The sequence below is a fragment of the Mesorhizobium sp. B1-1-1 genome (assembly GCF_006442955.1).
Lineage (GTDB): Bacteria > Pseudomonadota > Alphaproteobacteria > Rhizobiales > Rhizobiaceae > Mesorhizobium.
Genome location: NZ_VFWW01000017.1, coordinates 55,376 through 112,363, shown reverse-complemented (window position 1 = coordinate 112,363; position 56,988 = coordinate 55,376). Strand labels below are relative to the sequence as shown.

The 56,988-nt window shown below is 64.3% G+C and carries 52 protein-coding genes and 1 pseudogene (1 of these 53 running past the window's edge); 23 read left to right on the top strand and 30 right to left on the bottom strand.

Annotation, left to right across the window (positions count from 1 at the left end; translation table 11 throughout):
- Positions 1–150: 150 nt before the first annotated feature.
- Complete coding sequence (xylB, locus tag FJ986_RS28260; RefSeq protein WP_140658412.1) at positions 151–1,605, top strand: xylulokinase; 1,455 nt, start codon at positions 151–153, stop codon at positions 1,603–1,605.
- 197 nt (positions 1,606–1,802) lie between these two features.
- Here the strand turns inward: xylB and FJ986_RS28250 are convergent, their stop codons facing one another.
- Entirely contained in the window at positions 1,803–2,165 is a 363-nt protein-coding gene (locus FJ986_RS28250) for a nuclear transport factor 2 family protein (protein WP_140525794.1), read from the bottom strand.
- Between the two features lie 110 nt (positions 2,166–2,275).
- On the opposite strand from FJ986_RS28250, the gene xylA reads away from it, so the two are divergent.
- Positions 2,276–3,601 carry a xylose isomerase gene (gene xylA, locus FJ986_RS28245; RefSeq protein WP_140561821.1) on the top strand — a complete coding sequence of 442 codons (1,326 nt, stop codon included), beginning with the start codon at positions 2,276–2,278 and terminating at the stop codon, positions 3,599–3,601.
- A 308-nt stretch (positions 3,602–3,909) separates the two neighbouring features.
- Entirely contained in the window at positions 3,910–4,119 is a 210-nt protein-coding gene (locus tag FJ986_RS28240) for a hypothetical protein (protein WP_140491096.1), read from the top strand.
- Positions 4,120–4,151: 32 nt separating this feature from the next.
- Here the strand turns inward: FJ986_RS28240 and FJ986_RS28235 are convergent, their stop codons facing one another.
- Positions 4,152–5,132 carry a GlxA family transcriptional regulator gene (locus FJ986_RS28235; RefSeq protein WP_140554542.1) on the bottom strand — a complete coding sequence of 327 codons (981 nt, stop codon included), beginning with the start codon at positions 5,130–5,132 and terminating at the stop codon, positions 4,152–4,154.
- A 79-nt stretch (positions 5,133–5,211) separates the two neighbouring features.
- Between FJ986_RS28235 and FJ986_RS28230 the strand changes: the two genes are divergently transcribed.
- The 7 genes from FJ986_RS28230 (at position 5,212) to FJ986_RS28195 (ending at position 13,045) form a co-directional block, all read left to right on the top strand.
- On the top strand, positions 5,212–6,129 hold the full coding sequence (locus tag FJ986_RS28230; protein ID WP_140491102.1) for a 3-keto-5-aminohexanoate cleavage protein: 918 nt from the start codon (positions 5,212–5,214) through the stop codon (positions 6,127–6,129).
- Positions 6,130–6,144: 15 nt separating this feature from the next.
- On the top strand, positions 6,145–6,768 hold the full coding sequence (locus FJ986_RS28225) for an HD domain-containing protein (RefSeq protein ID WP_140676580.1): 624 nt from the start codon (positions 6,145–6,147) through the stop codon (positions 6,766–6,768).
- Positions 6,769–6,770: 2 nt separating this feature from the next.
- A complete protein-coding gene (locus tag FJ986_RS28220) occupies positions 6,771–7,865 on the top strand; it encodes a carnitine 3-dehydrogenase (RefSeq protein ID WP_140676577.1) in 1,095 nt (364 codons plus the stop codon).
- Positions 7,866–7,869: 4 nt separating this feature from the next.
- Positions 7,870–9,033 (top strand): acyl-CoA dehydrogenase, encoded by a 1,164-nt coding sequence (locus tag FJ986_RS28215; protein WP_140662300.1) that lies wholly within the window; start codon positions 7,870–7,872, stop codon positions 9,031–9,033.
- A 3-nt stretch (positions 9,034–9,036) separates the two neighbouring features.
- Positions 9,037–11,115: an acetate--CoA ligase family protein gene (locus tag FJ986_RS28210; RefSeq protein WP_140676574.1), complete on the top strand. Its 2,079-nt coding sequence runs from the start codon at positions 9,037–9,039 to the stop codon at positions 11,113–11,115.
- The gene (locus tag FJ986_RS28205; RefSeq protein WP_140517770.1) at positions 11,108–11,890 is read left to right on the top strand and encodes a carnitinyl-CoA dehydratase; all 783 of its coding nucleotides are present in this window, start codon (positions 11,108–11,110) and stop codon (positions 11,888–11,890) included. Before FJ986_RS28210 ends, FJ986_RS28205 begins: the two co-directional genes overlap by 8 nt.
- A 216-nt stretch (positions 11,891–12,106) precedes the next feature.
- Complete coding sequence (locus FJ986_RS28195) at positions 12,107–13,045, top strand: alpha/beta hydrolase (RefSeq protein ID WP_140561809.1); 939 nt, start codon at positions 12,107–12,109, stop codon at positions 13,043–13,045.
- Between the two features lie 64 nt (positions 13,046–13,109).
- Here the strand turns inward: FJ986_RS28195 and FJ986_RS28190 are convergent, their stop codons facing one another.
- From FJ986_RS28190 to FJ986_RS28170, 5 genes are all read right to left on the bottom strand, one after another.
- Positions 13,110–14,768: an FAD-binding dehydrogenase gene (locus FJ986_RS28190; RefSeq protein ID WP_140491118.1), complete on the bottom strand. Its 1,659-nt coding sequence runs from the start codon at positions 14,766–14,768 to the stop codon at positions 13,110–13,112.
- A 59-nt stretch (positions 14,769–14,827) separates the two neighbouring features.
- Positions 14,828–15,814, bottom strand: a complete 987-nt coding sequence (locus FJ986_RS28185) for a Gfo/Idh/MocA family oxidoreductase (protein WP_140561808.1) — start codon at positions 15,812–15,814, stop codon at positions 14,828–14,830.
- A 102-nt stretch (positions 15,815–15,916) separates the two neighbouring features.
- Entirely contained in the window at positions 15,917–16,492 is a 576-nt protein-coding gene (locus FJ986_RS28180; protein WP_140491123.1) for a YceI family protein, read from the bottom strand.
- Between the two features lie 68 nt (positions 16,493–16,560).
- Positions 16,561–17,133, bottom strand: a complete 573-nt coding sequence (locus tag FJ986_RS28175; protein ID WP_140561806.1) for a cytochrome b — start codon at positions 17,131–17,133, stop codon at positions 16,561–16,563.
- A 59-nt stretch (positions 17,134–17,192) separates the two neighbouring features.
- A complete protein-coding gene (locus FJ986_RS28170; RefSeq protein ID WP_140676571.1) occupies positions 17,193–18,083 on the bottom strand; it encodes a LysR family transcriptional regulator in 891 nt (296 codons plus the stop codon).
- A 96-nt stretch (positions 18,084–18,179) separates the two neighbouring features.
- Between FJ986_RS28170 and FJ986_RS28165 the strand changes: the two genes are divergently transcribed.
- On the top strand, positions 18,180–19,175 hold the full coding sequence (locus FJ986_RS28165) for an aldo/keto reductase (protein ID WP_140676568.1): 996 nt from the start codon (positions 18,180–18,182) through the stop codon (positions 19,173–19,175).
- Between the two features lie 136 nt (positions 19,176–19,311).
- Here the strand turns inward: FJ986_RS28165 and FJ986_RS28160 are convergent, their stop codons facing one another.
- The 8 genes from FJ986_RS28160 to infC form a co-directional block, all read right to left on the bottom strand.
- On the bottom strand, positions 19,312–19,914 hold the full coding sequence (locus FJ986_RS28160) for a nucleotidyltransferase family protein (protein ID WP_140563503.1): 603 nt from the start codon (positions 19,912–19,914) through the stop codon (positions 19,312–19,314).
- A gap of 48 nt (positions 19,915–19,962) precedes the next feature.
- Positions 19,963–22,371: a phenylalanine--tRNA ligase subunit beta gene (gene pheT / locus FJ986_RS28155; RefSeq protein WP_140676565.1), complete on the bottom strand. Its 2,409-nt coding sequence runs from the start codon at positions 22,369–22,371 to the stop codon at positions 19,963–19,965.
- Positions 22,368–22,790, bottom strand: coding sequence for a GFA family protein (locus FJ986_RS28150; protein WP_140517763.1), 423 nt, complete (start codon positions 22,788–22,790; stop codon positions 22,368–22,370). Before FJ986_RS28150 ends, pheT begins: the two co-directional genes overlap by 4 nt.
- Positions 22,787–23,884 (bottom strand): phenylalanine--tRNA ligase subunit alpha, encoded by a 1,098-nt coding sequence (pheS, locus tag FJ986_RS28145; RefSeq protein ID WP_140491135.1) that lies wholly within the window; start codon positions 23,882–23,884, stop codon positions 22,787–22,789. Before pheS ends, FJ986_RS28150 begins: the two co-directional genes overlap by 4 nt.
- Positions 23,885–24,026: 142 nt before the next feature.
- Entirely contained in the window at positions 24,027–24,428 is a 402-nt protein-coding gene (rplT, locus tag FJ986_RS28140; protein ID WP_006201247.1) for a 50S ribosomal protein L20, read from the bottom strand.
- 91 nt (positions 24,429–24,519) lie between these two features.
- On the bottom strand, positions 24,520–24,723 hold the full coding sequence (gene rpmI / locus FJ986_RS28135; RefSeq protein WP_006201248.1) for a 50S ribosomal protein L35: 204 nt from the start codon (positions 24,721–24,723) through the stop codon (positions 24,520–24,522).
- 206 nt (positions 24,724–24,929) lie between these two features.
- Entirely contained in the window at positions 24,930–25,556 is a 627-nt protein-coding gene (locus FJ986_RS28130; RefSeq protein ID WP_140524075.1) for an isoprenylcysteine carboxylmethyltransferase family protein, read from the bottom strand.
- Between the two features lie 140 nt (positions 25,557–25,696).
- On the bottom strand, positions 25,697–26,233 hold the full coding sequence (gene infC / locus FJ986_RS28125) for a translation initiation factor IF-3 (RefSeq protein ID WP_140491142.1): 537 nt from the start codon (positions 26,231–26,233) through the stop codon (positions 25,697–25,699).
- Between the two features lie 218 nt (positions 26,234–26,451).
- On the opposite strand from infC, the gene FJ986_RS28120 reads away from it, so the two are divergent.
- The 4 genes from FJ986_RS28120 (at position 26,452) to FJ986_RS28105 (ending at position 29,826) form a co-directional block, all read left to right on the top strand.
- Positions 26,452–27,222 carry an alpha/beta hydrolase gene (locus FJ986_RS28120; RefSeq protein ID WP_140662310.1) on the top strand — a complete coding sequence of 257 codons (771 nt, stop codon included), beginning with the start codon at positions 26,452–26,454 and terminating at the stop codon, positions 27,220–27,222.
- Between the two features lie 2 nt (positions 27,223–27,224).
- Complete coding sequence (locus tag FJ986_RS28115; RefSeq protein ID WP_140676562.1) at positions 27,225–28,367, top strand: benzoate/H(+) symporter BenE family transporter; 1,143 nt, start codon at positions 27,225–27,227, stop codon at positions 28,365–28,367.
- A 117-nt stretch (positions 28,368–28,484) separates the two neighbouring features.
- Positions 28,485–28,967 carry a DUF2852 domain-containing protein gene (locus tag FJ986_RS28110; protein WP_140625497.1) on the top strand — a complete coding sequence of 161 codons (483 nt, stop codon included), beginning with the start codon at positions 28,485–28,487 and terminating at the stop codon, positions 28,965–28,967.
- Between the two features lie 100 nt (positions 28,968–29,067).
- Positions 29,068–29,826: a M48 family metallopeptidase gene (locus FJ986_RS28105; RefSeq protein ID WP_140491150.1), complete on the top strand. Its 759-nt coding sequence runs from the start codon at positions 29,068–29,070 to the stop codon at positions 29,824–29,826.
- A gap of 101 nt (positions 29,827–29,927) precedes the next feature.
- On the opposite strand, the gene FJ986_RS28100 is transcribed toward FJ986_RS28105, so the two are convergent.
- On the bottom strand, positions 29,928–30,146 hold the full coding sequence (locus tag FJ986_RS28100) for a hypothetical protein (RefSeq protein WP_140491152.1): 219 nt from the start codon (positions 30,144–30,146) through the stop codon (positions 29,928–29,930).
- A gap of 111 nt (positions 30,147–30,257) precedes the next feature.
- On the opposite strand from FJ986_RS28100, the gene FJ986_RS28095 reads away from it, so the two are divergent.
- The 5 genes from FJ986_RS28095 (at position 30,258) to FJ986_RS28075 (ending at position 35,595) form a co-directional block, all read left to right on the top strand.
- Positions 30,258–30,917, top strand: a complete 660-nt coding sequence (locus tag FJ986_RS28095; RefSeq protein WP_140554553.1) for a phosphoribosylanthranilate isomerase — start codon at positions 30,258–30,260, stop codon at positions 30,915–30,917.
- 89 nt (positions 30,918–31,006) lie between these two features.
- The gene (trpB, locus tag FJ986_RS28090; protein WP_140676559.1) at positions 31,007–32,257 is read left to right on the top strand and encodes a tryptophan synthase subunit beta; all 1,251 of its coding nucleotides are present in this window, start codon (positions 31,007–31,009) and stop codon (positions 32,255–32,257) included.
- Positions 32,258–32,259: 2 nt separating this feature from the next.
- Positions 32,260–33,099, top strand: a complete 840-nt coding sequence (gene trpA / locus FJ986_RS28085; protein ID WP_140554555.1) for a tryptophan synthase subunit alpha — start codon at positions 32,260–32,262, stop codon at positions 33,097–33,099.
- Positions 33,100–33,280: 181 nt separating this feature from the next.
- Positions 33,281–34,207 carry an acetyl-CoA carboxylase, carboxyltransferase subunit beta gene (accD, locus tag FJ986_RS28080; protein WP_140491161.1) on the top strand — a complete coding sequence of 309 codons (927 nt, stop codon included), beginning with the start codon at positions 33,281–33,283 and terminating at the stop codon, positions 34,205–34,207.
- 62 nt (positions 34,208–34,269) lie between these two features.
- Positions 34,270–35,595, top strand: coding sequence for a folylpolyglutamate synthase/dihydrofolate synthase family protein (locus tag FJ986_RS28075; protein ID WP_140554556.1), 1,326 nt, complete (start codon positions 34,270–34,272; stop codon positions 35,593–35,595).
- Between the two features lie 105 nt (positions 35,596–35,700).
- On the opposite strand, the pseudogene FJ986_RS28070 reads toward FJ986_RS28075, so the two are convergent.
- The 14 genes and pseudogenes from FJ986_RS28070 to FJ986_RS28000 all read right to left on the bottom strand — a co-directional run bounded on the left by FJ986_RS28070 (position 35,701) and on the right by FJ986_RS28000 (position 54,200).
- A pseudogene (locus FJ986_RS28070) lies at positions 35,701–35,948 on the bottom strand (plasmid stabilization protein).
- A 64-nt stretch (positions 35,949–36,012) separates the two neighbouring features.
- Positions 36,013–36,294 (bottom strand): cupin domain-containing protein, encoded by a 282-nt coding sequence (locus FJ986_RS28065; protein ID WP_140491165.1) that lies wholly within the window; start codon positions 36,292–36,294, stop codon positions 36,013–36,015.
- Positions 36,295–36,428: 134 nt separating this feature from the next.
- On the bottom strand, positions 36,429–36,752 hold the full coding sequence (gene trxA / locus FJ986_RS28060; protein ID WP_140491167.1) for a thioredoxin: 324 nt from the start codon (positions 36,750–36,752) through the stop codon (positions 36,429–36,431).
- Positions 36,753–36,826: 74 nt separating this feature from the next.
- Positions 36,827–40,348 (bottom strand): double-strand break repair helicase AddA, encoded by a 3,522-nt coding sequence (gene addA, locus FJ986_RS28055; RefSeq protein ID WP_140676554.1) that lies wholly within the window; start codon positions 40,346–40,348, stop codon positions 36,827–36,829.
- Entirely contained in the window at positions 40,345–43,479 is a 3,135-nt protein-coding gene (addB, locus tag FJ986_RS28050) for a double-strand break repair protein AddB (protein WP_140676551.1), read from the bottom strand. The genes addA and addB overlap by 4 nt, the downstream gene beginning before the upstream one ends.
- Entirely contained in the window at positions 43,476–44,222 is a 747-nt protein-coding gene (locus tag FJ986_RS28045; protein ID WP_281406984.1) for a nucleotidyltransferase family protein, read from the bottom strand. The genes addB and FJ986_RS28045 overlap by 4 nt, the downstream gene beginning before the upstream one ends.
- Positions 44,219–45,730, bottom strand: a complete 1,512-nt coding sequence (gene tsaE / locus FJ986_RS28040; protein WP_140491173.1) for a tRNA (adenosine(37)-N6)-threonylcarbamoyltransferase complex ATPase subunit type 1 TsaE — start codon at positions 45,728–45,730, stop codon at positions 44,219–44,221. The genes FJ986_RS28045 and tsaE overlap by 4 nt, the downstream gene beginning before the upstream one ends.
- 8 nt (positions 45,731–45,738) lie before the next feature.
- Positions 45,739–48,294, bottom strand: a complete 2,556-nt coding sequence (locus FJ986_RS28035) for a PAS domain-containing sensor histidine kinase (protein WP_140676548.1) — start codon at positions 48,292–48,294, stop codon at positions 45,739–45,741.
- Positions 48,295–48,481: 187 nt separating this feature from the next.
- Positions 48,482–49,882, bottom strand: coding sequence for an adenosylhomocysteinase (ahcY, locus tag FJ986_RS28030; protein ID WP_140517752.1), 1,401 nt, complete (start codon positions 49,880–49,882; stop codon positions 48,482–48,484).
- 173 nt (positions 49,883–50,055) lie between these two features.
- A complete protein-coding gene (locus tag FJ986_RS28025) occupies positions 50,056–50,352 on the bottom strand; it encodes an HPr family phosphocarrier protein (RefSeq protein ID WP_140491179.1) in 297 nt (98 codons plus the stop codon).
- Positions 50,349–50,750 carry a PTS sugar transporter subunit IIA gene (locus tag FJ986_RS28020; protein ID WP_140628767.1) on the bottom strand — a complete coding sequence of 134 codons (402 nt, stop codon included), beginning with the start codon at positions 50,748–50,750 and terminating at the stop codon, positions 50,349–50,351. Before FJ986_RS28020 ends, FJ986_RS28025 begins: the two co-directional genes overlap by 4 nt.
- Positions 50,751–50,913: 163 nt before the next feature.
- Positions 50,914–51,360, bottom strand: a complete 447-nt coding sequence (locus FJ986_RS28010) for an HPr kinase/phosphorylase (RefSeq protein WP_140524428.1) — start codon at positions 51,358–51,360, stop codon at positions 50,914–50,916.
- 210 nt (positions 51,361–51,570) lie between these two features.
- Positions 51,571–53,355, bottom strand: a complete 1,785-nt coding sequence (locus FJ986_RS28005) for a sensor histidine kinase (protein WP_140676543.1) — start codon at positions 53,353–53,355, stop codon at positions 51,571–51,573.
- 143 nt (positions 53,356–53,498) lie between these two features.
- The gene (locus FJ986_RS28000) at positions 53,499–54,200 is read right to left on the bottom strand and encodes a response regulator transcription factor (RefSeq protein ID WP_010912942.1); all 702 of its coding nucleotides are present in this window, start codon (positions 54,198–54,200) and stop codon (positions 53,499–53,501) included.
- Between the two features lie 343 nt (positions 54,201–54,543).
- On the opposite strand from FJ986_RS28000, the gene FJ986_RS27995 reads away from it, so the two are divergent.
- The 3 genes from FJ986_RS27995 to lysM form a co-directional block, all read left to right on the top strand.
- The gene (locus FJ986_RS27995) at positions 54,544–56,154 is read left to right on the top strand and encodes a phosphoenolpyruvate carboxykinase (protein ID WP_140563523.1); all 1,611 of its coding nucleotides are present in this window, start codon (positions 54,544–54,546) and stop codon (positions 56,152–56,154) included.
- 84 nt (positions 56,155–56,238) lie between these two features.
- Positions 56,239–56,676 carry an alternative ribosome rescue aminoacyl-tRNA hydrolase ArfB gene (gene arfB / locus FJ986_RS27990; RefSeq protein WP_140491189.1) on the top strand — a complete coding sequence of 146 codons (438 nt, stop codon included), beginning with the start codon at positions 56,239–56,241 and terminating at the stop codon, positions 56,674–56,676.
- An 89-nt stretch (positions 56,677–56,765) separates the two neighbouring features.
- Positions 56,766–56,988 carry the beginning of a peptidoglycan-binding protein LysM gene (lysM, locus tag FJ986_RS27985; protein WP_140491191.1) on the top strand. It continues 251 nt past the right edge of the window, so 223 of the gene's 474 nt are visible here — the first part of the coding sequence; the start codon lies at positions 56,766–56,768; its stop codon lies beyond the right edge, outside the window.

Sequence of the window (56,988 nt, the reverse complement as noted above, 5' to 3'; positions counted from 1 at the left end):
GCTGGCGCGGCCACACAGCCCGCCGTCGGCGTTGTTTTCGTGATGCGCGGCCGATTGTCAGAGAATTGACCCGCGGCGGATCTTGGCTTAAAAACTGCCTCGGCCAGATTTTTTCGAGTTCCGAAAAAAATAATGGCAAGGGAGGAAAACATGTATGTCGGCCTCGACCTTGGCACGTCGGGCGTCAAGGCGCTGCTGATCGATGCCGAACAGACCGTCATCGGTTCCGGCCATGGCGCGCTCGACGTTTCGCGGCCACATCCCGGCTGGTCCGAACAGGATCCAGCCCACTGGCTACGCGCCTGCGAAGACGCGATTGCCGAACTGAAGGCCTCCCATCCCTGGCAGCTCGCGGCGGTGAAAGGCATTGGCCTATCCGGTCAGATGCATGGCGCCACCTTGCTCGATGCCTCTGACAAGGTGCTGCGCCCCTGCATTCTGTGGAACGATACGCGCAGCCATGCCGAGGCAGCCGCGCTCGACGCCGATCCGCGGTTTCGCGAGCTGACCGGCAACATCGTCTTTCCCGGTTTCACCGCGCCGAAGCTCGCCTGGGTGAAGAACAACGAACCCGCCATTTTCGCCAAAGTGGCCAAGGTGCTGCTGCCCAAGGATTTCCTGCGGCTGTGGCTGACCGGCGAACATATTTCGGAAATGTCGGACTCGGCTGGCACTTCCTGGCTCGACGTTGGGAAGCGGCGCTGGTCCGCCGACCTGCTCGCGGCCACGTCGCTCGACGAAAAGCACATGCCATCCCTGGTCGAGGGTACGCAGAAGGCCGGTGGGCTGCGCGGCGAGCTGGCGTCGAAATGGGGGGTCGAAGCCGGCATCCCGATTGCCGGCGGCGCCGGCGACAATGCGGCTTCCGCCTGCGGCATGGGCACGGTCCGTGCCGGCCATGCGTTCGTGTCTCTGGGCACGTCAGGCGTGCTGTTTGCCGCCAATGCCTCCTATCTGCCCAACCCGGCAAGCGCGGTCCACACTTTCTGCCATGCGCTGCCTGACACCTGGCATCAGATGGGCGTCATCCTGTCGGCCACCGATTCGCTCAATTGGCTGTCCGAGATTACCGGCAAGGGCGCAGGCGAGTTGACATCGGAACTGGGCGATACGCTGAAGGCGCCGACCGGCGTGTCCTTCCTGCCCTATCTCTCGGGCGAGCGCACGCCACACAATGATTCCGTCATTCGCGGCTCCTTTACCGGACTGGCGCATGAATCGAGCCGCGCCGTCCTGACCCAGGCCGTGCTGGAAGGCGTGGCCTTCGCCTTTCGCGACAGCCTCGAGGCGTTGAAGACTGCGGGCACGAGCTTGATGCGTGTGACGGCGATCGGCGGCGGCTCGCGCTCGCGCTACTGGCTGAAGGCCATCGCCACCGCGCTTCAGTTGCCTGTCGACATTCCCGCCGACGGCGACTTCGGCGCCGCCTTCGGCGCCGCCCGGCTCGGCCTGATCGCAGCGACGGACGCTGATCCGCTCGATGTCTGCACGGCGCCGAGGACCGATGCAACGATCGAACCGGATGCCGGCTTGGATGGTGCATTTGCCGATGCCTACCAGCGCTACCGCGGGCTTTATCCGGCGATCAGGGCGGCAACGGCGTGAGCAAGCGCCACGCGCCCCCCTCTGCCCTGCCGGGCATCTCCCCCTCTAGGGGGAAGATCGGCAGCTTTGGCGGCTACGCTAGCCTTGCAAGGCCGGAGGTTGGCGAAGGTATAACAATCAGCCAATCTCCCCCCTTAAGGGGGAGATGGCCGGCAGGCCAGAGGGGTGCGCCTGGCGCCTACCTTAGCCGTGAAGCCTCACTGCGCCGGCACCTTGTCGAGGAAGCCGGTGATGCTCTTCAGGCGGCCGTTCTCGATGACGCCGATATCGGTGCCTTCGATGATGGACGGTGTGCCCTCCGGGCCGAGGTTCCAGGAAAAGCGGATTTTGTCGGCAAACCCGTCCGGTGTGCCTTTCAGCGAGAAGCGGAAGCCGGCAAAGCGCTGCTGCACGCCGTCGATCAGCGCCGCGACGCCTTCATGGCCGTCGCCCTGCATGATGGGATCGCGATAGCTGACGTCTTCGGTGAAAGTCGCCTTGAGCAGCGCCTGACGGCGCGCGGCGTCGCTCTCGTTCCAGGCGGTGATGTAGCTTTCGGCGATCTTGTTGAGATCGGTCATGATCTGTCTCCTTCGTTGGCTTTGACATGACCCTTTTCATCCAACGGACGAACGGAACCAATTACGCCTGAGGTAATCAGGCGGAGCCATTTCGGAGAGGAAGGAAATCCATGAGCAGCGGCTTTTTCGGCGACATCAAGAAGATCAAATATGAGGGGCCGGATTCGGCCAATCCGCTGGCTTACCGGTTCTACAACCCGGACGAGCTGGTGGCCGGCAAGCGGCTGGAAGACCATCTGCGCTTCGCCGTCGCCTACTGGCATTCCTTCGCCTGGCCGGGCGGCGATCCGTTCGGCGGCCAGACCTTCGATCGGCCGTGGTTCCCCAAGGCCGGCGGCATCGACACGATGGAACTGGCAAAACTGAAAGCAGACGTCGCCTTCGAGATGTTCTCGCTGCTCGGCGCGCCCTATTTCTGCTTCCACGATGCCGACGTGCGGCCCGAAGGCAAGGATTTTTCGGAAAGTTCCGCGCGCCTCGACGAGATCGCGGACTATTTCGCCACCAAGATGAAGCAGACTGGCGTCAAGCTCTTGTGGGGCACGGCGAACCTGTTCTCGCACCGCCGTTTCATGTCGGGTGCCGCGACAAACCCCGATCCGGATGTGTTTGCCTATGCGGCGGCGACGGTGAAGAGCTGCATCGACGTCACCAAGCGGCTGAAGGGCGAGAATTACGTGCTTTGGGGCGGACGCGAGGGCTATGAGACGCTGCTCAACACCGACCTTGCCCGCGAGCAGGAGCAGGCCGGCCGTTTCCTCAACCTCGTCGTCGACTACAAGCACAAAATCGGCTTCAAAGGCACGATCCTGATCGAGCCGAAGCCGCAGGAACCCACAAAACACCAGTACGACTACGATGTCGCGACCGTCTATGGCTTCCTCAAGCGCTTCGGACTGGAGAAGGAGGTCAAGCTCAACATCGAGCAGGGCCACGCCATCCTCGCCGGCCATTCCTTCGAGCACGAGCTGGCGTTGGCCAATGCGCTCGGCGTCTTCGGCTCGATCGACATGAACCGCAACGACTACCAGTCGGGCTGGGACACCGACCAGTTCCCCAACAACGTGCCGGAGATGGCACTGGCCTACTACCAGGTTCTGCAGGCGGGCGGCTTCAAGACCGGCGGCACCAATTTCGACGCCAAGCTGCGCCGCCAGTCGCTAGATTCGCAGGACCTGCTGATCGGCCATATCGGCGGCATGGATGCCTGCGCGCGCGGCCTGAAAGCGGCCGCCAAGATGGTCGAAGACAAGGCGCTGTCGGCTCCGCTCGCCGAGCGCTACGCGGGCTGGAACAGCGCCGAGGCCAAAGCGATGCTTGCCGGCAAGCGTACGCTGGAGGACATCGCCGAGCGCGTGGTGAAGAAGAAGATCGAACCGCAGCCGCGCTCCGGCCGCCAGGAACTGCTGGAAAACATCGTCAACCGCTACGTGTAAGGGATGAAAGGCGGGCGGCGGCTCGTTCAGCCGCCGCTCCGCTTACCCACGCCGCTTCGCGGGGAGAAGTTCCCGGCGTCGCGCTTATTTGCCTGCCGCCCTGTTCGCCATTGAACGGAAAAGGTGCCGGCGGGCGGACGAGGGTGGCGCCGAGACCGGGTGAAAGGGCTTTGCGCCAGTGCGGAATCGACGACAAGGTTTTGCCCACTGACGCCCCTCAATCGCCTCTCTCTTGCCTTCAAACTGCCGTCACGAATCTCCTATAAGAAGGTGCTCGTGGCGGGAGAGGAAGAAGGAGGCGAACCGATATGCAGAACGAACGTGAAATCGACGCCCTGCTCTCAAATGGCGAGGCCGGGTCGATCATCGACCGGCTGATGGCAATGCCGCATCCGAAGGATGGTGCGCGCCGCTCCAACGAATGGGACCGCGCCGTTGCCAGCCGTTTCGAGACCCATCTGGCAAGACAGATGCGCTCGCAGATCGATAGTGGCGGCGACCGGCAGAACGCTGCCTGATCAACCGCTTTCCACTTTGGACGACATGTACATCAACCCCGGCGTAGCCTGACCGGGGCTTCACCGAAAGTTCTTGAAAACGCCCTCGAAAATGCCGCGGCGGATGAAAATCCGGTCCGCCCGGCAATGTCGGCCATGGCCACTCTGGTGTCGATCACCAGCCGCCGCGCAGCGCCCAGGCGCAGCCTGAGATAGTAGGCGCCGGGCGTCTCGCCGATCGACTTGCGGAAGATGCTCTCCAGTGTCCGTGCCGTAACCCCGGCGCGCTTTGCCACGGCGGCGACCGTCAACGGCTGGTCCACATGCGCTTCCATCAGCCGGATGGCTTGCGCCAGGCGCGGATCATAGCCGTCTAGCCGGCCAAGCGAGACCAGGGGCTGAGCGTCGGTGGCCGCACGGGCCTGATCGTAGATGAAGACGCTGGCCACATCGAGCGCCACGGCCATGCCGAGGCGGGTGCGAACGAGGTGCAGCATCAGGTCGAAGGTGGGCGAGGCGCCACCGGAGGTGAAGACCGGCCCGTCGATGACGTAACGGTCCGGGCGGACGTCGACGCCCGGAAAGGCCGACGAGAAATCCTCCATGTCTTCCCAGTGGGTGGTGGCGCTGCGGCCTTCGAGCAAGCCGGCCCGCGCGACCAGCCATGTACCGGCCTCGACGCCGCCGCAGGCGCGCGCCGAACGGGCGGCGCGGCGCAGGCCCGAGAGCAGAGCCGACGTCGCATAATTCTGCGTGCCGAAACCGGCGACGACGACAAGAACGTCGGTCGGTTCGGCCGCGTCGAAGCGGCCGCTGACCGCCACTGGCAGGCCGCAAGTAGTGACCGGCGCCTCGCCGGTTACGGAAACCAGCTTGAAATCGAACAATGTCTCGCCGGAGATGCGGTTGGCGGCGCGCAGCGGGTCGACCGCCGAGGCCACGCACATGATGGACGAGCCGGAAAACACCAGCATCGTCACCTTGAGCGGCAGACGCTCGGCGCGAAAGATCGTCAGTTTTTCGCCTTTAGTCATGGAAGCTTCGTAAAACGCAAAGCAGTTTTCGGCAAGTCGGTCGATGCTTGGCGCCTGTTTCGACTGGGAGGAGAGTTCCATGCCGCTTGCGATGAATCGTGAGGTTTTCATTACCTGTGCCGTGACCGGGTCCGGCGGCACGCAGGACCGCAGCCCGCATGTGCCGCGCTCGCCCAAAGAGATCGCTGATTCGGCCATCGACGCGGCCAAGGCGGGGGCGGCGATCGTGCATTGCCATGTGCGCGATCCCGAGACCGGCAAGCCCAGGCGCGACGTTCATCTCTACCGCGAGGTGACCGAGCGCATCCGCGAGGCAGACGTCGACGTGGTGCTGAACCTCACCGCCGGTATGGGTGGCGACATGGTGTTCGGCTCGCCCGAAGCGCCGCTGCCGCTGAATGAAAAGGGCACCGACATGGGCGGCGCCACCAACCGCATGGAGCATGTGCGCCAGTGCCTGCCGGAGATCTGCACGCTCGACTGCGGCACCATGAACTTCGCCGAGGCCGACTATGTCATGACCAACACGCCCGGCATGCTGCGTGCCATGGGCGGCATGATGACCGCGCTCGGCGTCAAGCCGGAGATCGAGGCCTTCGACACAGGCCATCTGTGGTTCGCCAAGCAGTTGGTCGAGGAACAGGTTCTGAAGCCGGATGCGCTTGTGCAGCTTTGCATGGGCGTGCCATGGGGGGCGCCTGACGACCTCAACACCTTCATGGCCATGGTCAACAACGTGCCGTCGACCTGGAGCTGGTCGGCCTTTTCGATCGGCCGCAACCAGATGGCCTATGCCGCCGCCGCAGTGCTGGCCGGCGGCAATGTCCGCGTCGGTCTCGAAGACAATCTCTGGCTCGACAAGGGCGTGCTTGCCACCAACGCGCAGCTGGTCGAACGTGCCGCCAGCATCGTCACCAATCTCGGCGCCAGGATTCTGGGGCCGGAGGAAGTGCGCAGGAAGCTCAACCTCACCAAGCGGCCGCCGATTGCGGCATAGAGAGGGGAGCTTCAGATGGCCACCGTCAAATTCACCGCAATGAAGGATGGCGACAAGGACGACTACGAATTCCTGATCGCCCATGAAATCGATTATGCCGCCAAAACCGGTGATCGGTTGCTGGAAGCCCTGGTTCAACTCGACGAGGGCCTTTCCGGCTACAAGATCACCCGGCTCGGCCATTCGCTGCAGGCGGCAACACGCGCCTGGCGCGACGGCGCCGACACCGACTGGATCGCCTGCGCGTTGCTGCACGACATCGGCGACATCTACGCACCCTACAACCACGACGAATACGCCGCGTCGATCCTGAAGCCTTTCGTGCGCGAACAATGCACCTGGGTGGTGGAGAAGCACGGCGATTTCCAGCGCCTCTACTATGCCCATCATCTTGGCGGCAACCGCCATGCGCGCGACCGCTTCGCCGGTCATGCCTATTTCGACGATTGCGACCAGTTCTGCGAGCGCTGGGACCAGTCGAGCTTCGACCCCGACTACGAGACGCTGCCGATCGAGTTCTTCAGGCCATTCGCGCTCGAAGTCTTTGCCCGCAGGGCCTACGACCCCGCCATTATCCGCGCCGGCGAGCGCGTGCCGCTCACCGATCCCGAAACAGCCAAGACAAGAACCGGAGCCTGACCATGAGCATCATCAACAAGGCGGCCGCCATCGGCGGCGGTGTCATCGGCGCAGGCTGGGTGGCGCGCCTGCTCTTGAATGGCATCGACGTGTCGATCTTCGATCCCGATCCCGAGGCCTCGCGCAAGGTCTCAGAAGTGATGAAGGGCGCGCGCCGCGCCTACAAGCAGATGGTTCCGGGCGGCCTGCCGAAAGAAGGCAGGCTGACCTTCGCCAAGACCATCGCCGAGGCGGTGGCCGATGCCGATTTCATCCAGGAGAGCGTGCCGGAACGGCTCGACCTCAAGCATAAGGTCCTGTCCGAGATCGACACTCACGCGCCGGCCAACGCCATCGTCGGCTCGTCCACATCAGGCATCAAGCCGACCGACATGCAGGTGGCGATGAAAAAACACCCGGAGCGGCTTGTCGTCGGTCACCCGTTCAACCCGGTCTATCTCCTGCCGCTGGTGGAAATCGTCGGCGGCGACCAGACATTCCCCGAGGCGGTCGAGGTCGCCAAGGAGATCTATGCCTCGATCGGCATGAAGCCTGTCGTCATCCGCAAGGAGATTGAAGCCTTCGTCGGCGACCGCCTGCTGGAAGCCGCCTGGCGCGAGGCGCTGTGGCTGATCAAGGACGGCATCTGCACCGTCGAGGAACTGGACGACATCATGCGCTATGGCTTCGGCCTGCGCTGGGCACAGATGGGCATGTTCCAGGTCTATCGCGTCGCCGGCGGCGAAGCCGGCATGCGCCACTTCATGGCGCAGTTCGGCCCCTGCCTGAAATGGCCGTGGACCAAGCTGATGGACGTACCGGAGTTCAACGACGAACTGGTCGACCTGATCGCCACGCAGTCGGACGACCAGGCGCATGGCCTGTCGATCCGCGAACTGGAAAAGATCCGCGACGACAATCTGGTCGCCATCATGGATGCGCTCTCGAAGCAGAACAAGGGCAAGGGCTGGGGAGCCGGCGCCCTGCACAGGGACTATACGAAGCAGTTGGCCAAGCTGGCGGCGAAAAAGCCGGCCGCCTCCAAGGCGGCCGAGAAGGCGAAGGCATCGAAGCCGGTGAAGAAAGCCGAAAAACCGAAGAAAAAGAAGAAAGGCTGAGACCATGGATTTCGGTCTGTCAGAGGAACAGAAGCTCATTGTCGAGACGACGCGCGCCTTCGTCGAGAATGAGCTTTACCCCCATGAGCGCGAGGTCGAGCGCACCGGCGTGCTGCGCCGCGAACTGATCGAGGAGCTAAAGGCCAAGGCGATCGAAGCCGGTCTCTATGCCGCCAACATGCCGGCCGATGTCGGCGGCGCGGGGCTCGATACGGTGACCTGGCTGCTCTACGAGAAGGAACTCGGCCGCGCCAACTACGCGCTGCACTGGACCTGCGTCGCGCGCCCCTCCAACATCCTTTTGGCCGGCACGCCGGAGCAGCGCGAAAAATATCTGTTCCCGTGCATCCGTGGCGAGAAATGGGATTGCTTGGCGATGACCGAGCCGGGCGCCGGCTCCGATCTGCGCGGCATGAAGGCGACCGCCGTGCAGGACGGCGACGACTGGGTATTGAACGGCACCAAGCACTTTATCTCCCACGCCGACCTCGCCGACTTTGCCATCGTCTTCATGGCCTCGGGCGAAGAGGATTCGCCGCGCGGCAAACGCAAGAAGATCACCGCCTTCTTCGTCGACAAGGGCACCAAGGGTTTCACTGTGCGCGAGGGCTATCGCAACGTCTCGCATCGCGGTTACACCAACGCCATCCTCGAATTCGACGATTGCCGCCTTCCGGCAAGCCAGGTGTTGGGTGAAGTCCACAAGGGTTTCGACGTTGCCAATTCCTGGCTCGGCGCCACCCGCCTGCAGGTCGGCGCCACCTGTCTCGGCCGCGCGGAACGCGCGCTCGGTCACGCGGTCGAGTACGCCGCGCAGCGGCAGCAGTTCGGCCAGCAGATCGGCAAGTTTCAAGGCGTGTCGTTCAAGCTCGCCGACATGGCGACGGAGCTCAAGGCCGCCGACCTGATGGTGTTCGAAGCCGGCTGGAAGTACGATCAGGGCACCGTCACCGACCAGGACATGGCCATGGCCAAGCTGAAGGCCACCGAAATGCTCGCCTTCGTCGCCGATGAGGCGATCCAGATCCATGGCGGCATGGGGCTGATGGACGACCTGCCGCTGGAGCGCATCTGGCGCGATGCGCGCGTCGAGCGCATCTGGGAAGGCACGTCGGAAATCCAGCGCCACATCATTTCGCGGGCGCTGCTGCGCCCGTTCGGGGCCTGATCCATGCACAAACTTGAACGCCTTCTGCGCCCTAAATCGATCGCCGTGTTCGGCGGCGCGCAGGCCGCCGCGGTCGTGGCACAGTCGATCAAGATGGGCTTTGCCGGCGAGATCTGGCCGGTGCACCCGAGCAAGGAAGAGGTCGCCGGCCGCAAGGCCTATCGTTCGATCGCCGATCTGCCCGGCGCGCCGGACGCCGCCTTTGTCGGCGTCAACCGACACCTGACCATCGACGTGATCAAGGCCCTGGCCGAACGCGGCGCCGGCGGGGCCGTCTGCTTTGCCGCCGGTTTCCTCGAAACCGAAGCCTATGACGCGGATGGCGAGCGCCTGCAGGCCGAACTCGTCGCCGCCGCCGGCGAGATGCCGATCATCGGCCCGAACTGTTACGGCCTGATCAACTATGCCGACGGCGCGCTTTTGTGGCCCGACCAGCATGGCGGCATAAGATTGGCCGACGGCGGCAAAGGGGTGGCCATCATTACCCAGTCGTCCAACATCGCCATCAACATGACGATGCAGAAGCGCGGCCTGCCGATCGCCTTCCTGATGACCGCCGGCAACCAGGCGCAGACCGGCCTCTCCGAAATGGCGCTCGGCCTGATCGAGGACGAGCGCGTCACCTCGCTCGGCCTGCACATCGAGGCTTTCGATTCGGTAGCCGGCTTCGAGCGGCTGGCGGCACGGGCGAGGGAATTGAAAAAGCCGATCATCGCCATGAAGGTCGGCCGCTCCGAACAGGCCAGGCAAGCGACCGTCTCGCACACCGCGTCGCTCGCCGGCTCGGACGCAGCGTCCGGGGCCTTCCTGAAACGGCTCGGCATCGCGCGCGTCGATTCCATCCCCGCCTTCATCGAGGCGCTGAAGCTGCTGCATGTCACCGGTCCGCTGCCCGGCTACAGCCTGTCATCGATGAGCTGTTCGGGCGGCGAGGCTTCGGTCATGGCCGACAGCGCCGAAGGCCGCTGGGTCAACTTCCCGGTGCTGACGGAAGAACACCGTGCCCACGTCAAGTCGACGCTCGGGCCGCTGGTCGCGGTCGCCAATCCATTGGACTACCACACCTTCATCTGGAACAACGAGCCGGCGATGACCGCCACCTTCACCGCCATGGTGTCGGGCGGCTTCGACCTCAACATGCTGGTGCTCGACTTCCCGCGCCCGGACCGCTGCTCGGTGACCGACTGGTGGGCGACGCTGCGCGCCTTCGAATCGGCGCTCAAGACCAACAAGGCGCATGGCGCGATCGTCTCGTCGCTGCCCGAGAACCTGCCCGAGGAATACACCGCCGAGCTGATGGCGCGGGGCATGGTGCCGCTGTTCGGCATTTCCGAAGCGATGGATGCCGCCCAGGCGGCCGCCTTCATCGGCTGGGCCTGGCGCGAGCCGCAGGCGCAGCCGGTCGACACCTCCGCTTCCGGCGCTGCCGGCGGCGAGCATGTCACGCCTGACGAGGCGCAAGCCAAGGCGCGGCTGATCAAGGCCGGGCTGCCGGTGCCCAAGGGCGAGCGCGCCGACAGTGCCGTCGAGGCGGTGATCTCGTCCATGGCGCTCGGCTTCCCGGTGGCGCTGAAGGCCCTGGGTGTCACCCACAAATCCGAGGTCGGCGCTGTCAGGCTCAACCTCAGGGACGCCGAATCCGTCAGCACCGCCGCGCACGACCTTTTGCCGCTCGGCACCGGCCTTTATGTCGAGCGCATGGTGCGCGACGGCGTCGCCGAGCTGATCGTCGGCTTCACCCGCGATCCGATGTTCGGCGCTGTCATGACGCTGGGCACCGGCGGCGTGCTGGTCGAATTGCTGCGCGACAGCGTCACCTTGATGCTGCCGGCGACCCGCGACGACATCGAGGCAGCACTTCGCGGTCTCAAACTGTTCCCGCTGCTCGAAGGCTATCGCGGTCGGCCGAAGGCCGACGTCCAAGCTGCCATCGACGCCATCGCGGGCATTGCTGCCTTCGTGCAGACGAATGCCGGCGAGATCGAGGAACTCGACATCAATCCGCTGATCGTCTGCAGCGAGGGCAAGGGCGCCTGGATCGCCGATGCGCTTTTGGTGCTGGGAGAGAACAAGAATGCCTGACGTCGTTTCGACCCGCCGTGAAGGCTCGATCCTCGAGGTCACGCTCGATCGGCCCAAGGCCAACGCCATCGACCTGAAGACCTCTCGGCTGATGGGCGAGACCTTCAAGGCGTTTCGCGACGACCCCGGCTTGCGCGTCGCCATCGTCAAGACCGCCGGCGACAAGTTCTTCTGCGCCGGCTGGGACCTGAAGGCCGCCGCCGGCGGCGACGCCGTCGACGGCGACTATGGCGTCGGCGGCTTTGCCGGGCTGCAGGAACTGCGCGACTTGAACAAGCCTGTCATCGCGTGCGTAAACGGCATGGCGGTGGGGGGCGGCTTCGAGCTGGCGCTGTCCTGCGATCTCATCTACGCCTCCGATCACTCCTCCTTCGCATTGCCCGAGATCCGCGCCGGCACGCTTGCCGACGCCGCGACCATCAAGCTGCCGAAGCGCATTCCCTATCATGTCGCCATGGACCTTTTGCTCACTGGCCGCTGGATGGACGTTGCCGAGGCGCATCGCTGGGGCCTGGTCAACGAGGTGCTGCCGAAGGAGAAGCTGGAGGACCGCGTCTGGGAGATCGCCCGCCTGCTCGCCAGCGGCCCGCCGCTTGTCTTCGCCGCGATCAAGGAAACCGCGCGGGTGGCCGAAGCGCTGACTTTCCAGGACGCGATGAACAGGGTGACGCGCCGGCAGTTGCCGACGGTCGATGCGCTGTACGGTTCCGAGGACAATATGGAAGGGTTCCGGGCTTTTGCGGAGAAGCGGGAACCGGTGTGGAAGGGGAAGTAAAGCAATGCCAGAGATGACGGCGCGAGGCACCCCCCTCTGGCCTGCCGGCCATCTCCCCCGCAAGGGGGGAGATTGGATGTCATTTCCGCTTTCGCCAATCGTCAACGCTGCAATAAGGGCGATGTCGATTGAACTGCCAATCTCCCCCCTTGCGGGGGAGATGTCCGGCAGGACAGAGGGGGGTGCCTGGGCTCGCCGTTCACAGTCGGCGCGGCCATGACCGACTACAGCAAACTCATTGATGCCGAGACCCGGGCCTTCATCGAGCGGACCAATTCCTATTACCCGCCGGATACGATCGACTACACGATTGCCGAGCAGCGCGAGATCTACGCCCGCATGTGCCGGGAGTTCTTTGCCGGCTATCCCGAGGGGGTGACAGCGGAAACCACCGCTATTGCCGCACAGGCGTGCAATATCCCGATCCGCATCTATCGCAGCGCCCCGCAGGCAGTGGCAACGGTGCTCTATTACCACGGCGGCGGGTTCATCCTTGGCGGGCTCGACAGCCATGACGACGTTTGCGCCGAGCTTTGCGGCCGCACCGGCTATGACGTCGTCTCGGTCGACTACCGGCTGGCGCCGGAGCATCTGCATCCGGCTGCGTTTGACGATGCGATGAACGCCTTCGAGTGGGCGGCAGCCACCCGCGATCATCCCATCCTGCTCTGCGGCGACAGCGCCGGTGGCAATCTCTGCGCCGCAGTCAGCCATGCGACGCGCGGCCATGCGAAGAAACCGATCGGGCAGGTGCTGATCTATCCCGGGCTCGGCGGCGACCGTTCGCGTGGCTCCTATCTGAAGCATGCCGAAGCGCCTATGCTGACCACGCGCGACCTCGAATTCTACAAGCACATCCGTACCGGCGGCGTGGATCAGACCGGCGACATCACGCTTCAGCCGCTGGCCGACGCCGATTTCGCCAACCTGCCGCCGACCGTGCTGATCACCGCCGAGTGCGATCCGCTGTCGTCGGACGGCGAGGCCTATCGCGACCGCATCGTGGCGGGCGGCGGGCGAGCCACTTGGTTCGAGGAAAAAGGGCTTGTGCACGGCTATCTCAGGGCGAGGCACACGGTCGGCCGCGCCCGCGCCAGCTTTACCCGCATCGTCGAGGCGGTGTCGGCGCTCGGCAAAAGCGAGTGGATCTGGTGAGGGCCTCCTCGCATGACAATCGACAGACGATGATCAACCCAGCGACTGCCAAGCCGTTCGGCGCTCAGCCTACCGAACGAGCCGCCGCCCGGCCGGCGCTGCGGCCGGAGAAGATACAGCCGCCCAGGAACGTGCCTTCGAGCGCCGCATAGCCATGCACGCCGCCGCCGCCGAAACCGGCGGCTTCGCCGACCGCATAGAGGCCCTGAACCGGCTCGCCATCGCTCCCCAGCACGCGGCTTTCGAGATCGGTCTGCAGGCCACCCAGCGTCTTGCGGGTCAGGATGTTGAGGCGAACCGCGATCAGCGGGCCGTTCGCGGGATCGAGCATCTTGTGCGGCCTGGCCGTGCGGATCAGCCGGTCGCCGAGATAGGCCCGCGCTCCGCGCAGCGCGGTGACCTGCATGTCCTTGGAGAAGGGATTGTCGAGTTGCCGGTCACGGGCGCGGATCTCGCGCTCGACATGGGCGACGTCGAGCAGCGGTTCGCCGCCGGCCAGCTTGTTCATGCGCGCCACCAGATCGGGCAGTTCGGCCTCGATGATGAAATCCTCGCCCTTCTCCATGAACGCCTTGACCGGGCCCGGAATGCCCGACGTGGCGCGGCCGAGCACCTGGCGCCAGCTCTTGCCGGTCAGGTCCGGGTTCTGCTCGGAGCCCGAGAGCGCGAACTCCTTCTGGATGATTTTTTTGGTCAGGATGAACCAGGAATAATCGAACCCGGTGCTCGTGATGTGGCTGAGCGTGCCGAGCGTGTCGAAACCGGGGTAAAGCGGCACCGGCAGGCGCTTGCCCCTGGCGTCGAGCCACAGCGACGACGGACCGGGCAGGATGCGGATGGCATGATCGGTCCAGATCGGCGCCCAGTTCCTGATGCCCTCGACATAGTGCCACATGCGGTCGCGATTGATGACGCTGCCGCCGGCCTGTTCCGTGATCGCCAGCATGCGGCCGTCGACATGGTCGGGCACGCCGGTGATCATGCACTTCGGCGCCGCGCCCAGACGCTTCGGCCAGTTTTCCCGGACCAGCTGGTGGTTGCCGCCGATGCCGCCGGAGGCGACGATCACGGCCTGCGCATGAACCTCGAAATCACCTGATATCTCACGCGAACTCTTGTGGCCGCGCTCGACGGTGCTTGGTTGCAGGATGTCGCCGCGCACCCCGTCGATCCTCGTGCCGGTGCGGATCAATTCGTTGACGCGGTGGCGGAACTTGAAGCGGATCAGTCCCTTCTTCTCGGCTTCGCGGACGCGCAGCACGAAGGGCTCGAGCACGCCGGGACCGGTGCCCCAGGTGATGTGAAAGCGGGGCACGGAATTGCCATGGCCAATGGCATTGCCGCCGCCGCGCTCGGCCCATCCGACCACGGGAAAGAATTTCATCCCGCGCTCCAGCAGCCAGGAGCGCTTCTCGCCGGCGGCGAAGCCGACATAGGCCTCGGCCCATTTGCGCGGCCAGTGATCCTCCGGCCGGTCGAAAGCGGCGGTGCCCAGCCAGTCCTCGAGCGCCAGCTCGTGCGAATCGCGGATGCGCATGCGCCGCTGCTCGGGCGAATCGACGAGGAACAGACCGCCGAACGACCAGAAGGCCTGGCCGCCCAGCGACTGCTCCGGTTCCTGGTCGACGATGACGATCTTCTTGCCGGCCTCGGCCAGTTCGGCGGCGGCGACCAGCCCGGCAAGGCCGGCGCCGACAATGATGACATCCGCGTCGTCAGCCAATTTCCCCTCCCGTTAGCTGGCTACCGTATGAATCTCGAACCGGAATATATCAATGATGGTCAGACCGCCTCCCAGCCATCCTTGCCGCCGGCGCGGAAGATGGCGTCGATGACCTTCTGGTTGAGCACGGATTCCTCCAGCGTGAAGACGCGCTCCTTGCCGCCCTGGGCCGCCCGCGCGAAGGTCTCGACCTCGAGCCGGTACTGCTGCGTACCGGGAAAGCGGAACACCTGCGCCTCCGTGTGGTTCTGGTTGTGCAACTCGACGCGGTGGTGATCGTAGAGCCCGGCATTGAACGGCGAAAACACCTCGATGAACCCGTTCTCGCCATGGAACACCATCACCTGGCGCGCGGCCATCTGGGTCGAGAGATAGAAGGACAGTTCGAAGTCGCCGAAATCGGCGCGGATCGAGGAATAGATGTCGGTGCCGAATTTTTTGTCGCGCTCGATCGTCGCCTGCACGCGCAGCGGCTCCTTGCCGGTGGAAAAGCGCGTCGACACGGTCGGGTAGACGCCGATGTCGGGCAGCGCGCCGCCGCCAAGGTCGAGCTGGTTGCGCATGTTGTTGGGATCGACATTGTAATAGGAGAACGCGCCCTGCACATGGCGCAGCCGGCCGATGACGCCGCTGGCGATGAGGTCGCGCACCTTGATCCATTGCGGATGGTAGACGACCATGAAGGCTTCGCAGACCAACACCTTGCTGGCATCGCGCAGCTTGATCAGCGGCGGAATGTCCTTGGCGTCGAGCGCCAACGGCTTTTCGACCAGCACATGTTTTCCCGCCTGAATGGCCTTGGCCGTCCATTCGACATGCTGCGATGTCGGCAGCGGGATATAGACGCCGTCGACCTCGTTCGAGGCGAGCAACTCCTCATAGGAACCGAAAGCATGCGGCGCGCCGAAGCGATCGGCCAGCGCACGGGCCTTCGACTGATCGCGGCTGGCGATTGCCGACAGCACGCCATTTTCCGCCTCCACGATCGCAGGCAAAAGCTGCTCGCGACCGATCTTGGCCGTCGATAACACACCCCATCGGAACATCAGGCTTCTCCTCTCGATTACAGGCGAGGAGGTTTGCCTGAAATCGGGGCAAAAGCCAATGCGGGGGCCAAGTTCCTCGCCCCACGAGCGGGGAGCGATGGCTCAACCCCTCTTCCCCGTCAGCCTCATGTCGAAACCGACGACGTTGGAATAGATCGGCGTGCCGACATCCATTCCGTAGCGCGACCGCAGCACCTTGCCGGTGACGTGGAACCCGATCGTGCCGGACTTCAGGCCATCGAGCTCGGCGGTGAACTTTTCCGCAAACGTCTTGCCGCGCGCCGTCAGCCGGCCGGTGACAAGCGCCGTCGTATCGCCGGTGCGGGTCACGCTGGTCGAGCGGAACTGGATTTCGGGGCTGTTGGCCGCATCGAACACGGCGTCTGAACGCAGGAAAGCGTCGATGCGGCCCTGGCCGGTGCCGACGCTTTCGGGAAAAATGGTAAGGTTGACCTTCGAGCGGCTGACGTCGTCATTGTCGATGCGGATCGTGCCCTTGAAGTGAGCAAACGCACCATCGAAACCGCCGCCGCCGGCCTTGCCGATGGTGAAGCGGATCGAGGAGTCAGCCTGGCTGATCGTGTAACTGCCGGCGGCATCATCGAGGACAACTGCTGCCCAGACAGGCACGGCAAGGCAAGCGGCAAGGGCCGCCGATCCGAGGAGTCGCGCATACATGAGATTATTTCCTTCTTCGGAGGCAACGCTCTTCGCGTCCTCGCTTACAAACGAGGCCGAACCCCGTTCTATTCCCCGCCTGAGGAAGGCGTGACGATGCGTGTAAGCACATTGTCCCTCAGTCGGAAATGATGGCGCAGTGCCGCCGTGACATGCAGCGCCACAAGTGCTGCGCCGGCATAGGCAAGGTACCAGTGCGCTGCCGCCCAAAAACTCTCGGCGGCATCGGATTCCGCGAGCGGCAGGTTGGGCATCACGAACAGGTTGAACGGCATGCTTGGAATTTCCAGCGTCGAGACCGAAACCAGCGCCCAGCCGGACAGAGGCAAAGCGATCTGGAAGGCATAGAGCGCCAGGTGAGCGAGCGGCGCCGCCAGGCGCTCCAGGGATCCGACCGAGGATGGCAAGGCCGGCGCGGCATTGCCGAGCCGCCAGGCGATGCGCAGGATGATCAGGCCGAGCAGCAGGAAGCCCAGCGATTTGTGCAGCTGGATGAGCTCGAAAGCCGTGCGCTGGCTGCTGATGCGGACCATCGCGAAACCGAGCGCGAACTGGCCGATGAAGGCAAGGCCGATCAGCCAATGAAGCAGGATTGCCGCCCAACCGTAGCGGGTCGGGGTATTTATGATCGAAGCTCGCATGGAAGGCGAACGAATGTCGCGTCGGCTTTCTTCCACCCTCCCACAAGGGAGAGGGCAGCCTATCCGCTCACCCTGAAGAAATCGATGAAGGCCCTGAGCGCAGGCCGCATCTGGCGGCGACTCGGATAGTAGACGAAGAAACCCTCGAAGGACGGACACCAATCCTCCAGCACGCGAACCAGCCGGCCATCGCGGAGCGGCTCGCGGACATAATCCTCGAAGACGAAGGCAAGCCCGGCCCCGTCGACCGCCGCCTGAGCGATCAGATGGTCTTCGTCGAGAATCAATGGTCCTTGCGCGGCAATCTCGATCTCCTCGCCATCCTTGGCGAATTCCCAGCGGTAGAGAATGCCGCTGGAGAAGCGGAAGCGGATGCAGCGATGATCGGACAGGTCACGCGGATGGCGAGGCCTGGGCATGGTGTCGAAATAGGAGGGCGCGCCCACCACGGCGCCGCGTATATCGGGCCCGATGCGCACCGCGATCATGTCGCGTTGCAGGCTTTCGCCAAGCCGCACGCCTGCATCGAAACCGCCTTCCACCACGTCCGTGAAGCGGTCCTCGATAACGATCTCCAGCACGATATCGGGATAAGCCGCGGCAAAGGCGCCGAGCCGCGGGTTCAGCACCAGATGGGCTGCCGTGCGCGGCACGCTCACCCGCAGATTGCCGGCCGGCCGGTCGCGCGCCTCGACCGCCGCCTCCAGTGCCAGGTCGATCTCCGACAGCGCCGGCCGCAATCGTTCCAGCAACCGCGCGCCCTCTTCGGTCGGGGCAACGCTGCGGGTGCTGCGTGCCAACAGCCGCACGCCAAGCCGCGCCTCAAGGCTGGACACGGCATGGCTGACCGCCGACGGGGCGATCGCCAGTTCCCTGGCCGCGCCGCGAAAGCTGCCGCATTGGGCAACAGTTGCCAGCACCGCAAGCTGTGAAAGATGTGCCCGGTTCATTGATCTATTTTCGAGAACGCCCCGTGCACAGATGAGCCGATTATCGAACATAAGGCAAGGCGCTATCTCCTGAGTATCGCAACAAGGAGACGCGTGATGAAAACCCGCAAACTCGGTACTGAATTGGAAGTTTTTCCGGTCGGCCTCGGCTGCATGGGCATGAGCTTTGGCTATGGGGGCCAGCCAGAAGCCGAGGCGATCGCCACATTGCGCCGCGCCGTCGAGATCGGCGTCAATTTCTTCGACACGGCGGAGGTCTACGGGCCCTACGAGAACGAGATCCTGCTCGGCAAGGCGCTGAAGCCGGTGCGCGATCAGGTGACGATCGCAACCAAGTTCGGCTTCAAAATCCTGGAGGAAGGCACCGGCACCGACCGCATGGCGGGCGTCGACAGCCGCCCCGAACACGTCAAGGCCGTCGCAGAGGCGTCACTGAAGCGGCTGGGCACCGACGTGATCGATCTCTATTACCAGCACCGCGTCGACCCGAACGTGCCGATCGAGGACACGGTCGGCGCCATGGCCGAGCTGGTGCGCGAGGGCAAGGTGCGCGCGCTCGGCCTTTCGGAAGCGAGTGCCGCCACCATCCGCCGGGCGCATGCCGTGCATCCGATCGCGGCCGTCCAGAGCGAATATTCGCTCTGGAGCCGTGACCCGGAAGACGAGGTGTTCGCCGTCTGCCGCGAACTCGGCATCGGTTTCGTTCCCTATAGCCCGCTCGGCCGTGGCCTCTTGACCGGCACGATCGCCAAGCCCGAAACGCTTGATGACGACGACTGGCGCCGCACCTTGCCGCGCTTCCAGGCCGACGCCATGGAAGCCAATGCCAAAGTCGTGGCCACGCTGGAAAAACTGGCGACCGAAAAGGGAGTGACCTCGGCACAGCTGGCGCTCGCCTGGGTACTGCACCAGGGCGATTTCATTGTCCCCATCCCGGGCGCCCGAAAAATCCGCCATCTCGAGCAGAACACGGCGGCGGCTGATATCGAGCTGAGTGCCGCAGAGGTACAGACCATCGGCGATGCACTGTCGCCTGATAAGGTCATGGGCAAGCGCTACACAGAGGAGCTGCTGGCGCTGGTGAATGGGTGAGCTTTCACCCTCCCCCCTGTGCGGAGGTCGGCTCGCTGTCGCAGCGAAGCGAAGACAGGGGTGGGGTGGCGATGCGCGATACAGAAGATCACGGATGTGCGCGCGAGGCACCCCCCTCTGTCCTGCCGGACATTTCCTACCATGGCACGACCGTAATCTCCGGCCAGTAATCCCGCGCCCGCTGGCCCTTCGCCTCATGCGTCCGCTGATTGTCCATCGCCCGGTTCGGCGTGACGCGGAATGAGAAGACGTCGTCGAGACCGAACGGCGCCAGCAGTTCCAGTTGACAATCCGCGTCGTATCGCACCCCGACCGCATGTGTCTTCGACGCAAAAAACCGGACCGACTCGCTCGAACTCGTGTAGCGCGGACAGGGCCGCCCGAACTTCTGCGGGTACCACAAATGCACCCGCGCTTGGTTGCGCACCTCGACCGGCAGGGGCAGCCCCTGGAAATGCTTCGCCGCCCGGCGGATGACGGCGTCCTCGGCCTCGTAGGACAGGTCGCTATCGTCGAAATAGAACAGGTCGACATCCTTGATGCCATAACCCGACGGCTTCCCCGTCAGATGGTTCCAGACCGAGTTATAGAGCACGCCGGAGACCACCAGCCAGTCCGGAAGATCGAGCGTGCGGGCACATACCAGCGCCTGGCGCACGAGCGCATCCGACAGCAGGATGTCGAGAAACGCAGCGCGTTGTGCTTCGAACGGGAGCCCGGAATAGTGCAAATGGTCCATCGCCCTTTGGAGGGCGATTCGCCGTGCTCCCGCAATCCCGGAAAGAGGCTATGCCCTGAGCACGCCTCCAGTCTGCTTGCCGACATTCTCGACGATGCGCCTGGCCAACGCCTCGAAATCCTCGTCGGTCAGCGTCTTCTCGACCGGCTGGATCGACACTTCGATGGCGATGGACTTCTTGCCCTCGCCGAGCGCCGCGCCTTCGAAAACATCAAAGACCGAGACGCCGGTGACCAGCTTCTTATCTGCGGCGAGCGCCGCGCGTACCAGCGTGCCGGCCTCGACCGCCTTGTCGACGACGAAAGCGAAGTCGCGCTTCACCGCCTGGAAGGCGGAGAGATCCAGCCTGGGCTTGGTTTTCGTCGGCTTTGCCTTGGGCTCGGGCACGGCATCGACATACACTTCGAAGCCGCAGAGCGGGCCGGAGACGTCGAGCCCTTCCAGCGTTTTTGGATGAAATTCACCGAACGTGCCGAGCACCGTCTTCGGTCCGAGCTTGATCGTTCCGGAACGACCAGGATGGTACCAGGACGGGCCGCCGGCCTCGATCTGCAGCCGCTCGACCGGCGCGCCGCAGGCTTCGAGTGCGGCGATGGCATCAGCCTTGGCGTCGAACACGCCGACCGGACCGGAATTGCCAGCCCAGTTGCGGCCGGAACCGTCGAGCTTGGCGGTGCCGCGCCGCACGCCGGCGGCGACGCGCCGTTGCTGGTCGGCGCCGTCGCCCTCATAGGTGCCGGAGACCTCGAACAACGCCACGTCGCCAATGCCCTTGTCGGCGTTGCGCTGGGCGGCTGCGATCAGGCCGGGCAGCAGCGAGGGCCGCATGTCGGACATGTCGGCGGCGATCGGGTTGGCGAGCTTGAGCGAAGCCTGCCCGCCGCCGAACAGTTCGGCGTGCCTGGCGGGGATGAACGACCAGGTGACCGCCTCCATCATGCCGCGCACGGCCAGCGCCCGCTTGGCCGCGCGGGTGCGGATCTGCAGCGTCGTCAGGATCTTGCCGTTGACCACGTCATGCGCGCCGAGCGGCTGCGAAGCAATGTTGTCGACGCCGTGGATGCGCATCACCTCTTCGACAAGGTCGGCCTTGCCGTCGACATCGGGGCGCCAGGACGGCACGGCGATATTGACGACATCGCCCGAGCCCTCAGGCTTGAAGCCGAGGCGCGTGAGAATATCGAGGCTTTCCGCCTTCGGCACTTCTATGCCGGTCAGCCGCTTCACTTCCGAGAGCGGGAAGGAGACGATCTTGGGCTGATGGCCGGCATAGCCGGCCACCTCGATTTCCGTCGGCGTGCCGCCACAGAAATCAAGCACCAGCCGGGTCGCAAGCTCAACGCCCGGCACCATGAATTCGGGGTCGACCCCGCGCTCGAAACGATAGCGGGCATCGGTGATGATGCCGAGCGCGCGCCCGGTGCGGGCCGTGGTGATCGGGTCCCAGAGTGCGGATTCGATCAGCACGTCGGTCGTGTTCTCGTCGCAGCCGGAACGCTCGCCGCCCATGATGCCGGCGATCGATTCCACGCCATTGTCATCGGCGATGACGCACATCTCCGGCGTCAACGTGTATTCGCGGCCGTCGAGCGCCAGTACCTTTTCGCGATCCCTGGCGCGGCGCACGACGAGGTTGCCGGCGACCTTGCCGGCATCGAAGACATGCAGCGGCCTGCCACGATCGAAGGTGACGTAGTTGGTGATATCGACCAGCGCGCTGATGGGCCTCAACCCAATGGCGATCAGCCGCTGCTGGAGCCATTTCGGGGACGGGCCGTTCTTGACGCCGCTGACCAGATTGAGCGCGAAGCCGGGGCAGAGTTCCGGCGCTTCGATCGTCACCTTGACGGGGCACATTCCATTGCCGACATGCGGCATGATCGCGCCGCCGACGAGGCGGCCGAGACCGCTCGCCGCGAGATCCCGGGCGATGCCGTAAACGCTGGTGGCATCAGGCCGGTTTGGCGTCAGATTGATCTCGATGACCGGATCGTCGAGATGCGCGTAAGCGGCGAAGCTGGTGCCGACCGGCGCATCTTCGGGCAGGTCGATGATGCCGTTGTGCTCGTCGGAAAGTTCCAGCTCGCGCTCGGAACACATCATGCCGTGGCTTTCGACGCCCCTGATCTTGCCAACCGTCAGCGTCACATCGATGCCGGGCACATAAGTGCCGGGCGCGGCGAAGGCGCCGATCATGCCCGCCCGCGCATTGGGTGCGCCACAGACGACCTGCACCGGCGGCTTGCCGTCGCCGGTGTCGACGGTCAGCACCCGCAGCCGGTCGGCGTCGGGATGCTGCACCGCCGTCAGCACCCTGGCGATGACGAAGGGCTTCAGGCTCGCCTTGTCGTCGACATGCTCGACCTCGAGGCCGATCGAGGTCAGCCGCTCGACGATCTCGCCGAGCGAGGCGTCGGTCTCGAGATGATCCTTGAGCCAGGAGAGGGTGAATTTCATGATGCTGTTCCGTCTGGTCTTTTGACGCTTGTTTTCAGATGTCTCGGCAGGTCGTCGGACATGTGCAGGAAGGGAAGCTGCTCGCTGAGATAGGCATGCAGCGTCGGCTTGAAATCGGCCGGAATGTCCATGGCGCCGAGCATGAAATAGATGTCGTCCTCCAGCCGCTCGTCGACATAGGCGATGGGTGAGCCGCAGACGCCGCAGAACGAGCGCGTCACCGGCCCGTTCTCGAACATCTTCAGCGCCTTGCCGGTGAACGCGACCTGGCCGGCAGGGAAGCCGACAAAGGCCGACACCGGCGCGCCGGTCGCCCGCCGGCAATCGCCGCAATGACAATAACTGACGTGGTGCGGTTCGACTGACGCCTCGAACCGCACGGCGCCGCAGCGGCAGCCGCCGGCGTGGGGCGCTGTCATGCGCTCAGGCCTCCGAACAGCGTCGGCATGTCGAGCGGCCGGAAGCCGTAATGCGACAGCCAGCGCACATCGGCGTCGAAGAAGGCGCGCAGGTCCGGCATGCCGTATTTCAGCATGGCGATGCGGTCGATGCCCATGCCCCAGGCAAAGCCCTGATATTCATCGGGATCGAGCCCGCCAGCGCGCAGAACGTTGGGGTGCACCATGCCGCAGCCAAGGATCTCCATCCAGTCCGAGCCTTCGCCGAAGCGCACCTCGCCTGGCCGCGAGCGGTCGCACTGGATATCGACCTCGAGGCTTGGCTCGGTGAACGGGAAGAAGGACGGCCGGAAGCGCATCTTGACCGACGGCACCTCGAAAAAGGCCTTGCAGAACTCTTCCAGCACCCACTTCATGTTGGCGACGTTGGCCGATTTGTCGATCACCAGCCCTTCGACCTGATGGAACATCGGTGAGTGGGTGGCGTCGGAATCCTGCCGGTAGGTCTTGCCCGGAATGACGATGCGGATCGGCGGCTTCTGCTTCTCCATGGTGCGGATCTGCACCGGCGAGGTGTGGGTGCGCAGAAGCTTGCGCTCGCCCTTCTCGTCCGGCTGGAAGAAGAAGGTGTCATGCATCTCGCGCGCCGGATGGCCTTCCGGGAAATTCAGCGCGGTGAAATTGTAATAGTCGGTCTCGATGTCGGGCCCTTCGGCGATGGCGAAGCCGAGATCGCCGAAGATCGCCGCGATCTCGTCGATGACCTGGCTGATCGGATGAATGCGGCCGCGCTCGGCCGGCGACTGCCGCACCGGCAGCGTCACGTCGACCTTCTCCGCGGCGAGGCGGGCAGTGATGGCAACATCCCTGAGTTCCGCCTTGCGCGCGGTGAGCGCATCGGTGACGCGGTTCTTGAGGCCGTTGATGGCGGGGCCTTTGACCTGGCGCTCCTCAGCGCTCATCGAGCCGAGCGTCTTCAGCATTTCCGAGATCGACCCCTTCTTGCCAAGGGCTGCCACGCGCACGGCTTCTATCGCGGCCTCGTCAGCAGCCGACGCTATGTCGGCGAGCAGCGAAGCTTCCAGGCTTTCAAGATTTCCAGCGGTGGCGTTCACGGCGAAACTCTCTCGATCGGGCAACCCACCATCACCGGGCGTGTCACCAATTTGGTTACATCAGGCATAAGAAAAACCCGCGCCAGCCGTGCCAGCGCGGGTTCCCCAAATCAGAATTTCGAATGCTTGGGAAGCGCTGGTCTTAGGCGACAGCGCTTTCAAAAGCATTCGGGGTGGTGTTCTTGAGGTACTCAAGAGCAACCTTGGCCTTGGCCACGAGCGCGGCGAAAGCCTGCGGCTCGTGGATGGCCATATCCGACAGGATCTTGCGATCGATCTCGATGCCAGCCTTGTTGAGGCCGTCGATGAAACGGCCATAGGTCAGGCCGTGCTCGTGCGTCGCGGCGTTGATGCGCTGGATCCACAGCGCGCGGAACGAGCGCTTGCGGTTCTTGCGGTCGCGATAGGCGTATTGCAGCGACTTTTCCACCGCCTGCTTGGCGATGCGGATGGTGTTCTTGCGGCGGCCGTAGAAGCCTTTCGCGGCTTTCAGGACCTTCTTGTGCTTGGCGTGCGAGGTGACGCCTCTTTTTACGCGTGCCATGTCATGATCTCCTTAAAAGCAATTCCAGGAAAAGTGCCTTGCGGTCTTCCGTTCGGAATTGCGTAAAACAAATTCGTGTCCGGCCGAATGCTCAGAGGCCGTTCGGCAGAAAATTCTTGATGACCTTCTTGCCATCCGGTTCAGCCAGAACCATCGTGCCGCGGGCATTTCGAATGAACTTGTTGGAACGCTTGATCATGCCGTGACGCTTGCCGGCCGCAGCCGACAGGACTTTACCCGTACCGGTGATCTTGAACCGCTTCTTGGCGGCCGATTTGGTCTTCATCTTGGGCATTTTGCTACTCCGTATTGTGGCGCACCATCGCGCTTCTTGTTCGCTTCGGGCCGACCAAAGCCCGAAAAGCAAATGAAACCGCCACGGCATGCCCTGCCGGGCGGTTTTCTTGGAACGGCGGTCCTATACGTCAAAGCAGGCGACTGTGCAACACCCACCGCGCCGCGCGTTTCCCCGAACGCCCGGATGCGGCGCCCGGTCCTTCATCAGGGGAGCGTAAACAACACCGGCAACATACCCGACTGCTGGGCGCCGTCGATCAGTTCGAAGGCCGGCAGCGCGATGAGGAACACCAGGCCGTCGAGAAGCGTGGTCAACAGCAGGCGCGGCTTGAAGCTGCCGGTGTCGCCTTCCTGGTAGAGGGAAAGCTTCGGAAAGAAGCGCGGCACTCTTGCCAGATAGGCCTGATAGGGCTCGCCGAGCGCTTCCTTGAGGAATTTCTCCTCGCGCAGGATGACGATATGGAAGGCGCCCGCACACAGGACAGCGAACAGAATGATGCCGGAGAACGAGCCGATCTGCGCGCCGACGCCGGCCGCGGCCACAGTCGAGAACACATAGAGCGGGTTGCGGGTGATCGAATAAGGCCCGCCCGTCACAACTTCGGAAGATTTGCGCCCACCTATGTAGAGCGTCGACCAAAGGCGGCCGCAGATACCCAGGAAAATCAGCAGCACGCCGAACATCTCGATCGTTTCATGCATCGCCGTATCAGGCGGAAAGCTCGATTGCCCGAACAGCAGGGCTGCGAACAGCACCACCACGAGCACGGCAAGCACCAGCCTGCGCGTGCGCTGGTAGCTACCCAGCCCGTATTTGAGTTTTTTGTCCAAGGGAGGAATCCGATCGTCGAGAACTTAGCCGGCGACCGCAGCTATGGCCGAGAAATGGGCGTCCCGCCGATCGCCGGGACGCCCTGTAGCACAATTCAGGCGGAATTGGAGCGCGTCGGTCGCGCTAACCTTATCGTGATCTAGCGCGGCGCCAGCACCATCATCATCTGGCGGCCTTCGAGCTTCGGCTCCGCCTCGACCTTGGCGATGGTAGCCACTTCCTCACGCACCTTGTTCAGAAGCTGCATGCCAAGCTCCATATGCGCCATCTCGCGGCCACGGAAGCGCAATGTCAGCTTGACCTTGTCGCCTTCCTCGAAGAAGCGGCGCACCGCCTTCATCTTGGTCTCGTAGTCGTGGCTGTCGATGTTCGGGCGCATCTTGATCTCCTTGATCTCGATGACCTTCTGGTTCTTGCGCGCCTCGGCCGCCTTCTTCTGGTTGGCGTATTTCAACTTGCCGAGATCGAGGATTTTTACGACGGGCGGCTGCGCGTTGGGCGATATCTCGACGAGATCGAGCCCTGCCTCTTCGGCGAGCAGCAATGCGTCGTTGATGGAAACATCGCCACGGTTCTGGCCTTCGGCGTCGATAAGCTGGACCCGGGGAACCCGGATGTCACGATTGGAGCGCGGCCCATCCTTGGTCGGCGCCGCTGCTTTGAAAGGTCTGCGAATGGTCGTGGTCTCCTTGGCCGTTTCGTTCTGGATTTGCAGGTGTTGATATGTGGACGCGCCAATGTGGTGAGCGCGCGGGCGGAGTCAATAGCACAGCATTGACAGAAAATCACCTGATCGCTGCCTGCACCAAACAAAGAAAGATCACGAGCACTTTTCGCCACACCACCGGCTGTGTCACAAGACCTGCGCTGAAAGACGGCGCGAGGAAAAAAGCCATGACTGCCACACCGCCAACCTTTCTGGATGTCGACGGATTGAGCATCGCGGTGCGCCATATTGCGGGCGCGACGCCTGGCATCGTCTGGCTCGGCGGCTACAAATCCGACATGCTGGGCACCAAGGCCGAAACGCTTTCGGACTGGGCGGCAAAAGAAGGACGTGCCTTCCTGCGCCACGATTATTCCGGCCACGGCGAATCCGGCGGCGCCTTTGCCGACGGCACGATCTCAAAATGGCTTTCGCAAAGCCTGGCCGTGTTCCGGCATTTCACCAGCGGCAGCCAGATCCTGGTCGGCTCGTCGATGGGCGCCTGGATCGCCCTGCGCATGGTGCAGGAATTGCGCAAGGCAGGCGACGCAAGCGTCGTCGGTCTGGTGCTTCTGGCGCCGGCGCCGGATTTTACCGCAGAACTGGTCGAACCGGTGCTGACCAAAGCGCAGAAGCGCGACCTTGCCAAAAAAGGCTTCTTCGAGGAGCCGTCGGACTATTCCACCGAGCCCTACATCTACACGCGCGCGCTGATCGAGGATGGGCGCGACAACCTGGTCATGACAGGCCCGCTCGACACGCACTGCCCCGTACACGTCTTGCAGGGCCTGGCCGATCGGGACGTGCCGTCGAGCCATGCGCTGAAGCTGGTCAGCCTGCTGCCGGCCGACGATGTCACGCTGTCGCTGATCCCGGACGGCGACCACCGGCTGTCGCGGCCGCAGGATCTCGACATGCTGGTGCGGGCGGTCGGCGACATGGCTGCGCGGGGCAAGTGACGATGCGCCTTTCCATCCCGATCTCAGCCTTCGTCGCGGCCATCGTCGGCTTCGGCGGCACGCTGGCCATCGTCATTGCCGCCGCCCACGCGGTCGAGGCCACGCAAATTCAGACCGCGAGTTGGGTGACCACGATCTGCCTGGCCATGGCGGTCGAAAGCCTGTGGCTGTCCTGGCGAACGAAAATGCCGGTCATCACCGCCTGGTCGACGCCGGGCCTGGCGCTGATGGCGGCGTCGAGCGGTTTTTCGATCGGCGAGGCCGTCGCCGCCTTCATCGTTACCGGCATTCTTTTGGTCGCCACCGGGCTGTTCCGGCCGCTGACGAAACTGATCTCGGGGATACCGCCCTCGGTCGCTTCAGGAATGCTGGCCGGCATTGTCGTCACCTTCGCGCTTAATGCGGTCAAAACTGTTCCCGCCGATCCCTGGCTGATCCTGCCGTTGATCGCCGCCTTCTTCGTCATCCGCCTGTTCAATCCGGCGCTGTCGGTGCTGGCAGTGCTGGTCGGCGGCGGTCTCGCCGCGTTTCTCACCGGCCGCGTCGGCGGTTTGCCCACTCCTGAACTGTCGACGCTCACTCTGATCGCGCCTGTGTTCACCGCCAAGGCGATAATCGGCCTGGCAGTACCGCTCTACCTGGTCACCATGGCTTCGCAGAACCTGTCGGGCCTCGCCGTGCTGCGCGCCGCCGGCTACCACCCGGAACCCGGTCCGCTGATCGGCATCACCGGCCTGTTTTCGCTGCTTTCGGCGCCGTTCGGCGGCTCGACCACCAATCTGGCGGCAATTTCGGCGGCTATCTGCACCGGGCCCGACGTTCATCCAGACCCCACCGAGCGCTGGAAGACAGGGCCGTTCTATGCCCTTGCCTACCTGATCTTCGCGATTTTCGGCGCTTCTCTGGTGGCGATCTTCGCCGTCCTGCCGCAGAGCCTGATCGTGCTGGTTGCGGGTCTTGCGCTGATGGCCTCGCTGGCCAACGCGCTGGCGATCGCGCTCAAGGACGAAAGCGAGCGCATGGCCGCCACCGTCACTTTTGTCGTCATCGCCTCCGGGCTGACCTTGTTCGGCGTCGGCGCCGCATTCTGGGGACTGATTGCCGGGCTGGTCGTGCTTTTCCTCGATATGCTCAAAAAGCGATAATCATTTCAGCAGCTTGTCCGGTTTTAGCCGACATTGTCTTGAATCGCCGTTTTTGCCTTCCCATTTCGATTCCACGCAGCCGGTCCTGGCTGTCTCCAACCGAAGGAATGGGAGAAAATGAACACATCTGCATTGATCCGCCCGGCCTGGACGCCGGCAACCATCGCGTTGATGGTGATCGGCTTCATGGTGTTCTGGCCGCTCGGCTTCGCCATGCTCGCCTACATCATCTGGGGCGACCGGCTCGAGGGCTTCAAGCGTGACGTCAACCGCGCGACCGACGGCATCTTCGCCGGCTGCCGCCGCGGTTCCGACAAAGCCGCGCGCTGGGGCCACGGCTCCGCCCGGACCGGCAACGTCGCGTTTGACGACTGGCGCGAAAAGGAGCTTGAACGCCTGGCCGAGGAACGCCGCAAGCTCGACGATATGTTGACCGAGTTCGACGACTACGCCCGCGAATTGCGTCGCGCCAAGGACCAGGACGAGTTCGATCGCTTCATGGCGAACCGCAACAAGTCGACCGCTCCGGCAAAGAGCGACCCGAGCACAGGCACGACCTCCACCAAGCGTGGCAAAGGCTCGAACCTGCTTGACGACTGAGGCCGAGCGACAGGCCCGATCGTGAAAAAACGGCGTCGCGCGAGCGGCGCCGTTTCTTTTTTGTTCTATTCGTTTTTCTCGAATCGCGTATCGTCCGGCCATGACCCTCGGATTCTTCCGCAATCTGACGAAGCCCAAGCCCACGCCTGTCGTGGAGCGAGAATACTGCGTTGCCGGCCGCACGCTGCCGCTCAAGATCGTCGAGAGCGCCAGGGCGCGGCGTCTGACGCTGCGCATCGATTCCAGCGGCCAGGGCCTGCGTATCACCGTGCCGCCGGGCCTGCGCCGCGGCGAGGTGGAGCGGTTCCTCGATCGTCATCAGGACTGGCTGGAGCAGCGGCTGGCCAAGGTGCCGACACGGCCGCAGGTACGGCCAGGCATCAAGATACCAATCCGCGGCGTGCCGCACCGCATCGTGCATGAGCCGTCAAGGCGCGGCACCGTCACCGTGTCGCGCGACGAACGCGGCCCGCTGCTGATCGTGCATGGCGAGCGCATCCACCTGCCGCGCCGCATCGCCGATTTTTTGAAGCGCGAGGCCAAGAAGGAGATCGAGAAGCTGGTGGCCAGGCACACCGAAGCGCTTGGCAAGCGCGCCAAGGCGATCCGCTACAAGGATACGTCCAGCCGCTGGGGCTCGTGCACCTCCGAAGGCAATTTGTCCTTTTCCTGGCGCATCATGATGGCGCCGCCGCCCGTCATCAACTACCTCGTCGCGCATGAAGTAGCGCATCTGAAAGAGATGAACCACGGCCCGAAATTCTGGAAATTGTGCGAAAAGCTCTGCCCCGACACCGACCGCTGCAAGGACTGGCTGAAGCGCAATGGCGGGGCCTTGCAGGCGATCGTTTTCGAGTAGCGCAATGAAGCGTCGTACGGCGCCAGAAAATAAGCTTTTCCGCGGTGATGCTTCACACCTCCGGTCCCGCCAGCGTCTACGTTCTTACTGGGCGCACGAACTCAATCGTCATTCGCGGCGTTCAACTCTTCAGGCCGCAGCCCCTCTTCGCTATGATGCGGCCACGGTAAAAAATTCCGATCGAAGGCGTCGGTGTCGAAATAATCGAGCGCCCGATGCGCCTCGGCGCCGTTGAAGGCGGCCTTGTCCATCAAATGCGCGATCACCTCGCGCGCCTGCGCGATCTTCTGCCTGAGTTCGGCAACGGTTCTGTCAGTCATGATGTTCTCCCGCCTTGCATGCTTTCCCATGATAGGTAGCGCCTTTGGCCCTGCCGGCAAACAACATGCTTTTTCTCGACTCTGCCTCGATTTCATGTCAATTCCCGCGCCATGGCACTCGACGTCAAAATCTGCGGCTTGAAGACCGACCAGGCAATGGCCGCGGCGCTGGCCGGCGGCGCCAGCCATGTCGGCTTCATTTTCTTTGCCAAGAGCCCGCGTTACATCGAACCGGCTGCAGCCGGGCGGTTGCGCGAAGCGGCGCGCGGCAAGGCTTTAGCGGTTGCCGTTACCGTCGACGCCAACGACACCTTCCTGGACGACATCATCGACAGCATGCGCCCGGACATGCTGCAGCTGCACGGCTCGGAAACGCCCGAACGGGTGGCCGAACTGAAAGCCCGCTATGACCTGCCGGTCATGAAGGCGCTGCCGCTCAGCGAAGCCGCCGATCTCGAGCGCATCAAACCGTTCGTCGGGGTCGCGGACCGGTTCCTGTTCGACGCCAAGCCGCCGAAGGGCTCCGAGTTGCCGGGCGGCAATGGCGTTGCGTTCGACTGGCGCATCCTGACCGGCCTTGACGCCGGGCTCGATTACATGCTTTCCGGTGGGCTCAACGCCGCCAATATCGGCGATGCCCTTCGGCTTGCCAGCCCGCCCGGAATAGATATTTCCTCAGGCGTGGAAAGCGCGCCGGGCGTCAAGGATCCGGCGCTGATCGAGCAGTTTTTCCGGGCCGTCAAGGCAGTGCGAGACGACCGCGCCGCCTGACCGCCTCAAACCCGAGCATGTCCCGGAAAAGTGGAAACCGGTTTTCGACAGGACATGCTCAAGAAAATCGAGATGCCAGGAGATCGGCGATGAACAAGCCGGCGACACCCAATTCCTTCCGCACCGGACCCGACGAACAGGGCATGTTTGGCATTTTCGGCGGTCGTTTCGTGGCCGAAACGCTGATGCCGCTGATCCTCGACCTCGAACGGCACTGGAACGAGGTCAAGGACGATCCGGATTTCAGGGCCGAGCTCACCGATCTTTCGACCCATTATGCGGGGCGGCCGTCGAAGCTTTATTTCGCCGAAGGACTGACCAGGCATCTTCGTGAGGTTTCCTTGGCGAAGGGCATCGGGGGCGGCGCAAAGGTTTATTTCAAGCGCGAGGACCTGAACCATACCGGTTCGCACAAGATCAACAATTGCCTCGGCCAGATCCTGCTGGCCAAGCGCATGGGCAAGACGCGCATCATCGCCGAGACCGGCGCCGGCCAGCATGGCGTGGCCTCAGCCACGGTCGCTGCCCGTTTCGGCTTTCCCTGCGTCGTCTACATGGGTGCCACCGACGTTGCCCGCCAAAGCCCCAACGTGTTCCGAATGAAGCTGCTCGGCGCCGAAGTGCGGCCGGTGACCGCTGGCCACGGCACGCTGAAGGACGCCATGAACGAGGCGCTGCGCGACTGGGTGACCAATGTCGAGGATACTTATTACCTGATCGGCACCGCGGCCGGCCCGCACCCCTATCCGGAGTTGGTGCGCGACTTCCAGTCGGTGATCGGTTCGGAGGCGCGCGCGCAGATTCTCGAACAGGAGGGCCGGCTGCCCGACACCATCGTCGCCGCCGTCGGCGGCGGCTCCAACGCCATCGGCCTGTTCCATCCGTTCCTCGACGACAAGGATGTCCGTATCATCGGCATCGAGGCTGGGGGGCGTGGCCTCGACGGCATCGAGCACTGCGCCTCGATGAACGCCGGCGCGCCGGGCGTGCTGCATGGCAACCGCACCTATCTCCTGCAAAATGCCGACGGCCAGATCATGGACGGCCATTCGATCTCGGCCGGCCTCGATTATCCCGGCGTCGGCCCGGAGCATTCCTGGCTGCGCGATTCTGGCCGCGTCGAATATGTGCCGATCCTCGACGACGAGGCGCTGGAGGCCTTCAAGCTGACCACGCGCGTCGAAGGCATCATCCCGGCGCTGGAATCGGCGCACGCCATCGCACATGCGGTGAAGATCGTGCCCGCCATGGACAAGGACCAGATCGTCATCGTCAACCTGTCCGGCCGCGGCGACAAGGACGTGCATACGGTGGCTTCGATGCTGGGCATGGAGATCTGATCATGGTGACCCGCATCGATCGCCGCATGGCAAAGCTCAAGAACGAAGGCCGCCCGGCGCTCGTCACCTATTTCATGGGCGGCGACCCGGACTATCAGACCTCGCTGTCGATCATGAAGGCGCTGCCAATGGCCGGCGCGGACATCATCGAACTCGGCATGCCGTTCTCCGATCCGATGGCCGATGGCCCGGCGATCCAGGCCGCGGGCTTGCGGGCGCTTAGAGGCGGCCAGACGCTGGTCAAGACGCTCAAGATGGCGGCTGACTTCCGCACCGGCGACAATGAGACGCCGATCGTTCTGATGGGCTACTACAACCCGATCTACATCTACGGCGTCGACCGCTTTCTCAAGGACGCACTGGCCAGCGGCATCGACGGGCTGATCGTCGTCGACCTGCCGCCTGAGATGGACGAGGAGCTGTGCATCCCGGCGCTGAAAGCCGGCATCAACTTCATCCGGCTGGCGACGCCGACCACCGACGACAAGCGCCTGCCCAAGGTGCTGCAGAACACGTCCGGCTTCGTCTATTACGTGTCGATGACCGGCATTACCGGTTCCGCGCTGGCCGACACCGGCAAGGTCGCTGCGGCCGTCAAGCGCATCAAGGGCCATACCGATCTGCCGGTCTGTGTCGGCTTCGGCGTCAAGACCGCCGAACAGGCGCGCGTCATCGGCGCCAATGCCGACGGCGTCGTCGTCGGCACCGCGATCGTCAATGCGGTCGCGAATGTGCTGGGGCCGAAGGGCGAAAAGACCGCCGACCCGGCCGAGGCCGTCGCCACGCTGGTCAGCGGCCTCGCGCAGGGTGTGCGCTCGGCCCGCCTTGCTGCCGCCGAATAGTTTTCCTACCTCAGGTCTTGTGCGCGTCGCCATCCCAGGCGGCATGCGCTGGATCGGTTTGCCGTTTCACGGAAACGCCGAACTGCTCTATCTTTTTGTTTTATCGCAATTCCGGACGGAAAACCGGTTCACACTTTTCCTGGAATTGCTCTAACTCTTCGTCAGGACAGGAGCCGAAGCGATGAACTGGATCACCAACTACGTTCGCCCGAAGATCAATTCGATGCTCGGCCGGCGCACCGACATGCCCGAGAACCTGTGGATCAAGGATCCCGAGACCGGGGAGATGGTGTTCCACAAGGATCTGGAATCCAACCAGTTCGTCATCCCGTCTTCGGGCCATCACATGAAGATCTCGGCCAAGGAGCGGCTGAAATACTTCCTCGACGACGGCAAGTACGAACAGCTCGAAAATCCCAAGGTCATGCTGGACCCGCTGAAATTCCGCGACGAGAAGCGCTACACCGACCGGTTGAAGGACGCCAAGGCCAAGACCGGCCTGGAAGATGCCATCGTCAACGCGCTGGGCACCGTAGAAGGCCTGCCGGTGGTGGTGACGGTTCAGGATTTTGCCTTCATGGGCGGTTCGCTCGGCATGGCCGCGGGCGACGCCATCGTTCATGCCTTCGAGGTGGCCGTGCAGCGCAAGCGGCCGCTGATCCTGTTTGCCGCTTCCGGCGGCGCGCGCATGCAGGAAGGCATCCTGTCGCTGATGCAATTGCCGCGCACCACGGTCGGCGTCGACCGGCTGAAGGAAGCCGGCCTTCCCTACATCGTCGTGCTGACCAATCCGACGACCGGCGGCGTCACTGCCTCCTACGCCATGCTGGGCGACGTGCATATAGCCGAGCCCGGCGCACTGATCGGCTTCGCCGGACCGCGCGTCATCGAGCAGACCATCCGGGAAAAACTGCCGGACGGCTTCCAGCGCTCCGAATATCTGATGGAGCACGGCATGGTCGACATGGTGGTGTCGCGACTGGAGATGCGCCGGACCATCGCGCGGCTCTTGAAGATGCTGCTCAAGATGCCGGAAGAGCACAAGCCCCTGGAGCCGGAAATCCTGCCGCCGGCGGTGGTCGCGACGGAAGCACGGCCGCAGGCCTGACGCGACACTCTTTGCCGCGAACCGCGATTGCGCGCGATCCATCGCGCGCTTAGGACTCTTACATGACCACGCTTGCCGCCGACCGTGAAATCGAAGCGCTGATGGCGCTTCACCCGAAAGGCTTCGATCTTTCGCTCGACCGCATTTCACGGCTGCTGGAGCGGCTGGGCAATCCTCAGGACTTGCTGCCGCCGGTGATCCATATCGCCGGCACCAACGGCAAGGGCTCTTGCGCCGCCTTCTCGCGGGCGCTTCTGGAAGCGTCCGGCCGGCTCGTGCACGTGCACACCTCGCCGCATCTGGTCAGCTGGCACGAGCGCTACCGACTGGCGGCCGATGGCGGCGGCAGGCTGGTCGAGGACGATATCTTCGCCGAGGCCATCGCCCGCGTCGCCAAGGCCAATGGCGGCGAGAAGATCACCGTTTTCGAGATCCTCACCGCCGTCACCTTCATCCTGTTTTCGGAGCATCCGGCCGATGCCGCCATCGTCGAGGTCGGTCTCGGCGGCCGCTTCGACGCCACCAATGTCATCGCCAGGCCGGCTGTCTCGGTGATCATGCCGGTGTCGATGGACCACGAAGCCTATCTCGGCGACCGCGTCGAACTGATCGCCGCCGAGAAGGCCGGCATCATCAAGCGCGGCTGCCCGGTGGTCATCGGGGCGCAGGAAACCGAGGCGGCGCAGCAGGTGCTGATCGAAACCGCCGAGCGGCTCGGCTGCCCGACCCTGGTCTATGGACAGGATTTCCTCGCCTTCGAGGAGAACGGCCGCATGGTCTATCAGGACGATGATGGCTTGATGGATCTGCCGCCGCCGCGGCTGCCCGGGCGCCACCAGTTCGCCAACGCGGCCGCCGCGATCGCCGCCGTCAAGGCAGCCGGCTTCGAGATCAGCCACCGTGCCGCCGAGAAGGCGATGACCACTGTCGCCTGGCCGGGGCGGATGCAGAAGCTGTCGCAAGGCAGGCTGACGGAACTGGCGCCGAAGGGCGCCGACATCTGGCTCGACGGCGGCCACAATCCGGGCGCCGGCGTGGTCGTCGCCGAGGCGCTGGCCGAACAGGAAGAGAAGAACCCCAGGCCGCTTTTTCTCATCTCCGGCATGATCAACACCAAGGACCAGAGCGGCTATTTCCGCGCCTTCAATGGCCTCGCCCGGCACGTCTATACCGTGCCGGTGAGCCTGAGCGACGCCAGCGTGCCGAACGACGAACTGGCGGCCCGCGCCACGGAGGCCGGGCTTACGGCCGAGCCGGTGAGTTCCGTCGCCAGCGCGCTGATGTTGCTGCGCGACACCTGGGACGGCCCGCCGCCGCGAATCCTGATCGGCGGCTCGCTCTATCTGGCTGGCGCGGTGTTGGCGGAGAACGGCACGCCGCCGACGTGACGCATCCAGTATCTGCGCCTAACTAACCGGTCCAAGCCGCCGCTCAGAAGTCCCAACGCGAGATCATATCAGGCCGGTGGTGCCAGGTCGTTGGTACGGCGAAAATCAAACTTCAGGTCCTGTATGAGCCTGACGGCCTTCTCGGACGATTTTCTCCAGATCGATGTCGGTGCCACTGCTTGCGCCAGGTGGGCATAGAATGTGGGCGCGGGTTCGCGACCTGCTTCACGAATCTCGTAGGATTCAAGCGCTCGCTCGACGACATCTGCTATCGAGCGATTTTCGCGACGAGCAAGTCTATGAGCCAGGTCGCGTGCTTTTGCGCTACGGACCGAGAGCTGAGGTTCGGCCATCTCAAACTCCGTTGTTGGAAGACATATATACCGATTTCCGCTGCGGTATTCGAGGCGAACGCCGCTATTTCAGCTCGATCTCAATGAAGGCATATTCGCCGTCATTGGCGCTGATGACGTCGTGCTCGACGCCTTCCCTGCGGAAATAGGGCGCGCCTTTCTTCATTTCGGCGAAGGATTCGCCGTCCTTGGTCAGAAGCTTTACCTTGCCGTCCATCAGCGGCACGACAACATAGTCGTGGCCATGGCGGTGCCAGCCGGTGTTGTCGCCCGGCTGAAAGCGGTATTCCGTGACGATGACGCGCTCATTGTCGATGAAGACGGTGGCCTTGGCGGATCCGGTCATTTTTCCTCTCCCTGCATCTGCTGCCAGCAGAAGACATGGAGGCCCCGGACGTCAGGGCCAGAGCGGGCGACCAATGACGCCAACAAAAAGCCCGGCGCGATCGGCCGGACTTGATGTCAGGAATTTCGGATTGATCAGGCGAGATTACCGTTGATCCAGTGCGACAGCGCGGTCTTGGGCGCGGCGCCAACCTTCACATCGGCTCTTTCGCCGCCCTTGAAGATCATCAGCGTCGGGATCGAGCGCACGCCGAATTCCGCTGCCAGTTCGGGATTCTCGTCGATGTTGAGCTTGGCGATCTTCACCTTGCTGCCGAGCTCATTGGCGATGTCTTCCAGCGCCGGCGCGATCATCTTGCAGGGACCGCACCATTCCGCCCAGAAATCCACCACGACCGGCTCCTTGGCGTCGAGCACAGCGGTCTGGAAATTGTTCTTGTCGACCTTGACGGTAGCCATGCGGAAATCCTTTCGAAATTTTTCGTCGCACCAAATGTGGTGGTTGCCGCGCCCTTCTTCAAGCAGTTCTTGTGTCACGCTCGCGTGAGTCGGGCAAGGGCGTCATCCATGGCCCGAGCCGGCAGTTCGATCAGCCGCGGCGCCTCCGTGAACAGCAAGGCCGCCGTGACTTCGCGGCCGGGATAGAGCGGCCGCAGCAAGGCGCGATAGAGCGCGAGCTGCAGCAGATAGGCGGGCGGAACCTCGCCCAGCGAGGCGGGCGCCGGCCGATTGGTCTTATAATCGATGATGGATACGCGGTCCGGCGTCACCGCCAACCTGTCGATCTTGCCGGAAATCGAGCGTTTCGTGCCCTTGACGTCGAGGCTGCCCATGACCGCCACTTCGGCGCGCGAAGAGGGTCCGAAAAGCGGCGCGAAACGCGGATCGGCAAGGATCGCCATCACCGAGGCGACCGCCTTTTCGCACTCGCCGGCCGGCCATTGCGCGCCGGCGCGGGCGAGATAACGTTCGGCTGCGCCCTGGCGTTCGTCTTGCGCCACGCCGGGCAGCATCTGCAGCAGTTTGTGCAGCGCCAGGCCTCGCATGACGGCGAAGCCGGGTTCGGCGTCGCCATCCAGCACTGGCGAGCCGGTGTCGATGACGCTTTCCTTGCCCTCGTCGATCAGGGCGGAGGCTCCGGATGGCGACAGCGGGCGCGGCAGGTCCTCGTATGGCGGCAGCGGCTTGAACAAGATTTCGGGCGGCGGCCCGAAGTCCCGCGTCTGCCTGGCTTCGCTCTCGGCGACCGGTGCAAACGGCGGCAATCCGGTCACCTGGAAGCGATGCACTGAGACGCCGCCGCCGGCCGGATGCGGATACTCGGCACTCTCCGGCGCCCCGACCAGGGCACGGCTGACGAGCGAATGCCAGGTGCCGGTGTTCGGCGCGCGCTTGCCATGATAACCGCAGACGATCAGCCTGTCCTCGGCCCGGGTCATGCCGACATAGAGCAGCCGCCGGTACTCGTCATCGGCGAGATCGCGCGCCCTGGCCGCGGCAGCCTTCGAAATCCCGTTGGCGACGTCGCTGGTCGAACGCCAGAGAAAGCCCTTGCCGCTCCAGTTCAGCCCCGAACCCTCGAACGGCATCAGGCGCGGCAGATGCTGATCGCTGAACGGAGCCGAACCGCCATCGACCAGGAAGACGACAGGCGCCTCGAGCCCCTTGGCTGCATGCACGGTCATGACGCGGACCTCGTCGCGGGTCTGGTCCATCTCGCGCTTGATTTCTGGGCCGGCGCTCTCCAGCGTCGACAGGAAGGCTTCCAGCCCGGGCAAGCCGGTCCGCTCCTCGGCAAGGCAGAAACTCAGGAATTCGTCGAGAATGTCCCCGGCTTCCGGCCCGAGCCGCGCAACCATCTTGCGGCGCACGCCACCGCGTGCCAGCAGGCCGGCATAGAATTCGAACACCGGCTTGAAGACGGCCTCGTTGGCCCAGATGTCGAGTTGAGCGGCGACCGCCGCGAGCGCTTCGCTTTGGCTGGCATGCTGGCGCAGGGACTCGGCCAGCGACAGGCCGGATGGTCTTTGCGCGGCCAGTGTGAAAAGCATCTCTTCCGACAGATCGAAGATCGGGCTCCGCAGCACGGCGGCGAGCGACAGATCGTCCTGCGGCTGGATCAGGAAATGGCCGAGCGCGATCAGGTCCTTGACCGCGATGTGGCCGGGCAGGCTCAACCGGTCCGCGCCGGCGACCGGGATGTCACGACGTTTCAGGGCACGCGTCAGTGCATGAACGAAGCGATCGCGCTTGCGCACCAGCACCAGCACGTCGCCAGGGCGCAGCCTCTTGCCGCGGCCTTCGATGACCTCGCCATTGCCGATCCAGCCGGCAATGGTGGCGGCGACGTTTTCGGCAACCCGAACCGCCGGCGCGCGGGCATGGTCGACTGCCTGGGTCCAGTCGTCCGGCTCGTCGACGACATCGGCGCCGATGGATGGCCAGACCTCGACATAGCCCGGTGCATCGGTGCGTATCGCCTTGTGGCTCAGCGGGTCGGGGTCATGGCTGATGCCGCGCCGCACGACCGGATCGGCGAAGACACGGTCGACAGCGGCCAGAACATCGTCGGTCGAGCGGAACGACCAGGTGAGCTTCAGATCGGCGAAGGGCGCATCGGCGTCGCGCACCTTGCTTGCGAACAGGAGCCTGCTGTCGGCGAAGGAATCCGGCGCCGCTCCCTGGAAGGAATAGATCGACTGTTTTTCGTCACCGACAGCGAAGATCGTCCGATGCGCGGTGTCGCGGGCGCCGATGCCGGCGAAGAATTCCTCGGCCAGCCGCTTCACCACCTCCCACTGGTCGGGGCTGGTGTCCTGCGCCTCGTCGAGCAGGATGTGGTCGATGCCCTGGTCGAGCTTGTATTGCACCCACGGGCCGGCATCGGGCCTGGCCAGGAGACTGACGGTGCGGGTGATCAGGTCGTTGAAGTCGAGGAACCCGCGGCCACGCTTCAACTGCTCGTAGCGGGCGACCAGCCAGTCGGCCAGCGTCAGCGCGGCGCGCGTGCCCTCCAGCATTCGGAACAGGGCGAGCCGGTCGACCGTCTCGACGATTGCGGTGGTCGCCGAGAGATAGCGCTCCGCCAGGTCCGGCAGCCGGTCGAGCAGCGCCTTTTTGAATGCATTGGCTGGATCGTAGACGTCGCCGTCGGCCTTCAGGAAAGCCCGCGAAAGCAGCTGCAGGCGGCGCACGGGGTCGGTTTCCGCGAAAGCCAGGCGCGCATGAGGCAAGATGTTGTTGAGCACCGTCCTGGCGTCGGCGGCCTCCGCCGCCTGGGCGAAGCCGGCAAAATAATCCGGCAGGAAGCCGGGCAGCGGCCAGATGGCGGTCGCTATGCCTTCGGCGGTCTGGCCGGGGCGGAATTGGAATTCGTCGAACAGCGTCTGGAAGTTCGGGCCGCCTCGATCGATTTCACCGATGAAGGCGCCCAGTTCGTCGCGCTTGCGGACGATCTCACCCAGCAAAGCGTCGAGCCCGGCCTCGCCACCGCGCTCGAGCACGGCGGCGAAAGCTTCGGCGAGGTCCGGCCGATCCGCCGCGCTGCCCGAAATCATTTCACGGCGCGCGGCGGCGAACAACGATGCCTCCATCTGCGGGTCGAGCATCTCGAAATGCGCGGGGATGTTGGCTTCCAGCGGGAACTGGTGCAGCACCGATTCGCAGAAGGCATGAATGGTCTGGATCTTCAGGCCGCCGGGCGTTTCCAGCGCCTCGGCAAACAGGCGGCGGGCGCGGCGCATGGTTTCGCGGTCGGGCCGGCGGCCATCGAGCGCCTCGACCCTCACCGCCAATTCGGCATCGCCGAGCGCGGTCCATTCCGACAATGTCGAGAAAACCCGGTTCGACATGTTGGCGGCGGCGGCGCGCGTATAGGTCAGGCACAGTATCTTCGACGGATCGGTGCCGCGAAGCAGGAGCCGGATGACGCGCTGGGCCAGCACATGGGTCTTGCCGGACCCGGCATTGGCCGACACCCAGGCGGAATTCCTCGGATCCGAGGCGCTGGCCTGCCTAGCGGCGGTTTCGCCGGGGATGGGATAGGCTTTCTTCATGCCTCCCCTCCCTCATCGTCCGCATCGCCGCCCGCCGACCATTCGAGCACGCGGGCGAGATGGTCGTAGTCGCCGTCGGTCTCGCCTTCGCGGAACGGCAGTGCCCGCGACAGATAGCCGGCCGCCGGATCGGCATAGTGGATGAGCAATTTCTCCAGCCGCGCCCAGGCCTCCTCGGCGAGGTCCGTGGCGGTGCGTGGCTGCCGGTTGTATTCGAGGATCGATTCCTCGAAAACCTCGCCATTCGGCTTCAGCCTGACGAAAGCCAATTGCGAGGGCTCGCGCGCGCCGAGTTCCTGGAAAGCGCCGCGCCTGAGCAACGCGCCCTCCAGCGCCAGTTGCGGCGACAGCAGCGTGTGCGCCTGGGCCTTGGAAGGCGAGGAGCCGGTCTTGTAGTCCAATATGTCGGCCATGCCGCCATGGAGAAGATCGACCCGGTCGGCATAGCCCGACAGGGTGATCCCGGATTGGCCGACCATGGTCTTGCCCGCTCGCGCCTCGGCGTGGCGCCGGGCCACGGCCCCAGCGCGGCCGCGTTCCCATTCGATGATGCTGGCGGCGAGTTTTTCGAAACGCGGCCACCAGACCGCCTCGACATCGGTGGGAAGTGCTGCCTCGGCGAAGCAGGTCCGGCCGGCGGCGAGCAGGCCGGCCAGCGCATCGGGAGCACGCGGATCGGCCACGCTGCCCGAGAACAGATGCAGGATGGCGTGGAACAGCGTGCCGCGCTCGGCCGCACCCGGGTCGCGGATGACCGGGTCGAGCGGCAGCAGGCCGAGGATGCGCCTGGCATAGATGGCGTAGGGATCGCGACGCAGCGTCTCGATCTCGGTGACCGAGAAATGGGTTGGACGCAGCGCGACCGGCGGCTTCGGCTGCGGGCGCGGCGCGAAGTCCCGCCGCGGGCCGGAATCGAGCGCGCGCGCCCAGGCGATGAGTTCGTCGCCACGTTCGGCAAGCCTGGCTGCCTGGTCCTTCCCGATATAAGTGAGAATGCGCTGCAGCCAGCGCGAGGGCACGGCGGGCGCGTCGCCGGCGCGTGCGGAGCGCGATAGCACCACCTTCGCCGCCCCCATGGCCATCTGGAAATCATGTGCGGCAAGCCCAATGCGCCGTTCGGGCGGCTCCAGGTCGATGCCGGTCTTCATCAGCCGCGACATGAAGCGATCGCTTTCGGGTTTGCGCGGCCACACGCCTTCGTTCATGCCGCCGATGACCAGCGTGTCGACATTCTGCAAGCGGGCTTCCAGCGCCCCCCAGATGGCGATGTTCCTGTCTGTGCCTTGCGCCGGCTTGACCGTCTCGGGCGCGATCAGCGCCGCCATGACGTCTGGCCATTCGTCGGCGGCAAACGACAGCGGCACGGGCGCCGCGACCAGTCCACGCAACAGGTCGGCGAGCTTCTCGCCGGCATCGCCGGCATAGAGCGCGCCAAGACCGCCATCGGCCGCACGGCCGAGATTTTCCAACACCACGACGCTGGCCCCGACCAGCGCGACAAGACCGGCGTCGGCCTGGCCGCGAAAGGCGGCAAGCGGCGCCAGCGCTTCGTTGAGACGTCCGAGCAAATTCCGCGCGCCTTCGATGGCGCGCACGGTCAGCCGGGCAAACCAGAAAGGCCGCCTGCTGTCGGCGCCGAGGTCAACCAGGCGGGCTTCGAACAGGTCCGGCAGCGACGCGATGTCGGGGCGGCCGGTGCCGCCGCGCAGCGCCACCAGCTCGATCAGTTCCGCCGCATGGCGAACGCTCGTCCGGTCCAGGCCAAGGGCAAGCAGGGGATGCTTGAGCAACGACAGCAGGCCGACCGGGTCACCGGGGCGGAACACCGCCTGCAACGCCAGCCCAAGCAGGCCGGCGGCGGGCGTGTTGGAAAGCGGCACACCGCCGGAATCGTCGGCGACGACGCCGAAGCGAGCGAGCTCGACCGAGACGCGGCGCGCCAGCGCACGGTCACCGGTAACGAGGGCCGCTCTTTGGCCGGGCTGCTCGACTGCGCGCTTGAGCGCGACGGCGATCCCCACGGCTTCATCGCGTTCGCTGGCTGCCTCCAGCAGGCTCACGCCGGAGAACGCCTGCTCGATGTCGGAGGGGGAAAAGCCGCTGCGCGTCTCGGCCCACAATTCGGTGGTCTCGGCCGGCCGCAGCGCTTCGCCGACGAGGGCGGCGCGAAGCGCGAGTTCATGTCCGGCCGCGCCGATCTCCTCGACATCGCCGCGCAGCACACCGATGGTGCCGATCAGCTTGGCGAGGCCGTATTGCGGATGGCCGAGCACGGCCGGACGTGCGCCCGGCGCCGTGATGGCCTGGAAAGACGGCTCATCCATCGTCCGGTCGAGGCCTGGCAGCACGATGGCTCCTCCCGCCAAGCGGGCGATTGCGGCCAGCAGCTCTGCCGTGGCGGGGATGGAGCCAGTGGAACCGGCGGCGATAACCGGCCCGGCGGGCGGATTGCGCCGCAGCCGCGCCGCTTCCAGCCGGATCAGGGCGCTGCGATGCGCGGCCGGGTTGGAGAGGTTCCGTTCCCCAAGGAATTTCGGCCAGGCTTCGGTGACGATGCCGAGGAAATCGAGCGTGACCTGCCACCATCCCGCGAGATTGCCGCTCACCAGATCGGCGAGCCGCGTCCAGTCCGTGCCTTCCGTCTCGATCTCATCCATAAGCCGGGCGAGATCGCGCGCCAGCCAGATCGCATCGGCGGCGGAGGCCGGAATGACGATCTCCTCGTCGAAAAGCGCCGCCACATGCGCCGGCAGCCGGCGTTTCCAGGCACGCACCAGCGGCGCCAGCAGCAACAGGCGTTCGGTTGCCGCGATCGGCGGCGCGAGGTCGATGGCGGCCGACGCTTCCGTCTCGAACGCGGCCTCGTCCTCATCGAACTCGCCGAGCGGCCGGATGACTGGCAGAATCGCCGAACCGCCGCCGCCCCTCGCCGACAGGCTGTCGACGAAGACGCCACGCAAGGCGCGCGCGGCGCGGCGCGTCGGCACATAGATGATGACATCGGCCAAAGCGAGCGGGTCGCCATCGAAGCGAAAGCCCGGAACAAGACGCCCGGCCAGCAGCGCCTCGGCAAGCGTCGGCAGAAACGGCGCACCGGGCGGAATGGAGAAAACGCGGCCCGGGCCGCTCATTGCAACTCGGCTAGCGCGTCGGCGACCGCCGCTTCCGCGCTGGCAATAGCGTCAGGCGTGCCGACGGTGATCCAATGGCCATACATCGGCATGCCGGACAGCCGGCCGGCGGCGATCGCCTTGTCGAAGTAGGCGTTAAGCGAATGAGGTTCCGGCAGGGCACCCTTGAAGATGCGCGGATGGACGATCGCCGCCCCGGCATAGATCAGGCCCGCCGGATCGCCCTTGGAACGCCGCAGGGTGCCGTCCGGCGCCACCAGGAAATCGGTGCTGCCGCAGTGTCCGGTCGCCTGATGGAGATCCGCCAGCATCAGCAGAATATCCATTTTCGCGGCGTCCCATGCAAGGGCGAGACGGTTGAGATTGGGCGTTCCTTGGTCGATCCAGAAGGTGTCGGCGTTGAGGATGTAGAAGGGCTGTTGGCCGAGCTCCGGCAGCGCCTTGACGATGCCGCCGGCGGAATCGAGCAACCGCTCGCTCTCGTCCGAAATGACGATCCGCGGCGCATGGCGCGCGCCGAGATGGGCGACGATCTGTTCGGGAAGATAGTGCACGTTGACGACGGCCTTGCCGATGCCGGCCGCGGCGAGACTGTCGAGGCCCCAGTCGAGCAGCGTCTTGCCGGCGATCCTGACCAGCGGCTTGGGGATCGTGTCGGTGATCGGCCGCATGCGCTTGCCGAGCCCTGCGGCAAGCACTATCGCAGTTTTGGGCACGCTCGCTGCGTCCGGTATCGATGTCACGGCGTTTGCTCCTCCAGCAGACCGTGAGCGGTATAGAACTCGCGAAGGCCGGCCAAGGCAGGATGAGACAGCGCCCGGCGCAGATAGTCGCGGATACGCGGCAAGTGCTTCAGATAATAGGGCTTGCCGTCGCGTTTTTCGAGCCGGACGAAGATGCCGAGGATCTTGGAATTGCGCTGCGCCGCCATGATCGCATAGGCCTCGAGGAATGCCGCCTCGTCAAATGGGCCGGCCGCGCGGCGGGCGGCGACATAGGCATCGAGCGTGCGTTTCTCGATGCCTGGCGGGATGGTGACGCGCGCGTCCATGGCCAGCGAGGCGACGTCGTAAGCGGCGGGGCCGATCAACGCGTCCTGGATATCGACGATACCGAGCCGGTCATGGCCGGAGCGCTCAGCGCGCCAGATGATGTTCGGCGAATGAAAGTCACGCAGCATCAGCGTGTATTGGCTGTCAGCGAGCCGGTCGAGAACCGCGTTCCACTCCTTGTGGTAGCCGACGCGCAAGGCATCGCCCGCCGGAGCGCCCGTCAGCATCGGCACGTACCAATCGACCAGCAGGTCCGCCTCGATCAGCATGGCGTCGCGGTCGAAGGGCGGCACATCGTGAAACACGCCGGGCGCGGCCTCCATCCGGTGGGGCCAGGTCTTGCCATGCATCATGGCGAGCAGTTCGGCCGCCGCCTCATAGCGCCCGGCGACCGGCCTGCCATGCCCGTCCAGGAAACCTTCGGAGCCCAGATGTTCGAGCAGCAGGAATCCCTGGTCGAGATCCTGCGCATGGATTTCGGGAACGCTGACCCCGGCGGCGAGCAGCGCGCGGTCGATGGCGGCGAAGGCTGACACCGACTGGGCGGTGTGGGCGATGACGCCATAGGGCTTGCCGTCGCGCACCGGCGGGCCCAGCACCAGCCGCGGCGAGTTCATCAGCACCCTCGCGGCATGGCCTGGAAGCGAGACAATTTCGTAGGAGCGGGCAGAGGCATCGCCGATGAAATGGCGGCGGCTGGCCTCGCCCCATCCAGCGCCTTCGAGGAAATCACGCATGGCGAGCGACCGCGCCACCCGATCGTAGGCAGCGCCTTGCCCGGACAGTCTCGCCAATCGGCCATCGCCATGCTGGACGAGTTCGATCAGCACGGCGGTCCCAGGCAAATAACCCTCGGCCCGTTCCGGCCATTCGACAAGGGCCGCGCCTTGCGCCAACGCCTCGTCGAAGCCCAGTTCATCGAGCTCGGCTGCCGAGGACAGGCGGTAGAGGTCGAAATGATGGACCGGGATGCGCGTATCGTAGCTTTGCACAAGGGTGAAGGTAGGACTCGGCACGTCGAGACCGGCATCGTCGGCCAAGGCCCTGATCAGCGCCCGCGCCAGCGTCGATTTGCCCGCGCCGAGATCGCCCTTCAGCGCCAGGACGTCGCCGGCGCGCAACGCCAGCGCCAGATCCTCACCCAGCCGCGCTGTCTGTGTTTCGTCGGCGAGTAAACGCTCGAGCATCAATGCGGCCATCGAGTGCGCTACTCGGCCGCGGCGCGGATGCCCGGCATGTCGGGAAAGGTGCAGATGACGGTCGTGCCCTTGTCCTTGCCGGTTTCGATGCGGACGCTGCCGCCATGCAGCTCGACGAAGCTCTTGACGATCGACAGTCCGAGCCCGGCGCCGCGCCGGCGGCCGCCATTGGCGCGCGGCTCGAAGCGGCGGAACACCGAGTCAAGCACGTCGGGCGGCATGCCGGGTCCATCGTCATGGACCGAGAATTCCACACCGTCCGCCAACTGACGGCAGGCGAGCCGGATGGCGCTGGCCTCCGGCGCGTAGTTGGCGGCGTTGCTGAGCAGGTTGTAGAGGATCTGGCGGATGCGGATTTCGTCGCCGTGGAAGGTCTTCGGCGCCGCCGCGGCATCGACCTCGAGCCTGATTGAATGCTCTTCCAGCCGGTCGGCAACCAGCTCGGCGGCGGCGGCGATCGTGCGGTCGACATGGACCTCGGAAATGTCGAGCTGCATGATGCCGGCATCGACCGTGGCAAGGTCGAGTATGTCGTTGACGATGGTCAAAAGCACCGAGGACGACGAGCCGACATGCTCGACATATTCGCGCTGCTTCTGCGTCAGCGGACCGGTGACCGGCAGCGACAGCAGTTCGGTGAAGCCGATGATGTTGGTCAGCGGCGAGCGCAGTTCGTAGGACACGTGCTGGACGAATTCGTTCTTGAGCTGGTCGGATTTCTCCAGCGCCTCGTTCTTGTCCTTGAGCGCGCGTTCGACACGGACGCTGTCGGTAACGTCGACGAAGGTCATCATCACCTGCCCGTTGGGCAGGGGGATCACGGCGTAGCGCAGCACGGTGCCGTTGTTGAGCTCGGTCTGACCGTGGCGGTCGCGGCGCTCGTCGTCGAAGCCGGTGATGGCGGCGACGAAGCCGCCCCACGGGCTGTCGATCGCTTGCAGGTCGCAAAGCTCACGGATTGCGGAAACATGGACATTGGGCCGGGCGGTTTCGGCGTCCAGGCCCCACAAAGTAGCAAATGCCGGGTTCGACAGACGCAGCCTGCCGTCGGGACCGAACACCGCCACGCCTTCGGCGAGGTTGTCGAGTGTTTCGCCCTGGACCCGCACCGCGGTGCGGTAGCGGCTTTCGAGGTCCATCTTCTCGGTCAGGTTCTCGAACACCCAGGTGACGCCGCCCTTGGGCTGCGGGTTGGCGACGACGCGGATGGTCTTGCCGTCGGGCAGGTGCCACCAATGCTCCTGCGATTCCACCGCGCGGTAGGCGCCGAGCAGGCCTTCCTTCCAGCGACGCCACTCCGGCTGCTCGGCGATCTTGCCCTCGCTGCGCAGCCGATCCAGCAGCAAAGCGTTATCGGGCGCGCTGTGCAGGAAGCCTGCATCGAGGCCCCAGAGCTTCTGGAAAGCCTGGTTGAAGAAGCGCAGCTTCTCGTCGGTGTCGAAGATCGCGACCGCCGTGTTGAGCTGGTCGAGCGTGTCGGCGTGGCTGCGCACGGTGCGCTCATATTCGCTGCGGATCGTTTCGATGGCGCTGGTGTCGCAGGCAAGCCCGGCCGAACCGTCGGCGCCGGCGAAATCGGTCACCGCGAAAACGCGGCGGTCGCCTTCGATCACCGTGGAAAGCGTCTGTTCGAAGACCGGGTGCGACTTGTGCTGGGCAGCGATCGCGTCGCGCGCCTGGCCGCCGAGGAATTCCTTGGCGTCGCGGACGGCCATCTCCGCGCTTTCGGCCTCGACCGCTTCGGCATAGGCCCGGTTCACCCATCTCAGGCGGCCGTCCTCGCCGCGCAGCCATGCCGGCATCTTCAGCGCCTCGAGCAGGCCGATCATCGTATCATGGTCGGCGGCCAGCCGCTGGTTTTCGATCTTCAGCCGGGCTTGGCTGCGTTGCGTCTCGGAAAGAGAAACGAACCGCACCAGCACATGCGCCGCGCTCTTGCGGCCATGCACTTCCAGCGGAGCGCCGGTCTGCGTTTCGATGACGAGGTCGAAGGACACGGCTCTTTCGCGCAGCCCCGCGACGGCATGCTCGAGTGCCGCAGCCGAGCGCGGCATCAGCCAGCGGCCGAAGGCAAGGAAGGCGGCCCGCTCCTCGGGCGCGCCGCTTTCGACCGGCAGCGTGCCGATGAGCTCGGGTTTCTTGTTCTCCGAGGCCCAGACGACGACACGCTGGTCGCGCAAGTTGAGCAGCGCCTCCGAACGGCGCAGCGCCGCGTTGATGTCCGCGATGCGGCTCCTGAGCTCGACATTTTCGGCCGAGGTGCGCGCTCTCTCCCGGATCAGAACGATGGCCGACAGGAATGCCGCTCCCATCACTCCGACAAAGACGGCAAGCTGCACGACCTCGACCGTGCTCACCGATAGGCCGGCGGCCTCCGCACCAGCAGCCTGGGCGTGGGCCCCCGTGCCGGCCAAAGGCCAGCCAAGTGCGGAGCCGGCAAGGAACAGTCCGGCGCGCGCGCGCCATGAAGGGCGCCCGCCTCGCGTGGCGGAGCCGGTAGTCCTCGAATCGTCATGGCCGCCGGAAACGGCCCGTCCCGCGCAAAGCGGGTTATCCCCCGGCATGTCTTGGTCCTCTTCGCCGCCTGAATGCAAGACCGCCCTGATGCGTACGCCGGTCCTCGTCCCCGGACCGCGAATCACAACAATAGCGCCTGCTGGAATCGGCGTGAAGAATCATTCGGCGCAAAAATAAAGCCGGGCGAAAAGTCAATCGCCCGGCGTCAATATCTGGTAGTAAATTCAGCTTTGGTTAATAGCGGTAGTGTTCCGGCTTGAACGGACCCTGCGGGGTCACGCCGATATAGGCTGCCTGTTCGCCCGACAGTTCGGTCAGGCGAGCGCCGAGCTTGTCGAGATGCAGGCGCGCGACCTTCTCGTCGAGATGCTTGGGCAGCACGTAGACCTGGTTCTGGTACTGCTCGCCCTTGGTGAACAGCTCGATCTGCGCCAGCACCTGGTTGGTGAAGGACGCCGACATGACGAAGCTTGGATGGCCGGTGGCGTTGCCGAGGTTGAGCAGGCGGCCTTCCGACAGCAAGATCATGCGCTTGCCATCGGGGAAGGTGATCATGTCGACCTGAGGCTTGACGTTGGTCCATTTCAGGTTGCGCAGCGATGCCACCTGGATCTCGTTGTCGAAGTGACCGATGTTGCCGACGATCACCATGTCCTTCATCGAACGCATGTGGTCGAGGGTGACGACATCCTTGTTGCCGGTGGTGGTGATGACGATGTCGGCGGTGGGTGCGGCATCTTCGAGCGTGACGACCTCGAAGCCGTCCATCGCCGCCTGCAGGGCGCAGATCGGATCGACCTCGGTGACCTTGACGCGGGCGCCGGCGCCCTTCAGCGAGGCGGACGAGCCCTTGCCGACGTCGCCATAGCCGCAGACGACGGCGACCTTGCCGGCCATCATGGTGTCGGTGCCGCGGCGGATGCCGTCGACCAGCGATTCCTTACAGCCATATTTGTTGTCGAATTTCGACTTGGTGACGGAGTCGTTGACATTGATGGCCGGGAAAGGCAGCAAGCCCTTCTTCTGCAGCTGGTAGAGCCTGTTGACGCCGGTGGTCGTCTCTTCGGTGACGCCCCGGATCGCTTCCTTCTGCTTGGTGAAGAAGCCGGGCGAAGCCTTCATGCGCTTCTTGACCTGCGCATAGAAATATTCCTCCTCCTCGCTGTGCGGATTGGACAGCACGTCCTCGCCGGCCTCGGCGCGCGCGCCGATCAGGATGTACATGGTGGCGTCGCCGCCATCATCGAGGATCATGTTGGAGGTGCCGCCGTCGGCCCACTGGAAAATCCTGTCGGTGTAGTCCCAGTACTGCTCAAGCGTCTCGCCCTTGACGGCGAAGACCGGGATGCCGGCCTCGGCGATGGCAGCAGCCGCATGGTCCTGGGTCGAGAAGATGTTGCAGGAAGCCCAGCGTATATCGGCACCGAGCGCCTTCAGCGTCTCGATCAACACCGCGGTCTGGATGGTCATGTGCAGCGAGCCGGTGATGCGCGCGCCCTTGAGCGGCTTCTTGGAGCCGAATTCCTCGCGGCAGGCCATCAGGCCCGGCATTTCGGTTTCGGCGATCTCGATTTCCTTGCGGCCCCAGCCGGCAAGCGAGATGTCGGCGACCACATAGTCCTTGCTACCCGTCATGGCAGTGCTCCGATGCGAATTGTTACGCTATTGAATTGTTTGCGGATGCGCCCGCGCCGGCAGGCGCGTCGAAGGGCGCGAATTGCCCGCCTGACTAGCAGATCGGCGTCAAGACGACAATGGGATATAAAGAAATCTTTATCCCTGCATGTCTTTCATGCGAAGGTAAGGGATCAGCATTCCTCGCCGAAGCGGGACGCCACCAGCTGCTCCAGCGCATTCATGACCTCAAGCGCTTCGGGACCGCTGGCGGTGACGCGAATCGAATAACCCGGACTTGCAGCCAGCATCATCAGACCCATGATCGAGGTGCCGCCGACCTTGACGCCGTCCTTCTCGACATGGACCGACGCGTTGTAGCCGCTGGCGAGCTGTACGAACTTGGCCGAGGCGCGCGCGTGCAGGCCGCGCTGGTTGACGATCGGAAATTCGCGGACGATCTGGTCCTTTTCCGACGACATCGTGCTCATTTGCTGCTCAGGAGCTGGCTGGCGACATTGATGTATTTGCGCCCCGCCGCCTGCGCCTCGTCGAGGGCCGCTGCCATGTTGTCGCTCTTGCGGATCGAGGAGAGCTTGATCAGCATCGGCAAATTCATGCCGGCGATCACCTCGGTGCGGCCGGACTCCATCACGGAAATGGCAAGGTTCGAAGGCGTGCCGCCGAACATGTCGGTCAACACGATCACGCCCGCCCCGGTGTCGACACGGGCAACGGCGTCGACGATGTCGCGCCGGCGCTGCTCCATATCGTCGTCAGCCCCGATCGCCACGGTTTCGAAATTGTCTTGTGGCCCGACGACATGTTCCACGGCATGTCGGAACTCGGTGGCCAGTTGACCGTGCGTTACAAGCACGAGTCCGATCATTCTTTGGTGGCTCCCGTCATCGCCGCTTCACAGGCGCATTTTATGCTCGCCAGCCATTCCAGGCGGCGGGAGCGCTATCTTGTCGACGTGCGGCTCGTTGACAAGCCCAAAATTGCGCCGGCCCATGCCATTTTGACGCATTGCAGCAAAAAACCCGGTCGCATCATAGAAAAGGCGCGATCGACAGATGCGCCATCACGGCGGGCAAGGCAGCGGCAATATTGCGTTCCGCAACGTCAATCCGCGGCACCAGGCAGCCGGCGATGGTGTCGTCGGCATCCTCCTGAAAGCGTGCCACTTCGCCGGCCGGCAAAAGCCTGACATGCAGATCGATGACGGCACCCGCTTCAAACGGCACGGATCGCGGACCGAGCCCGGGCACCTCGACCAGGCCCTCGATCGCGGCGGGCGCGCGGCACACCAGCCGTCCCGCATGTGCCATGACGAAAAGCTGGTCGTCGCCGACGAGCCGTGAGAACAAGCCTCGCGGGTGGCAATGGTCAATGAGCGCCAGCGCCAGCGTCGTCTTGCCCGAACCGGATGCGCCGCTGACGAGAACGCCGCGCTCGCCGATCAGGATGGCCGTTGCGTGGATGTTTTCAGGCTGCATGAGCGTGCCCGCTTGTGTATTTCGGAAATCCTGATCCAACGCCGTCATCCCGAGGATCTGCAGGTCTTCCAATAGTGTTCGCACCATAGCCACGCTGTGCGGCGGATCCACGGGACAAGCCCGAGGATGACGGCCGTAAGGCCGCGATATCCGGGATCATTTTTGCATGAGGCATGATCTGATCCGAAAACCGGTTCCCACTTTTCGGGATCATACTTCGGCCGGCAGCGTAACCACGAAGCGGGCGCCCTTGATCTCGCCTGGCTTGGTGCCGGGGATGTTCTCGGCGGTCAGCGTGCCGCCATGGGCCTCGACGATCTGCCTGGATATCGACAGGCCAAGGCCTGAATTCTGGCCGAACGCCTCGCCGGCGGGCCGGTCGGTGTAGAAACGTTCGAAGATGCGGTCGATGTTGTCGGCGCGGATGCCGGGACCATTGTCATCGACGGTGAGGATGTTGAACTTGCCGGTGCGCGCCAGCGACAGGATGATGTGGCCGCGCTCCTCTGGCACGAAGGAGCGGGCGTTCTCGATCAGGTTGGTGATGACCTGGCCGATGCGCAGGTCGTGGCCTACGACGAAATAGCCCTTGACGCCCTGCGGCAGCTTGGCGACCCTGAGCTCGATCTCGACCGCCTTCTTGTTGCGCGTCGTTTCACGCGAGACGGCGACGAGGTCGGTGATGAACTTCTTCAGGTCCACGGTCCCCGCGTCATCCCGCGCCAGCTCGGCGTCGAGACGGGAGGCATCCGAAATGTCGGTGATGAGGCGGTCCAGCCGCCTGACGTCGTGCTGGATGATCTCCATCAGCCGGCTGCGCGAATTGTCGTTCTTGGCCAGCGGCAAGGTCTCCACCGCGCTGCGCAGCGAGGTCAGCGGGTTCTTCAATTCATGGGAAACATCGGCGGCGAAGCTCTCGATCGCCTCGATGCGGGCATAGAGCGCGTTCGTCATGTCGCGCACGGCAATCGACAAATTGCCGATCTCGTCCTGACGGTCGGAGAAATCAGGAATTTCCTCGCGGCTCTTGACGCCGCGCCGTACCCGCACGGCCGCCGCCGACAGCCGGCGCAGCGGATTGGCGATGGTGGAGGCCAGAAGCATCGACAGGATGGCGGTGACGAGCGCCGCGATGCCAAAGACGCGCAGGATCGCCTTGCGTTCGGCGGCGACGATCTTGTCGATGTCGCCGCCTTCGGTCGACAGCATCAACACGCCGAGAACGGCGCGGAAGCGCTGGATCGGCACCGCGACGGAAACGATCTGCTCGCCCTGTTCGCTGATCCGGACGATGGTCGACGGGCTGCCGGTCAGCGCCTTGACCACTTCCGGGAAGGCGGCGCCATTGCCGCCCGGCTGCTCGTGATAGACCGGCAGATCGGTGTTGCGGAAGAAGTCGAAGATGAACTTCTGGATGCGTTCGACAAGGTCGGGCTCTTCCTCGTCGACCGGGGGCAGATCGTACCGAAGGATCTGCCCGCGCGAATAGAGATGGCGCGAATCGAGCAGCAAATTGGCGTCGCGGTCGTAGATGCGGGCGCGGGTGCGGGTCGGCGAGATCAGCCGGCGCAGCACCGGGGCGACGCGCTCGGGATTGATCGGGAAATCTAGATTGTCGAGCTGGTCGGAGCCCGGTCCCAGGCTTTCGCCGGCCTGCAGCTCAAGCAGCTTTTCCGGATCGATGCTGATCGAATCGGTCTCGACCGTCGCCGAGGCGGCGATCGCGCCGGCGATGATCTCGCCCTGGGTCATCAGGCTTTCGACGCGGGCGTCGATCAGCCCGTCGCGGAAGGTGTTGAGATAGAGAATGCCGGTGACCAGGACTGCGAGGCCGGCGAGATTGAGGAAGAGGATACGCCGCGTCAGGCTGGAAAAGATGTGATGGCCGAGGAAGCGGCGCATGGGCACGGTGAGCTTCGACAGGAACGCGGGCATGATGCGCGCCGGCCGCCTTGCAACGCCCGCCGATCTGCTCCGCTGTGCTTCCACTGCCATCGAACAGCAGTTCCCTGCTTAGTATTAGTGAGTAGCGGGTAGCGAATAGAGAAATGGTTGGCTGAGATCGCGGCGATGCACGGGTGGCCGCTCGCACCATTCAAAACTGACTACCGACTATTCTCTATTGCCTACCCGCCTATTCACGCCTCGCGGAACCGGTATCCGACTCCGTAAAGGGTTTCGATCATCTCGAAGTCGTCGTCGACGGCCTTGAACTTCTTGCGCAGCCGCTTGATGTGGCTGTCGATGGTACGGTCGTCAACATAGACCTGCTCATCATAAGCCGAATCCATCAGCGCATCACGACTTTTTACGACGCCGGGGCGCTGTGCCAGCGAATGCAGGATCAGGAATTCGGTGACGGTGAGCGTCACCGGTTCGCCTTTCCAGGTGCAGGTGTGGCGTTCCTGGTCCATGACGAGCTGGCCGCGCTCGAGCGAGCGCGCCTGCTGGCTGGGCGCTTTTGCCGCGGCCTCACGGGCGCTGGCACGACGCAACACCGCGCGCACCCGCTCGACCAGCAAACGCTGCGAGAAGGGTTTGCGGATGAAGTCGTCGGCGCCCATCTTGAGGCCGAACAGCTCGTCGATCTCGTCGTCCTTGGAGGTCAGGAAGATGACCGGCAGGTCGGATTTCTGGCGCATCCGGCGCAAGAGTTCCATGCCGTCCATGCGCGGCATCTTGATGTCGAGGATGGCGAGATTCGGCGGGCGCGCCGCCAGGCCTTCCAGCGCGGACGCACCATCCGTGTAGGTTTCGACGCGATAGCCTTCCGATTCGAGGGCGATCGACACCGAGGTCAGAATGTTGCGGTCGTCATCGACAAGCGCGATTGTTGCCATTTCAAGCGGCTCCCTCATGAGCTGTCCCTTCTTTGGTAGAGAAGGGGCTTTTGCAGGACAAATTAGGTACAAAATGTGGCATAGGCCTTCGCCGCTGTCACGGGCGGCATGCCGGCGGCCACGATCGCACCTCGATATGGATTGGACGAACCAGCGCCGCCAATCCTTTGGGCAACCACGAAACTTTTTGCACATATAAACGATTTAAACAACTTTCAAAATATTTAAATCGATTAATGATTTGATATCATTCGGCTTTTCTGGTTCTGACCATCTAAGCTCGCGTAGTGGGCGTGCCGGAAAGGCGCCGGCAAAGATGCGGCAAATCGGAGAAGGGTCACCCATGTCGGAAGTCGGCAAACGCAATCCTGCCTGCGCGATCGATCGTATCGGTCTCAGAACCTCTGGCCTGGTGCGCTACAATTTCGGGGCGCCCGCCCTCTACGAGGAATCAATCAGGCGCGGCGAAGCGCGGCTGACCGCACATGGCGCGCTGGTCGCCGAAACAGGCCAGCACACCGGCCGTTCGCCCAAGGACAAGTTCGTCGTCCGCGACGGCGCCACCGAGAATGACATCTGGTGGGACAACAACAAGGCGATCTCGCCGGACCAGTTCGAGACGCTGCTCGAAGAGTTCCGGGCGCACGCCGCGGACAAGGATCTCTACGTGCAGGACCTTGTCGGCGGCGCAGACCATGAGCTGAAGCTGCCCACCAGGGTCATCACCGAGTTTGCCTGGCATTCGCTGTTCATCCGCAACCTGCTGATCCGTCCGGAAGCTGCGGAGCTCGACCATTTCGTGCCCGAGATGACGATCATCGACCTGCCCTCCTTCCGCGCCGACCCCGCCCGCCACGGCACCCGCACCGAAACCGTGATCGCCGTCGACCTCACCCGCAAGATCGTCCTGATCGGCGGCACTTCCTATGCCGGCGAGATGAAGAAATCGGTATTCACAATGCTGAACTACCTGCTGCCGGCCAAGGGCGTGATGCCGATGCACTGCTCGGCCAATGAGGGCGCTGGCGGCGACGCCGCGATTTTCTTCGGCCTGTCGGGCACCGGCAAGACGACGCTGTCGGCCGATCCGTCGCGCACGCTGATCGGCGACGACGAGCACGGCTGGGGGCCGCACGGCATCTTCAATTTCGAAGGCGGCTGCTATGCCAAGACCATCAAGCTGTCGGCGGAAGCGGAGCCTGAGATTTTCGCCACCACGCAGCGCTTCGGCACGGTGCTGGAGAACGTCGTTCTCGACGCCCATGGCGTGCCGGATTTCGACGACAGCCGGCTCACCGAGAACACGCGCTGCGCCTATCCGCTCGACTTCATACCCAATGCCAGCAAGACGGGGCGCGCCGACCATCCCCGGAACATCATCATGCTGACCGCCGACGCTTTCGGCGTGATGCCGCCGATCGCACGACTGACCCCGGCGCAGGCGATGTATCATTTCCTGTCCGGCTACACGGCCAAGGTGGCCGGAACGGAGAAGGGCGTGACCGAGCCCGAAGCGACGTTCTCGACCTGTTTCGGCGCGCCGTTCATGCCGCGCCATCCCTCGGAATATGGCAATCTGCTGCGCGAGCTGATCGCGCAGCACGGTGCCGATTGCTGGCTGGTCAACACCGGCTGGACTGGCGGCGCCTACGGCACAGGCAGGCGGATGCCGATCAAGGCGACGCGCGCGCTGCTTGCCGCGGCACTCGACGGCTCTCTGAAGACGACCGGTTTCCGCACCGACGCCAATTTCGGTTTCGAGGTGCCGGTGGCGGTGCCGGGCGTCGACGCCGCCATCCTCGACCCGCGATCGACCTGGGCCGACAAATCGGCCTATGACCGGCAAGCGGCAAGGCTGGTCGGCATGTTCGCCGTCAATTTCGAGAAGTTCGAAAGCCATGTCGACGCCTCCGTCCTCGGCGCGGCGCCGCACATGCGGGAAGCGGCGGAATAATCGTCCGCCAGGCTCAGCCATCCTCGCAAGGCCCGGTCCCGATCGGGCCTTTTCTTTTTTCGTGCGCCGCGCCATGACTGCGGCATGACGAGCGACGATACAATCATCATTGCCGACGATGCCGTGATCCATCCGGGTGATCTGCACGAGGATTTCATCCGCTCCTCCGGCCCCGGCGGGCAGAACGTCAACAAGGTGGCGACGGCGGTGCAGCTGCGCTTCGATGCACGCAACGCACCCGGCCTGTCGGAGCGCGTGCGCGAACGCACGATCAGGCTTGCCGGCCAGCGCGCCACCAAGGACGGCGTCATCGTCATCGAGGCCGGACGCTTCCGCACGCAGGAGCAGAACCGGGCGGATGCACGGGCGCGGCTGACGGCGCTGGTCGCCAAGGCGGCCGAGCCGCCACCGCCGCCGCGCAAGAAGACGAGACCGTCGAAAGGCGCGGTCGAACGGCGGCTGAAGAGCAAGGCCGGACGCGGCACCATCAAGAAACTGCGCGGCCGGGTAGAGAACGATTAAGCAACACACCAATCGCGCGCGTGAACCCGCTTTCAATTTCGCTTTGCAGATGCAAGGTTTACTCATTGCCACAGCAAGGAGACCTGGAGATGGGTATGTTCGATTTCGTCAAGAGCGTCGGCAAAAAGCTCGGCATAGGCGGTGACGAGGAAGCGGCACCCAGCGCCGATACGCTCAAGAAAGAACTCGATTCGCACAAGCTCGGTACCGACGGCGTGCAGGTCGTCGTCCAGGGCGACACGGCGGTGCTGAAGGGCGTGGTCAAGGACCAGTCGGTTTTCGAAAAGGCGGTCATCGCCGTCGGCAACACGC

Coding starts and splice junctions, on each gene's coding strand:
- xylB (WP_140658412.1), top strand. CDS start 151: ATGTATGTCGGCCTCGACCTTGGCACGTCGGGCGTCAAGGCGCTGCTG.
- FJ986_RS28250 (WP_140525794.1), bottom strand. CDS start 2,165: ATGACCGATCTCAACAAGATCGCCGAAAGCTACATCACCGCCTGGAAC.
- xylA (WP_140561821.1), top strand. CDS start 2,276: ATGAGCAGCGGCTTTTTCGGCGACATCAAGAAGATCAAATATGAGGGG.
- FJ986_RS28240 (WP_140491096.1), top strand. CDS start 3,910: ATGCAGAACGAACGTGAAATCGACGCCCTGCTCTCAAATGGCGAGGCC.
- FJ986_RS28235 (WP_140554542.1), bottom strand. CDS start 5,132: ATGACTAAAGGCGAAAAACTGACGATCTTTCGCGCCGAGCGTCTGCCG.
- FJ986_RS28230 (WP_140491102.1), top strand. CDS start 5,212: ATGCCGCTTGCGATGAATCGTGAGGTTTTCATTACCTGTGCCGTGACC.
- FJ986_RS28225 (WP_140676580.1), top strand. CDS start 6,145: ATGGCCACCGTCAAATTCACCGCAATGAAGGATGGCGACAAGGACGAC.
- FJ986_RS28220 (WP_140676577.1), top strand. CDS start 6,771: ATGAGCATCATCAACAAGGCGGCCGCCATCGGCGGCGGTGTCATCGGC.
- FJ986_RS28215 (WP_140662300.1), top strand. CDS start 7,870: ATGGATTTCGGTCTGTCAGAGGAACAGAAGCTCATTGTCGAGACGACG.
- FJ986_RS28210 (WP_140676574.1), top strand. CDS start 9,037: ATGCACAAACTTGAACGCCTTCTGCGCCCTAAATCGATCGCCGTGTTC.
- FJ986_RS28205 (WP_140517770.1), top strand. CDS start 11,108: ATGCCTGACGTCGTTTCGACCCGCCGTGAAGGCTCGATCCTCGAGGTC.
- FJ986_RS28195 (WP_140561809.1), top strand. CDS start 12,107: ATGACCGACTACAGCAAACTCATTGATGCCGAGACCCGGGCCTTCATC.
- FJ986_RS28185 (WP_140561808.1), bottom strand. CDS start 15,814: ATGTTCCGATGGGGTGTGTTATCGACGGCCAAGATCGGTCGCGAGCAG.
- FJ986_RS28180 (WP_140491123.1), bottom strand. CDS start 16,492: ATGTATGCGCGACTCCTCGGATCGGCGGCCCTTGCCGCTTGCCTTGCC.
- FJ986_RS28175 (WP_140561806.1), bottom strand. CDS start 17,133: ATGCGAGCTTCGATCATAAATACCCCGACCCGCTACGGTTGGGCGGCA.
- FJ986_RS28170 (WP_140676571.1), bottom strand. CDS start 18,083: ATGAACCGGGCACATCTTTCACAGCTTGCGGTGCTGGCAACTGTTGCC.
- FJ986_RS28165 (WP_140676568.1), top strand. CDS start 18,180: ATGAAAACCCGCAAACTCGGTACTGAATTGGAAGTTTTTCCGGTCGGC.
- FJ986_RS28160 (WP_140563503.1), bottom strand. CDS start 19,914: ATGGACCATTTGCACTATTCCGGGCTCCCGTTCGAAGCACAACGCGCT.
- pheT (WP_140676565.1), bottom strand. CDS start 22,371: ATGAAATTCACCCTCTCCTGGCTCAAGGATCATCTCGAGACCGACGCC.
- FJ986_RS28150 (WP_140517763.1), bottom strand. CDS start 22,790: ATGACAGCGCCCCACGCCGGCGGCTGCCGCTGCGGCGCCGTGCGGTTC.
- rplT (WP_006201247.1), bottom strand. CDS start 24,428: ATGGCACGCGTAAAAAGAGGCGTCACCTCGCACGCCAAGCACAAGAAG.
- rpmI (WP_006201248.1), bottom strand. CDS start 24,723: ATGCCCAAGATGAAGACCAAATCGGCCGCCAAGAAGCGGTTCAAGATC.
- FJ986_RS28120 (WP_140662310.1), top strand. CDS start 26,452: ATGACTGCCACACCGCCAACCTTTCTGGATGTCGACGGATTGAGCATC.
- FJ986_RS28115 (WP_140676562.1), top strand. CDS start 27,225: ATGCGCCTTTCCATCCCGATCTCAGCCTTCGTCGCGGCCATCGTCGGC.
- FJ986_RS28110 (WP_140625497.1), top strand. CDS start 28,485: ATGAACACATCTGCATTGATCCGCCCGGCCTGGACGCCGGCAACCATC.
- FJ986_RS28105 (WP_140491150.1), top strand. CDS start 29,068: ATGACCCTCGGATTCTTCCGCAATCTGACGAAGCCCAAGCCCACGCCT.
- FJ986_RS28100 (WP_140491152.1), bottom strand. CDS start 30,146: ATGACTGACAGAACCGTTGCCGAACTCAGGCAGAAGATCGCGCAGGCG.
- FJ986_RS28095 (WP_140554553.1), top strand. CDS start 30,258: ATGGCACTCGACGTCAAAATCTGCGGCTTGAAGACCGACCAGGCAATG.
- trpB (WP_140676559.1), top strand. CDS start 31,007: ATGAACAAGCCGGCGACACCCAATTCCTTCCGCACCGGACCCGACGAA.
- trpA (WP_140554555.1), top strand. CDS start 32,260: ATGGTGACCCGCATCGATCGCCGCATGGCAAAGCTCAAGAACGAAGGC.
- accD (WP_140491161.1), top strand. CDS start 33,281: ATGAACTGGATCACCAACTACGTTCGCCCGAAGATCAATTCGATGCTC.
- FJ986_RS28075 (WP_140554556.1), top strand. CDS start 34,270: ATGACCACGCTTGCCGCCGACCGTGAAATCGAAGCGCTGATGGCGCTT.
- FJ986_RS28065 (WP_140491165.1), bottom strand. CDS start 36,294: ATGACCGGATCCGCCAAGGCCACCGTCTTCATCGACAATGAGCGCGTC.
- trxA (WP_140491167.1), bottom strand. CDS start 36,752: ATGGCTACCGTCAAGGTCGACAAGAACAATTTCCAGACCGCTGTGCTC.
- addA (WP_140676554.1), bottom strand. CDS start 40,348: ATGAAGAAAGCCTATCCCATCCCCGGCGAAACCGCCGCTAGGCAGGCC.
- addB (WP_140676551.1), bottom strand. CDS start 43,479: ATGAGCGGCCCGGGCCGCGTTTTCTCCATTCCGCCCGGTGCGCCGTTT.
- tsaE (WP_140491173.1), bottom strand. CDS start 45,730: ATGGCCGCATTGATGCTCGAGCGTTTACTCGCCGACGAAACACAGACA.
- FJ986_RS28035 (WP_140676548.1), bottom strand. CDS start 48,294: ATGCCGGGGGATAACCCGCTTTGCGCGGGACGGGCCGTTTCCGGCGGC.
- ahcY (WP_140517752.1), bottom strand. CDS start 49,882: ATGACGGGTAGCAAGGACTATGTGGTCGCCGACATCTCGCTTGCCGGC.
- FJ986_RS28025 (WP_140491179.1), bottom strand. CDS start 50,352: ATGAGCACGATGTCGTCGGAAAAGGACCAGATCGTCCGCGAATTTCCG.
- FJ986_RS28020 (WP_140628767.1), bottom strand. CDS start 50,750: ATGATCGGACTCGTGCTTGTAACGCACGGTCAACTGGCCACCGAGTTC.
- FJ986_RS28010 (WP_140524428.1), bottom strand. CDS start 51,360: ATGCAGCCTGAAAACATCCACGCAACGGCCATCCTGATCGGCGAGCGC.
- FJ986_RS28005 (WP_140676543.1), bottom strand. CDS start 53,355: ATGGCAGTGGAAGCACAGCGGAGCAGATCGGCGGGCGTTGCAAGGCGG.
- FJ986_RS28000 (WP_010912942.1), bottom strand. CDS start 54,200: ATGGCAACAATCGCGCTTGTCGATGACGACCGCAACATTCTGACCTCG.
- FJ986_RS27995 (WP_140563523.1), top strand. CDS start 54,544: ATGTCGGAAGTCGGCAAACGCAATCCTGCCTGCGCGATCGATCGTATC.
- arfB (WP_140491189.1), top strand. CDS start 56,239: ATGACGAGCGACGATACAATCATCATTGCCGACGATGCCGTGATCCAT.